Origin of the sequence: Enterobacter sp. 61D5 (assembly GCF_034107965.1) — a bacterium.
Taxonomy (GTDB): domain Bacteria; phylum Pseudomonadota; class Gammaproteobacteria; order Enterobacterales; family Enterobacteriaceae; genus Enterobacter; species Enterobacter cloacae_M.
This window is the reverse complement of the sequence record NZ_JAWNFK010000006.1, coordinates 398,160-455,830: the sequence shown is the minus strand read 5'-3', so window position 1 is coordinate 455,830 and position 57,671 is coordinate 398,160. Positions and strand designations below refer to the sequence as shown.

The following is a 57,671-nucleotide window of genomic DNA, read 5'->3' as shown; positions in this document are numbered from 1 at the left end:
GGGAGTAATGACGGTGAGCGGCCCCTGAAGAAAGGTGGCGACGGCCATCACCGTACTTCCGGCATCCAGAAACAGGGTGGAGCCCGGTGGAACCTGCTGTGCGACCTGTTTACCCAGTCGCTGTTTGGTCTCCGGCAGCAGCGTGTTGCGGCCCTGACGGTTCATGGCGGAGAGGTTGAGCGCGATGGCTCCGCCGTGGTTCTTCTGCGCAAGGCCCTGGTTTTCCAGATCGGTCAGATCCCGACGGATGGTATCCGCTGAAACCTGCAGCTTTTCGGCCAGTTCAGTGATGCTTGCCTGGCCTTGCTCGCTGAGGATATCCAGAACGTAGCGTTGACGAGCGGTTTTGTGCATGGGGGGGCATTCCTGCAAAATGTCGCAATAGTTTGCATAATACAGCATTTTGACGCAGAGAGAAGGGGAATGTCCTCAGGACGATGTGCAGCGCCGTGATGATTCAGATGGGTGATTATTAAAATTTTATTAAGCAGGTATAAGGAAGCCGTATTGAATGTTAATCACGATGTTATTGTTATGTTTTATTAAACGATTTGGGTTATGTAACCAGCGTTTAGGCATTGAGCGATGTTAAATGCTGTTTAATTAAAATTAATCAGGATTTTATTGCTTTAATTAGTTTTTTAAAAGCGTTTAATTTTAAATATATCCCATGGGCTACGTAAATTGACACTTCTTTGAAAATCTTTGTGTCTGACCCGCGCTGAAATTAACGCAAAAATGTGCATAGAACGAATTAAGAATTTTCCTTAAATAACAGTGGTTTTATATGTTTCATTTGAAACTCCATTTTCAGGGTTTTGTCCAGAAACCCCATGTTTTTTCTTATCTGTAACACCACGTTAACATTGTGGGTGTAGTGGGGTATACCGCATTTTGTTATGCTGCTAACCAGTTTAAGAAATAAGTAAATTCTTAATTGAAATAAAGCGCAGGCAGATCTCATCTCCAATGGAAATGGGTATGGGGATTATTACCTAAAATTCAGCACGGTAGCTAAATAAGATATTTGTCTAATTATCTGTACCTCTTTTTGGGTATTTGCTTGAGTATCACTCAGAGTCAGGGAGATAACATGACGATATTACGAAAGCCTATGTTACACAGATTTACAGCAGCACTGGCATTCATTTCATTAGCCATAAATACGGCTTTCGCCAATAGTAATCAGGTGGGTATTGCCCCGGTGGCAACCACAACCTTAAAAGAAAGTATTCTTTTTGCGATCGATCGCGATCCGTCAATTAGCCAGCAGGCCGCGCAATTAGGTATTGGCCAGGCACAAATAGATGAAGCGCGCAGCGGCTGGATGCCGCAAATATCGTTTAACGGGAGTACAGGGCACAGCCAGACCACCGATTCCAGCGGGTCGCTGAAGAATTCAGCCGCCTGGGGGCTGAGCCTGACGCAGTTGCTGTACGATTTTGGCAAGACCAATAACAGCATCAGCCAGTCCTCCGCCCAGCGCGATAGTTACCGCTATCAGCTGATGGGCACGCTTTCGGACGTGGCGGAAAAAACGGCGCTGAGCTATGTCGAGGTCAAACGCTATTCCGATCTGCTGCAGGCGGCAATAGATAACGTGCAGGCGCTCAAGAACGTCGAACAGCTGGCAAAGCTGCGCGCAGACGCGGGCGTGAGTTCCACCTCCGATGAGCTCCAGACCCGCACGCGTATTGCCGGCATGCAGGCGACGGTCGCGCAGTATCACGCCGCCTTAAACAGCGCGCGCGCCAGGCTTGCGGTATTAACCGGAATGCAGGCAGAGGCCTATTCGCCGGTGCCCGCGAATCTTGCCGTGGAGCCGGACTCGCTCAACCGCATCGATTATTCCCTGATACCGGCGGTGATGGCCGCGCAGAACATGGAACGCTCGGCTCAGTATGGCGTGGAAACGGCGAAGTCCCAGCACTGGCCTACGCTAAGCCTGAAGGGGGGGCGCACCCGTTATGAATCGGACAACCGTTCCTACTGGGACGACCAGATACAGCTCAATATCGACGCGCCGCTGTATCAGGGGGGCGCGGTTTCCGCTCGCGTTCGGCAGGCGGAAGGCGCACGGGCCATGGCCTCCTCTCAGGTCGATCAGGCGCGTTTCGATGTCCTGCAAAAAGCCTCCGTCGCGCAGGCTGACTGGACCGGCGCACGGGGACGAATGGAGGCGGGGAAGCAACAGCTGGAAAATGCTCTGCGGGCCCGCGATGTTTATAAAAATGAATACACCCTGAGCAAGCGGAGCATTAACGATCTGCTCAGCGTTGAGCAGGATGTCTGGCAGGCCACCTCAGCGAAAATAATCGCTGAGTATGACGGCTGGAGTTCGGCAATTAATTATGCTTCCGCGGTTGATAATTTAATGCCGCTTATTGGAATAGAGAAAAACGCTGCCGCAAAATTACCCGACTTGAGTTAATAAAAGACGCGCAGTGTTGCGCAAAGTAAGACTGAAAATAATGGGTGTTTTTTCCCAGGGATAGCTACATCCGTCTGGTGGACATATCCACAGGAATCCGTACACCTGCAAGGAGAAGAATATGAGTAACATGAAAGTTGTTGATGTCATCATTCGCAAAACGGCGGAGAAAACGAAATTAACCGGCGAAGGAAATCTGTCGGTCTCTATTTCATCCCCGAGCGTGATTGAAATCCAGGGCTCTGCTCAGGATGTGGCGCGTTATGTCCGCCAGGGGAAAGACCTCCTCATTTATATGAAAGATGGCAGCGTTATTCGCTGCAATAACTATTTTGTCGAAGATCCAGAGACGCATAATCAGTCAGAGCTGGTGTTCAACGATCGTCAGGAACTGACGCATATTTCTTTTGCCGATGCCGGGGAAGCGTCAGGCGCTGCGGTGACCGAGTTAACCGCGCAGGCCACACCGATTAGCAGCATTCAACCTTTCCTCGAGCAGGAAAGCGTTTTAAGCGACGCGCCGTGGGGCTGGATTGCGGGAGCGGCGTTAGGCGGCGGTGCCATCGGGGCACTGCTGGCAAACGGCGGTGACGGCGAAACTAAAACAAAAGTCATTGATAATACCAAAGAAGTTGAAAGCGCCACGCCGACCTTCTTGCTGTCGGATAAAGCGGGTGACAAGCAGGGCGTGCTGAGCGCAAACGAGATCACGGACGACAGCAACCCAACCTTTAGCGGTACCGGCCAGCCGGGCGCGACCATCCAGATCAAAGACAGCAGCGGCAGCACCATTGCCAGCACCATGGTCGGTACAGACGGCACGTGGACGGTAATATTACCGACCCAGACTGACGGGGAGCACACCTGGTCGGTCGTGCAGATCGACGGCAGTAAAACCACCTCTGCGGGCAGTATCACCGTGACGGTCTCTACCGCCGATGCCGCCATTACGCTGGCCACCACGGCGGGCGATAACGTGCTGAACGCCAGCGAGCAATCCGCAGGCTTTGCGCTTTCCGGTGCCAGCAAAAACCTGGCGCAGGGTACCGAACTCACCGTGACGCTGAACGGCAAAACCTACGCGGCTGAAGTCGGGGCAGACGGCGCGTGGAGTGTTAACGTGCCTGCGGCGGACGCGCAGGCGCTGGGCGACGGTACCTGGACGGTCAACGTTAGCGGTAAAGACGCGGCGGGTAACACCGTCAGCGGAAGCCAGACGATTGGGGTGGATACCACCGCGCCAACCCTCTCTGTCGATACCCTCGCGCAGGACAACATCATTAATGCGGCTGAGCACAATCAGCCGCTGACCCTGACCGGTAAAACGAATGCGGAAGCCGGTCAGATCGTCACGGTCACGCTGAACGGTAAAAACTATAACGCCACGGTGGGCAGCGACGGCACCTGGTCCGTCACGCTTGATGTGAACGACGTACAGGCGCTCAATGAGGGTAATCACACCCTGACGGTTAACGTGAGCGACAAAGCGGGCAACGGCTCGTCCGTGACGGCAGATTTCACGGTGGATACCGCCGCGCCGGTCGTTACCGTCCATACCGTGGCGGGCGACGATATCCTGAATATCAGCGAGCAGGGCCAGGCGCACATTATTTCCGGCCAGGCGAGCGGTGCCGCCGCGGGTGATGTGGTCACCGTGACCCTTGGCGGCCAGACCTTCACCGGCGTGGTGCTGGCGGACGGCAGCTGGAGCGTGGGCGTTCCGGCGTCCGTGCTGGGCGCGCTGGGTGAAGGCAACCACACGCTTTCGGTTTCCGTCACTGACGCGGCAGGCAACACCGGCAGCGCCACGCACGGCATTACGCTGAGTGGACATCCGCCGGAATTTACGATTGACGCCATCAGCCAGGATAACGTCCTGAATGCCCAGGAGGCGATGCAGCCCCTGAGCCTGACCGGCACCAGCAACCTGCCGGACGGCACCGCCGTCACCGTGACGCTCAACAACGTCAGCTATCAGGCCACCGTCGAAAACGGTATCTGGGCGGTCCAGGTGCCGGTTTCCGACGTTCTGAATCTGGCGAACACGCTTTATACCGTCAGCGTCAGCGGGACCGACAGCGTGGGGAACAGCGGTTCTGCCGAAGCGAATCTGCTGGTTGATACCGTTCTTCCGCAGGTCATTATCAATACGTTTGCGGGCGACAACCTGGTCAATAACGCCGAAGCGGGCGTCGATCAAACCCTCAGCGGTCGCGTTACCGGCGCGGCGGCGGGCGATACCGTCTCCATCACCGCAGGCGGCAAGAGCTACACCGCAACGGTTGGCAGCGATCTGACCTGGAGCGTGAAAATCCCGTCAGCGGATCTTCAGGCGTTCGGCGACGGGGATTTAACCTTCACCGCGTCCGTCACCAACGGGCACGGCAATACCGGCACCGGCGAGCGGGATATCAATATCAACGCGGAGCTGCCGGGCCTGCGCGTGAACACCATTTCCGGCGATGACGTGATCAACGCCATCGAACAGCAGCAGGATCTGAGCGTCACCGGCTCCAGCACCCATCTGGCCGCGGGCACGCAGATTATCGTCACTATCAACAGCGTGGAGTACGTCACCGCGGTTAACGCCAGCGGCAGCTGGCAGATCGGCGTTCCGGCGGCGGACCTGCAGGCCTGGACGGCAGGCGGCATGACGGTTAGCGTCAGCGCGGTAGATGCCTGGGGCAATCCCGTTGCGGCTGAACACCCGATTGAACTCGATCTGAACGCCGTGGCGGTCACCATTGATACCGTTTCCGGCGACGACCTGCTGAATGCGGCAGAAAAAGGCAGTGATTTAACCCTTTCCGGCCAGACGCAGGGCGTGGAGGCGGGGCAGACCGTGGTGGTAAAATTCGCCGACCAGACCTTCACCGCGCAGGTGCAGCAGGATGGCTCCTGGAGCCTGACCGTACCCGCCAGCGCCATGGAAACCCTGATCGACGGGCGCGCGCAGGTGAGCGTCAGCGTCACTAACGTCAGCGGCAACAGCGCGGACGCCGCGCGCGTGGTCACGGTGGATACGCAGCCTCCGGCGATTACGCTCGATAACCTGACCGCCGACAACATCATCAACGCGGCTGAAGCGCAGCAGGATTTAGCCTTAAGCGGTACCAGCACTGCGGAAGCGGGCCAGACGGTCACCGTGACGCTGAACGGCAAAACGTATCAGACCACGGTTCAGGCGGACGGTACGTGGCAGCTGAGCGTGCCTGCGGCTGACGTGGGTGCCCTGACGGACGGCATTGTGACCGTGACGGCCACCGTGAGCGACGTGGCGGGCAACGCCAGCAGCGCGGACCGCGTGGGTCTGGTGGACGCAACCGTACCGCAGGTGACCATTAACGACTTTGTCACCGACACCAACACCGTTAACCAGCTCGCCCATTCACAGGCGCAAATCCTGAGCGGCTCCGTCACCGGTGCGGCGGCGGGCGATCTGGTCACCATCACCATTAACAGCGTCGACTACACCACCGTGGTGGATGCGGCGGGGAACTGGAGCCTTGGCCTGCCGGCGTCCGTCGTGCAGGGGCTGACTGACGGCACCTGGACAATCGACGTCTCCGTGACCGACCGATCCGGTAATACCGGAAGCAGTTCGCTGGATGTGGTGGTGAATACCGTGACGCCTGTCATTGGTATCAACACGCTGGCGGCGGACGACGTGATCAACGCAACCGAGAAGGGCGAAGATCTGCTTCTCTCTGGCACCAGCAACCAGCCGGAAGGCACGACCATTACGGTGACCCTGAACGGCATTCACTACACCGCCACCGCTGACGCCAGCGGAAACTGGAGCGTGACCGTACCGGCCTCGGCCGTAAGTGCGCTTGGAGAAGCCCATTACACCGTGACGGCGAGCGTCACGGATAGCGTAGGCAACAGCGCCTCAACCTCGCACGATGTGCTGGTGGACAGCTCGCTGCCGGTGGTAACGATCGACACGCTGGCGGGCGACAATATCGTTAACGCAGCGGAAGTGGCGGCAGGGCAAATCCTGACCGGTAAGGTGATGAACGCGGCGGCAGGTGACGCTGTCACTATTATCCTTGGCGGCCAGACGTACACGGCTACCGTGCAGGACGATCTGACCTGGAGCCTGCCGTTAAGCGAGAGCCAGTTAACCGCGCTCGGCAACGGCGACCTCAGCGTATCCGCCAGCGTGACCAACGCGCACGGCAATACCGGATCTTCTTCTCACGACTTCACCATCGACGCCCAGCTCCCGGGACTGCGTATTGATACCGTGGCGGGTGACGACGTGATCAACATGATTGAACACGCTCAGAACCTGATTGTGTCCGGTACCAGCACCGATCTGGCGGCGGGTAGCACCGTGACCGTGACCATCAACGGCAAAACCTATTCGGCAACGGTACTGGCGGACGGCACCTGGCAGGCGGCGGTACCGGCGGCCGATGTGTCCCAGTGGACGGATGGTTCGCTGGATATCAAGGCAAGTGCGCAGGATGCTTCCGGTAACCCGGTGGCTATCGGCACCGTCGTGGATGTCGATCTCGCGCCTGTCGCCATCACCATCAGCAGCGTGACCGACGATAACGTTCTCAACGCGGCGGAAAAAGGCCAGGATCTTCTGCTTTCCGGCACCACCTCTAACGTGGAAGCGGGCCAGACCGTGACTATTACCTTTGCGGGTAAAACCTATACTACGACGGTGGATGCCAGCGGCGACTGGACCTGGACCGTACCTGCAGCCGATTTGAGCGGCCTGAAGGACGGCGACGCCAGCGTGCAGGTAACCGTCACCAACGTGAACGGCAACGCGGCGTCTTCGGCGCAGGAATTCAGCGTCGATACCACCGCGCCGACGGTGACCATCAACACCATCAGCCATGACAATATGCTGAACGCGGCAGAGGCGGCGCAGGATCTGACCCTGAGCGGCACCTCTACTGCCGAAGCGGGCCAGACGGTCACCGTGACCTTCAACGGCAATCAGTACACCGCGCAGGTGCAGGCGGACGGCAGCTGGACGCTCGACGTTCCGGCGGCGGATATGGCGGGCATCGCCGACGGCAGCGCGGCGGTCACGGCGACGGTGTCCGATAAGGCAGGCAACCCGGCCAGCGCGGGCTCCTCGGTGCTGGTCGACACCACCGTACCGCAGATTAGCTTCAACATCGTCGCGGGCGACGACGTCGTGAATATTGCCGAGCACGGCCAGGCGCTGATCGTCTCCGGCAAGGTCACGGGCGCGCAGGCGGGCGACGTGATTACCGTGACCCTGAACGGCAAAGACTACACCGCCATGCTGGACGCGTCCGGCAGCTGGAGCGTGGGCGTTCCGGCGGCGGACGTGGGCGCGCTGGTTAACGGCGAGCAGACGATCTCCGCGACCGTCACCGATAAAGCCGGTAACAGCACCACCGCGACGCACGAGTTTGACGTCTCCCTGACCGCGCCGGTGATTGCCATCAATACCCTGGCGATTGACGACGTGATCAACGCGACCGAGAAAGGCCAGGATCTGCTGGTGTCCGGCACCAGCAACCAGCCGGACGGAACCACCATTACGGTGACCCTGAACGGTATCAGCTATACGGCCACCACCGACGCCAGCGGCAGCTGGAGCATCACCGTTCCGGCGGCAAACGTTTCTGCGCTGGGCGAAGCGAGCTACGTCGTGACGGCGAGCGTAACCGACGCGGCGGGCAACAGCGCAAGCACCGGCCACAGCGTGCTGGTCGACAGCGCGCTGCCGCAGGTCACCATCAATCCTGTCGCCACGGACGATGTCATTAACGCAGCGGAAGTGGCTGCCGGGCAGACTCTGAGCGGGAAAGTGAGCGGCGCAGCGAGCGGTGACACTGTCACGATTTCAATCGGCGGCAATACATATACCGCGACGGTTCAGGACGATCTGAGCTGGTCGGTCAACGTGCCGTCCACGGTCTTAACCGCCATCGGGAACGGCGATCTGACCGTGTCAGCCAGCGTCACCAACGGCCACGGCAACACCGGAACCGGCGAGCGCGAAATCGTTATAGATGCCAACCTGCCGGGTCTGCGCGTCGATACCGTGGCGGGCGACGATGTAATCAACAGCATTGAGCACGCTCAGAACCTGATTATCACCGGCTCCAGCGAAGGCCTGGCAACGGGCGCGGCGTTAACGGTGACCGTCAACGGCAAAACCTACGCCGCAACCGTGCTGGCGGACGGCACCTGGACGGCGGCCATTCCGGCGGCGGACGTCAGCGCGCTGAATGCGGGCACGATTGCCGTGACCGTGGAAGGCCAGAGCGCGGCGGGTAATCCGGTTTCCATCAGCCACGACGTGAAGGTGGATCTGGCGGCAGTCGCCATCAGCATTAACCCGATTGCCTCGGACGACGTAATCAACGCGGCTGAGAAAGGCGCGGACCTGGTGCTGTCCGGCTCTACCTCCAACGTGGAAGAAAACCAGACCGTCACCATCACCTTCGGCGGCAAGTTGTACACCGCGACGGTCGATGCCAGCGGCAACTGGACGGCGACCGTACCGTCCGCCGATTTGGGCAGCCTGAAGGACGGCGATGCCAGCGTGCAGGTGAGCGTCACCAACGTGAACGGCAACAGCGCGTCCGCGGGCCGCGAGTACAGCGTGGACGCGACCGCGCCGACGGTGTCTATCGAGATCGTCAGCGACAACAACATCATCAATGCGGCCGAAGCGCAGCAGGATCTGGTTATTAACGGCGTGACCAACGCCGAAGCGGGCCAGACCGTCACCGTGACGCTGAACGGCGTGGACTACACCACCACCGTTCAGGCAAACGGCAGCTGGAGCGTGACCGTTCCGTCCGCGGATCTGAGCGGCATTACCGACGGCAACTACACCATCAGCGCCGCCGTGTCTGATAAGGCGGGCAACCCGGCCTCTGCGGATCGCGACGTGCTGGTCGATACCACCGTCCCGCAGCTGACCATCCACACCGTTTCCAACGACGACGTGATCAACAGCGCCGAGCATGCGCAGGCCCTGATTGTCACGGGTTCCGTGACCGGTGCGGCGGCGGGCGACGTGGTCACCGTCACCCTCAACGGCAAATCGTACACCGCCACCCTGGATGCCTCAGGCAACTGGAGCGTGGGCGTGCCTGCGGCGGACGTTACCGCGCTGGCCGCCGGAGATTACACCATTACAGCGGCGCTGACCGATAAAGCGGGCAACAGCAACAGCGCCACGCACGGCGTAGAGGTGAATCTGACCGCGCCGGTGCTGACCATTGACACCGTTTCCGGTGACGATGTGATCAACAACGCCGAGAAAACCCAGGATCTGACTATATCCGGTACGGCTTCCGGCCTGGCGGCAGGCGCGGTGGTGACCGTGATGCTGAACGGCAAAGCGTACAGCGCGCAGGTGGACAATAACGGAAAATGGACGACTACCGTTCCGGCGAACGAGGTCGGTCAGCTGGGCGAGGCGCTTTATACCGTCACCGCCTCAGCGACGGACAGCGTCGGCAACAATACCAGCACGTCGCACACCGTGAACGTGGAATCCGTTCTGCCGGGCGTGATCGTCAACACCATTGCGGGTGACGACGTCATTAACGCGGCGGAGCTGGCAGCCGGGCAGACCATCAGCGGTAAGGTGGTGAATGCCGAAGCGGGCAACACCGTGACCGTGACGATTGGCGGTAACAGCTACACCGCAACGGTGCAGAGCGATCTCACCTGGTCCGTGAACGTGCCGTCCGACGTGCTGACCGCGCTGGGCAACGGTGATTTGACCGTGTCAGCCAGCGTCACGAACGGGGTGGGCAATAGCGGAACGGGCGAGCGCGAAATCGTGATAGACGCTAACCTGCCGGGCCTGCGCGTGGATACCGTGGCGGGTGACGACGTGATCAACAGCATCGAACACGGGCAGAACCTGATTATCACCGGCACCAGCGACGGGCTGGCGGCGGGCGCGGCGCTGACCGTGACCGTCAACGGCAAAATCTATCCGGCGACCGTGCTGGCGGACGGCACCTGGAGCGCGGCCATCCCGGCGGCGGACGTCGGAGCCCTGGCAGCAGGCACGGCTACCGTGACCGTTGCGGGCCAGAGCAGCGCCGGTAACCCGGTTTCCATCAGTCACGATGTGACGGTGGATCTGGCGAGCGTTGCCATCAGCATTGACGTCATCGCCACCGATGACGTGATTAACGCGGCCGAGAAGGGCGCAGATCTGGTGCTCTCGGGGGCAACCTCGAACGTTGAGGAAAACCAGACCGTCACCATCACCTTCGGCGGCAAGAGCTACACCGCGACGGTAGACGCCGACGGCAAATGGACCGCCACGGTGCCTGCGGCCGAACTGGCGGGCCTGAAAGACGGCGACGCCAGCGTGCAGGTGAGCGTCACCAACGTTAACGGCAACAGCGCCTCGGCGGGCCGCGAGTACAGCGTGGATGCAACCGCGCCGTCCGTGACCATCAATACCCTGGCGACCGACGATATTCTGAACGCCGCAGAAGCGAAGAGCGATCTGACCGTATCCGGCACCACCACCGCCGAAGCGGGCCAGACGGTCACCGTATCGCTGAACGGCAAAGACTACACCACAACCGTCAGCGCAGACGGCAGCTGGACGCTGAACGTCCCGGCGGCCGATCTGGCTGGGTTAACCGACGGCAGCGTGACCGTCACCGCATCGGTCAGCGATAAAGCGGGCAATCCGGCGTCCGTGGACCACAACCTGGCGGTAGATATCACCGCGCCTGCGGTGACTATCAACACCGTGGCGGGCGACGATGTCATTAACATCGCAGAACACGGCCAGGCGCAAATCATCAGCGGCACCGCCACCGGCGCGGGAGCGGGCGATAAGGTGACCGTCACCATCGGCGGCCAGACCTACACCACCGTGCTGGACGCGGCGGGGAACTGGAGCGTGGGCGTACCGGCCAGCGTGATTTCCGGCCTCAGCGACGGCACCGTGACTGTGACTGCATCAGTCACCGACGCGGCGGGCAACACCGGTACCGGCAGCCATAACGTGACCGTTGATACCGGCCTGCCATCGGTGGCCTTCAACGCCATCAGCGATGACAACGTCCTGAACGCGGTAGAAAAAGGTCAGGATCTGAGCGTCAGCGGCACCAGCGCCAACCTGGCGGAAGGCACCGTGGTGACCGTGACCCTGAACGGCAAAAACTACGCGGCCACGACGGCGGCAGACGGCACCTGGAGCCTGACGGTTCCGGCAGCGGATCTGGCCGGTCTCGGCCAGGCCAACTATACCCTGAACGCGACCGCCACCAACGGCGTGGGCAACAGCGTCAGCAATACGGCGAACCTGCTGGTGGACACCGCGCTGCCGACCGTCACCATCAATACCGTGGCGGGCGATAACGTCATCAACGCGGCGGAAGTGGCGGCAGGCCAGACCCTGAGCGGCACCGTGGCGAACGCCGAAGCGGGCAATACCGTCACCGTCACCCTTGGCGGCAACAGCTACACCGCAACGGTGCAGAACGATCTCACCTGGTCCGTGAACGTGCCGTCCGACGTGCTGACCGCGCTGGGCAACGGCAGCCTGAGCGTAACGGCGACCGTCACCAACGGCCACGGCAACACCGGCACCGGCGAGCGCGAGATCGCTATCGACGCTAACCTGCCGGGCCTGCGCGTCGACACCGTCGCGGGTGATGACGTGATCAACACCATCGAGCACGCGCAGAACCTGATCGTCACCGGCTCCAGCGACGGGCTGGCGGCAGGCACGGCGCTGACCGTCACCGTCAACGGTAAAGACTATGCGGCCACGGTGCTGGCGGACGGCACCTGGAGCGCGGCGATCCCGTCCACCGACGTGAGCGCGTGGCCGGAAGGTACCGTCAAAATCAGCGTTACCGGCGACAGCTCTGCGGGCAATCCGATCACCATCAGCCACGACGTGACGGTGGATCTGGCGACCGTTGCCATCAGCATCAACGCCATCGCCACCGACGACGTGGTTAACGCGGCTGAGAAGGGCGCGGATCTGGTGCTGTCCGGTGCGACCACCAACGTGGAAGCCGGGCAGACCGTGACCATCAGCCTGAACGGCAAAATCTATAGCGCGACAGTAGACGACAGCGGTAGCTGGACTTACACCATACCGTCAGCGGATCTGGTCCACCTCAAGGACGGTGACGCCAGCGTGCAGGTGAGCGTCACCAACGTGAACGGCAACAGCGCCTCGGCGGGCCGCGAGTACAGCGTGGATGCGACCGCGCCGTCCGTGACCATCAACACCCTTGCGGCTGACGATATTCTGAACGCCGCAGAAGCGCAGTCCGATCTGACCGTATCCGGCACCACCACCGCCGAAGCGGGCCAGACAGTGACCGTGACGCTGAACGGCAAAGACTACACCACAACCGCAGGCGCGGACGGCAGCTGGACGCTGAGCGTTCCGGCGGCGGATCTGGCATCACTCGGCGACGGCAGCGTGACCGTGACGGCGAGCGTCAGCGACAAGGCGGGCAACCCGGCGTCGGTCGATCATACTCTGACGGTAGACGTGACCGTGCCTGCGGTGACCATCAACACCGTGGCGGGCGACGACGTCATTAACCTCGCAGAACACGGCCAGGCGCATATCGTCAGCGGCACCGCCACCGGAGCGGCAGCGGGCGATAAGGTCACCGTCACGATTGGCGGGCAGACTTACGCCACCGTGCTGGACGCGGCGGGGAACTGGAGCGTGGGCGTACCGGCCAGCGTGATTTCCGGCCTCAGCGACGGCACCGTAACCGTCACTGCGTCAGTCACCGACGCGGCGGGCAACACCGGTACCGGCACGCATAACGTGACCGTTGATACCGGCCTGCCGTCCGTGGCGTTCAATGCCATCAGCGGCGATAACGTGCTGAACGCGGTGGAAAAAGGTCAGGATCTGAGCGTCAGCGGCACCAGCGCCAACCTCGCGGAAGGCACCGTGGTGACCGTGATCCTGAACGGCAAAAACTACGCGGCCACTACGGCGGCAGACGGCACCTGGAGCCTGACCGTTCCGGCTGCGGATCTGGCGGGTCTGGGCGAAGCCAACTACACACTGAGTGCGACTGCGACCAACGGCGTGGGCAACAGCGTCAGCAATACGGCTAACCTGCTGGTCGACACCGCGCTGCCGACCGTCACCATCAACACCGTGGCAGGCGATAACGTCATCAACGCGGCGGAAGTGGCCGCAGGCCAGACCATCAGCGGTAAGGTAGCGAACGCGGAAGCGGGCAACACGGTAACCGTGACTATCGGCGGCAACAGCTACACCGCAACGGTTCAGAGCGATCTCACCTGGTCCGTGAACGTGCCGGAGTCCGTCCTGACGGCGCTGGGCAACGGCGATTTGACCGTGTCGGCGACCGTGACCAACGGCCACGGCAACACCGGAGCGGGCGAGCGCGATATCGCTATCGACGCCAGCCTGCCTGGTCTGCGCATTGATACCGTGGCGGGCGACGATGTGATCAACAGCATCGAGCACGGGCAGAACCTGATCGTTACCGGCTCCAGCGACGGGCTGGCGGCAGGCACCACGCTCACCGTGACCGTTAACGGCAAAACCTATGCGGCCTCCGTGCTGGCAGACGGCACCTGGAGCGCGGCGATCCCGGCGGCAGACGTCGGGGCCCTGGCTGCGGGCACGGTTACCGTGACCGCTGCAGGCCAGAGCGCGGCGGGCAATCCGGTGACCATCAGCCATGACGTGACCGTCGATCTGTCAGCAGTGGCTATCAGCATCGATGCGATTGCCACCGACGACGTGATTAACGCGGCGGAGAAGGGCGCGGATCTGGTGCTCTCCGGCAGCACCTCGAACGTGGAGGAAAACCAGACCGTTACCATCACCTTCGGCGGCAAGACGTACACCGCGAAGGTGGATGCCGACGGTAACTGGACGGCCACCGTGCCGTCTGCGGATCTCGCGGGTCTTAAAGACGGCGACGCCAGCGTGCAGGTGAGCGTCACCAACGCGCACGGCAACAGCGCCTCGGCGGGCCGCGAGTACAGCGTGGACGCCACCGCGCCAACCGTGAGCATCGATACGGTCGCTGGCGATAACGTGATTAACGCCAGCGAAGCGGCTGCGGGCGTGGCCATTTCCGGCACCACTACGGCGGAAGTCGGTCAGACGGTCACCGTGACGCTGGGCGGTAAGAGCTATACCGCGCAGGTGCAGCAGGGCGGTATCTGGAGCGTGAACGTGCCTGGCTCCGACCTGTCCGCACTGGCGGATAACGGCTACACCGTGCAGGTCAGCGTGAGCGACGCCGCGGGTAACCCGGGCAGCGCGGGCAAAGCGATTACGCTTGATACCACGCCGCCGACCGTCAGCTTTAACGCTGTCGCGGGCGATAACGTCATCAACAGCGTTGAGCACGGGCAGGCGCAGATCGTCAGCGGCACGGCAACCGGCGCGAGCGTCGGCGATAAGCTGGTCATCACCATCGGTTCGAACCAGTACACCACCGCCGTTGACGCCAGCGGTAACTGGAGCGTGGGCGTGCCGGCCAGCGTGATTTCCGCGCTGAACGACGGCACCGTGACCCTCAGCGCGACGATTACCGACAGCGCGGGCAACAGCAGCACCCAGACCCACGATATGGTGGTGAACACCGCCTCCGTGGCGCTGACCATCAACACCGTTAGCGGCGATGACGTCATCAACGCGGCTGAAGCCGGTTCGTCCCTGGTGATTAACGGCTCCAGCGCCCAGTTCGCCAGCGGGACTCAGGTCACCGTGACGCTGAACGGCAAGAGCTATACGGCCACCATCCAGAGCGACGGCAGCTGGACGACCACCGTACCGGCCGCCGACGTGGGCGCCCTGGCCGATGGCGCGAGCTATCATGTGTCCGTGTCGGCGCAGGACAGCGCGGGCAACAGCGCGTCGGCGACGCACGGCATCAGCGTGGATACCACCGCGCCGGTCGTGAGCATTGCGACGCTGTCGGGTGACGACATGCTGAACGCGCTTGAAGCGCAGCAGCCGCTGACCGTGCACGGCTCTTCCAGCGCGGAAGCGGGTCAGACCGTCACCGTGACGCTGGGCGGTAAAACCTACACTGCAACCGTGGCAAACGACGGCACATGGACGCTCGACGTGCCGGCGGCAGACCTGGCCGCCCTGAGCCAGGGCGCGCTGACGGTGACCGCCTCGGTCAACGACAAAGCCGGTAACAGCGGCCAGACCACGCACACCTTAACGGTAGATACCGTCGCGCCAACCGTGACCATCAGCACCGTGGCCGATGACGATATCGTCAACAACGCGGAGCAGCTGGCGGGTCAGACCATCAGCGGCACCACCACGGCGGAACAGGGCCAGACGGTGACCGTCTCCTTCAACGGGCACAGCTATCAGGCGACCGTCGGGGCGGACGGATCCTGGTCGGTCTTCGTGCCGGGCCGTGATTTCCTCGGCCTGAGCGACGGAGATTACACCATCACCGCTTCGGTAAGCGACAGGGCGGGCAACCCGGGCAGCGCAACGCACGACGTGACGCTGAACGGCGATGTCCCAACCATCACCATCAACACCTTTGCGCAGGACGATATCGTCAACGCCGCCGAGCACGGCACGCCGCTGGTCATCAGCGGTACCACCGACGCGCCGGCAGGCCAGACGGTGACCATTACGCTGAACGGTAAAACCTATGCGGCTACCGTCCAGAATGACGGCACCTGGAGCTATACGGTCGGCAGCGCAGACGTGACCGCGCTGGCAGACGGCGGTTCGTACGTGATTAACGCGCAGGTAAGCAACACCATCGGCAACAGCGCCAGCGATAACCACACCGTCACCGTGGATCTCACCGCGCCGTCGATGGGGATCGGTATTGATTCACTGCAAAACGATACCGGCCTGAGCGCGAGTGATTTCATCACCAACGACGCTAAGGTCGTGGTCAACGGCTCCCTGACCGCGCAGCTCGGCAATAACGAGAAGGCGCAGATCAGCCTGGATGGCGGCGTCACCTGGATTGACCTGACCGTGACCGGCACCACCTGGCGCTACACCGATGGCCGCACCCTGACGGACGGCACGTATCAGTACCAGGTGCGCGTGATTGATAACGCGGGCAACGTGGGGGCGACGTACAGCCAGGACGTGGTGATTGACCTGACGAAGCCTGCGGCAACCACCATTACCGTGGATTCCATTACGCAGGATACCGGTCTGTCCGGCAGCGACTTTATCACCAGCGACAACCAGATCAGCCTGAAGGGGACGCTCGGCGCGGCGCTGGGCAGCGGCGACCACGCGCAGATCAGCCTCGACGGTGGCGTCACCTGGACCGACGTCAGCGTCAGCGGCCTGAGCTGGACGTATGTTGATGGCCGCACGCTGGCCGACGGCGATTACAACTACCAGCTGCGCGTGATCGACGACGCGGGCAACATCAGCGCCACCGCCTCTCAGGTGGTGACCATTGATACCGTTGCCCCGGACGCCAGCAAAACCATCGCCATCGACAGCATCAGCGACGATACCGGCCTGAGCAGCAGCGACTTTATCACTCGCGATACGTCCCTGACGCTGCACGGCTCGCTCGGCGCGACGCTGGCCGACGGCGAGTATGCCCAGATCAGCATTGACGGCGGCGTCACCTGGCAGAACGTGATCGTCACCGGCAACAGCTGGTACTACGTGGACGGCCGCACGCTGGGTAACCAGACCTATGACTACTACGTCCGCGTGGTGGATGCGGCCGGTAACGTGGGGGCCAGCGCCCATCAGCAGGTGACCGTCGATACGGTCGCCCCGGATGCGGCGATTACGGTGACCGTGGATAACATCACCGTGGATACCGGCTTCGACAATAACGACTTCCTGACCAGTTCGACCTCGTACACGCTGCACGGAACGCTCGGCGCTGAACTTGGCGCGGGTGAATTCGTGCAGGTGAGCATGGACGGCGGCAGCACCTGGGTATACGCCACCGTAAGCGGTACGCAGTGGAGCTATAGCGATACGCGTACCCTGACCGACGGCAGCCATAATTACCAGGTGCGGGTCGTCGACCAGGCGGGGAACGTTGGGGCAACCACCTCGCAGGCGGTGACGGTGGATACCCAGGCGCCGCAGTACGGCATCACCATCGACAGCATCAGCGACGATACCGGCCAGTCCGGCAGTGATTTCATCACCATGGACACCACGCTGACCATCAACGGTTCGCTGGGCAGCGCGCTGGCAAACGACGAGCGCGTACAGATCAGCCTGGACGGCGGGAATACCTGGTCAGACGCCACGGTCACCAACCAGCGCTGGAGCTACACCGATACCCGCGATCTGCCTGACGGGGACTACACCTACCAGGTGCGGATTATCGACCAGGCGGGCAACGTTGGCTCCACCGCCTCTCAGTTGGTGACGGTGGACACCACGCCGCCGACCACGGTAGGCACGGTAGTGAGCTATACCGACGGAGAAGGCGAACGTCAGGGCACCTTTGGCAGCTCGGTGGCAACAGACGATAACTCGCCGCTGATCAACGGGACGCTTAACCGCGCCCCGGACGACGGTGAAATTGTGCAGCTCTATCGTGACGGCGTCCTGCTCGGCCAGGTGACCATGAACGGCAGCGCAAGCTGGTCCTTCCAGGACAACGGCCTGAGCGACGGTAACCACACCTACATTGTGCGCGTCACCGACAGGGCCGGTAACTACACGGAATCCGACGGCTTTGTGCTGAACGTTGATACCAGCATCCCGACCACCACGGCGGCGATTACCGCACAGACCACGTCGGACACCACGCCGATTGTCAGCGGTACCGTCTCCGCTGACCTGGTGAACGGTGAATACCTGGTGGTGACGGTGAACGGAAAAACCTACACCTCGCAGACCGGCGGCGCGGTGGTGGTCGACCCGGATCACAACACCTGGTATCTGCAGATCCCGGACAGCGATGCGCTGAGCGTGTCGAGCTACAGCGTGACGGCGCAGGTGAAGAGCAGCGCGGGTAACGGCAATACCACGGGCACGGCGACAGGCAGCCTGGTGATCGATACGACCTCGGTGAATACCGACTGGGCGACCACGGCGGGGAACAGCAACAACTCCACCATGACCCTCGGCATTAACAGCAGCGGTCTGTGGAATATCATTGCTAACGGCCAGTCGTACTCCAGCAGCGATAGTTCGACCTATGCCGGAAATACGCTGACCAATACCCGTAACTACTACGTGGTGAGCCAGACCGCCGCCGACTTTGACCGTAACGGCACGCAGGATATCTTCGCGACGGAAAATACCTACGCGGGGTCAACGCAGGTGATGTGGACCTACGATGGCAGCACCTATAACGCCAGCCAGCTGGCGATGGGCACCACCATCTGGTACGGCGGCGTGATTGCTTACGACAAAACCGGTGATGGTTATCTGGATCTGGCGTACGGTGACTCCGGCGCGGACTCCATAACCTATCTTATCAACAAAAACGGGGTACTCTCGCCTGACGGCACCAACGGCGGCGCGGGTTTCTGGGGACAGTTCACTACCATGCGTGAAATCTCCGGCGTCGATATTAACAATGACGGCACCGTGGATGTGGTTCAGCACACCAACCGCAGCAGCGCGTACTCGTTAACCGTGATCAACAACAACGGTAACGGCACGCTCTCTATCGGCCAGAACCTGACCAACGTGTTTGTGGTAAACGCCTCGAATACCACCACGGCGGCGTCCATGACGTGGGCGGACTTCAACGGCGATGGCTATATGGATCTGTACCTGGGCAGCAGCTACAACAACAACGGCGGGGTGATTTACTACAACGACGGGACCGGGAAGCTCTCTGCCACCAAGAGCGCGGTGGAAGCCTCTAACGCCACGGCCGGCTATCTGTCAGTGGCGGTGGACTGGAACGGTGACGGGCAGATGGACATCATCAAGCTCAGCACCTACGGCGGGGCGCAAACGGCGACGCTGTTCACCAACAACGGCTACGGTTCCACCTGGAACTCCAGCCAGCTGGCATCCGGCATTGCCTACGCCACCGGCGTGGCGGCTGTGGACTACAACTGGGACGGCGCTCAGGATCTGCTGGTGTCTCAGCAGAACGGCAAGGTGGTGCTGGTGCAAAACAGCAAAACCATTGCTGACGGCACCGCGATGCATCTGCACATTGTCGACAGCGAGGGCATCAACGCCTACTACGGCAACACGGTCAAGCTGTACAACTCTGCGGGCGTGCTGGTGGCCTCGCAGATCATCAACGCCCAGTCCGGTATCGGGTCGAACGATACCTCTGCGCTGGTGAGCTTCTACGGTCTGGATCCGAATGAGACCTACTCGGCGGAGATCCTGAAGATCACCAACGGCGTGTCGGACAATGTGACCTGGAGCGGCCTGGAGGCAGGCAATGGCAAAGAGGGCTATGTCCTGACGGCCGAAGCCGCCACCGGCGGTCACAGCGGGACCATCACCGGGACCGGGTATAACGACACCTTTATTGCAGAGGATGGCACCTATACCTACAACGGCTCCGGCGGCTGGAATACCCATTCCGACTACGATACCTGGAGCAACACCGGCGGGATGGACGTGGTGGATTACCGCAACGCGACCTCCGGCGTGACCGTTGACCTGCGCCTTTCAACCGCGCAGGACACCGGCTTCGGTACCACGCGGCTGTTGAACATTGAAGGCATTAACGGCTCGGACTTCGACGACGTCATTACCGGCAACAGCGGTGATAACCAGTTCGAAGGGCGCGGCGGGAACGACACCTTCAACATCGGCAGCGGCGGTCACGATACGTTGCTCTACAAGCTGATCAATGCCTCAGACGCAACGGGCGGTAACGGTCACGACGTGGTGAACGGCTTTACCGTCGGCACCTGGGAAGGGACGGCGGACACGGATCGTATTGACCTGCGCGATCTGCTCTCCGGCAGCGGCTACACCGGCACGGGCTCGGCGAGCTACGTGAACGGCGTGGCCACGCTGGACAGCAGCGCGGGCAATATCAGCGATTACATCCGCGTGGTGCAGAACGGCAGTAATACCGAGATCCAGGTTGACCTGGACGGTACCGGCGGTCAGTTCTCGCCAACCACCCTGGTGACGCTGAACGGCGTGCAGACGGATCTGGCGACGCTGCTGGCAAACCATCAGCTGTTAATTGCGTAAACCAACGCCGCGGGGAGCGATCCCCGCGGCCTTTTGCGTTTCTTTACATGAATAGTGATAACCCTATATTTCACATGATTATTTTGCGGGCTCGTTTAGAAAGTGTTCGATTTTTAATCATTCCGTAAAGGTATCATTTCAGTGCGAAATTACCGCTCTGGACAGGACGTAGCATTATGAAGACACATCCACAGTACGAACCCTGGCTGCAGGGCATGCTCATCATCGCGAAGCACTACCGGCTGGATTTCTCAGCGGAGCATGTTCGGGTCACGATTAACCATGAAAGCCAGTCTCCACGCCAGCTGGTGCTGGAGGAGATGGCGCGTCAGCTTGGGCTGGGGATGCGTGTGGTGGCAGCTGAATCGGTATCCCTCGATCCCTGGCGCCTGCCGCTGCTGGCGGAATTTACCGGCGGACAAATCGCGGTCATTAACCGCATGGACAAAGAAGGCAACGTCAGCCTGCAGTTTAGCGGCGACGCGGGGCTGGAGACGACGCTGACGCGTGAGGAGCTGGGTTCACGGTTAACAGGCCTGATGGTGCTGCGCCCACTCGAGTCCACGCCGGATGCCCGCGTGGACGACTACATCAAACCGTATGAGAAAAACTGGTTCTGGCAGCTGGCGCTGAAGGACTGGCGACGCTACAGCGACATCATGCTGGTGGCGCTGGTCGCCAACGTGCTGGCGCTTTCCGGGATGGTCTTTTCCATGCAGGTCTATGACAGGGTGGTACCGTCGCAGTCGGAAGCCACGCTGTGGGTCCTGTTTGGCGGCGTAATGATCGCCATCGTGTTCGAATTCATCATGCGCATGCTGCGCGTGCATATTTCTGACGTGGTGGGGAAACGCGCCGACCTGCGTATCTCTGAACGCGTTTTTGCCCACGCGCTGCGGATTAAAAACGGCGCGCGCTCGAAATCAACCGGATCGTTTATTGCCCAGATCCGCGAGCTGGAGTCGGTGCGCGAGCTGATCACCTCCACAACCATTGCGGCGATTTCCGATCTGCCGTTCTTCCTGCTGTTCGTCTTTATTCTGTGGATGATTGGCGGCCCGCTGGTGCTGGTGGTCCTGCTCGCCGTGCCGCTGCTGCTCATCCCCGGCCTGCTGGTGCAGCGCCCGCTGGGGAAACTCTCCAGCGAAGGGATGCGTGAATCTGCCATCCGCAACGCCACGCTTGTGGAAGCGGTGCAGGGCATTGAAGACATCAAGCTCATGCGCGCCGAGCAGCGTTTCCAGAACCAGTGGAATAATACCAACGACGTCGCCGCCAGCGTCGGCATGAAGCAGCGCTGGCTGACGGGCCTGCTGCTCACCTGGACTCAGGAGGTGCAGTCTATCGTCTACGCGGTGGTGCTGCTGGTGGGCTGTTACCTGGTCATCAGCGGCGACATGACTACCGGTGCGCTGGTGGGAACCTCGATTCTGGCGTCGCGCACCATCGCGCCGCTGTCGCAGATCTCAGGCGTGCTTTCGCGCTGGCAGTCGGCAAAGGTGGCCCGCAAGGGGCTGGACGACCTGATGCAGCGCCCGATTGACGATCCGCAGCACGGCAAGAAGGTGCATAAAGCCCACCTGCGCGGCGACTATGCGCTTGAGGACGTCGGGTTTTATTACGACGAGGAAGAGAAACTCACCGTGCTCAACATCAGCAAGCTGCAGATCCGCGCCGGAGAGCGCGTGGCGGTGCTCGGGCGCAACGGCTCCGGGAAAAGCACGCTGCTGCAGCTTCTGGCGGGCATGCAGGAGCCGCAGCAGGGCAGCATCCTGCTCGACGATATTGCCCTCAATCATCTGGACCCGGCAGACGTGCGTCGCGACATGCAGCTGCTCAGCCAGCAGGCCCGGCTGTTCTTTGGCTCCGTGCGGGATAACATCCTGATGGGGAATCCGTTAGCCACCGACGATGAGATTCATCAGGCGCTGGTGAACAGCGGCGCGCTGGAGTTTGTGCGCAAACAGAAAATGGGGCTGAACTACATTATCAACGAGGGCGGAGCAGGGCTGTCCGGCGGCCAGCGTCAGGCGCTGCTGCTGGCGCGCGCGCTGATTACCTCCCCGAATATCCTGCTGCTGGACGAGCCTACCGCCTGGCTGGACGAAATGAGCGAGAAGCAGTTTATTCAGCATCTTCACAAATGGCTGGGTAAACGCCGGACGCTGGTCGTGGCGACGCATCGCCTGCCGATTCTGGACCTGGTCGACCGCATCATCGTGCTGGAAAACGGCAAGGTGGTGATGGACGGCCCGCGCGACGCCATCCTGCACCAGCACGGTATGGCGCCGCAGAAAACGGCTCAGCGCACCGTGACCATGAAGCCGGCGACGGTTGCACAGGAGGGCGCGGCATGAATGATTTATCTCGTTTCAATAGTCGACTGAAGGAGCCACGCCTGCCGCGCTCGTCACTAGTGGCATGGTCGCTGTTCGCCCTGCTGGTGGCGTTTATCACCTGGGCAAGCCTGTTCCATCTTGATGAAGTGACGACCGGCAGCGGTAAGGTCATACCGTCTTCTCATGAGCAGGTCATCCAGTCTCTTGAAGGCGGCATTATCCACAGCCTGATGGTGCGCGAAGGTGACATCGTGGAACGCGGGCAGCAGCTCGCGCAGCTTGACCGGACAAAAACCGAGTCGAGCGTGCTGGAGAGCGAGTCTCGCCTGAATGCGGCGCTGGCAACCGCTGCGCGTCTGAAGGCTGAGGTGAACGACACGGCGCTCGCGTTTCCGGAGGAGCTGGATGACGACGTTGAGCTGGTCAAACAGGAAACGGCGCTCTATCAGTCCCGTCGTGAAAGTCTCGAAAAAGGGCTGGCCGGGTTGCGTCAGGGCGCCGAGCTGGTGCAGCGCGAGCTGTCGTTAACTCGTCCACTGGTGACCCAGGGGGCAGCCAGCAAGGTTGAGGTATTACGTCTTGAGCGTCAAAAAAATGAGCTTGAGAATAAAATCACCGAGATGAAAAACCAGTATTACGTTCGCGCCCGCGAGGAGCTGGCAAAAGCCAATGCGGAGATTGAGGCCCAGCGTTCGGTGATGAAAGGGCGTGAGGACTCCCTGACCCGGCTGACCTTTAATGCCCCGGTTCGCGGGATCGTGAAGGATATTGACGTCACGACCGTGGGAGGCGTTATCCCGCCGAACGGCAAGCTGATGAGCCTTGTCCCGCTTGACGATCAGATGGTAGTCGAAGCGAAAATCTCGCCGCGCGATGTGGCGTTTATTCATCCTGGCCAGAAAGCGCTGGTGAAAATTACGGCCTATGACTACTCCATTTACGGCGGGCTGGAAGGGGAAGTGACCATGATTTCGCCGGACACCCTGCAGGATGAGGTGAAAAGGGATGTCTATTACTATCGCGTCTATATTCGTACCGACAGTAACCATCTGACCAATAAGCAGGGTCAGGAATTTCCGGTCTTTCCGGGCATGATTGCCACCGTTGATATTAAAACCGGCAGCAAAACCATTCTGGATTATACGGTTGACGTCACGCTTTGAGCGTGGCGTCGCTCTTTAGGCACAACGTTGATGTAATGCGTAACATACGCAAAATATAATCCGGCATAATTTTCGACGAGTTCGATAAACGCCGGATATACCGACAACCGACCATCACCCCGATCTTTCAGATAGCCCGCCTCTTGAGCCGATTTGATAATCCGGTTGACGTGGATGCGCGAAACGAAAAATTCTTTTGCCAGCGTGCTTGCTGAATAGTTAATGATGGCACCGTGGGCGGATTTATTTTTCATAGCCTGCAGGTAAATATAAAGCATAATCATGCGCCCTCCATCTTTGTCGATAAATAGCCCCACCTCAGGCAATACCTTTCTGAACGTTAATCCCCGGAAAAGATATTCTGCCGCGCGGCGGAAAAAGTTGTTTCTCAAAATGTCATTATCCAGTAGGTTAACATTAATATTGAATGCTGGATAAAGAATGCTGACGGGCAGAAAAGCGCCGGTCATATATCGCTTAAGTTCATTAAGACCTTTTTCAGTCGGTACGATTCGCGTTTTACGTCTGTCTTCCGTGCAGCGCCAGGTCCTGATGCGTCCGGTGGTTCTCAGTATTGTAATGATCGCAATAACGCTGTTGGGGCTGGCTATCTTATAGCGAGAACATAAGTCTTTAATTTCTGAGACGGACTCGGCCTGATTTCCAAAAATAAAACAACACATGGCGAGGATAATGTTAAATCGTGATTCCTGCAGCATTGTCTTGTAGAAAAGAGGTTGTTTTTTGTAGATGGTGTCATTAATTGTGTAGTGCTCTAATATTGCCTCACTAAACCGCGGGTTGTTCTTTATAACATCCCTTCGATGTAGCAAGGCCCTGGATGAGATATGATTATCCATAGCATTTTTTCTCGTATTTGAATGAGCCGATAGATGAAGTATCCAGTCTTCTTTTTCGGAATTTTCATTATACCTGAGAATAAAACATTTGCCGTGGTTATTTGAAAATAAAAGTATATTTAAACGACGGTGATTAACGCAAAGATGTTCCTGCGAGTTCAGCGGATAACTGTTTCTTACCCTGAGGCGGTACTGTAAAATTAATGTTTATAACAGGTGCGTTAAATTATACGTATTTACAAATGGAAATGGCGCTTTCGTGCCCAGGAGCAGTTTATGACCCACAAAATTTCTCTCAGAAATGGGGCGTGCGATGAACAAAAATTTGTCATCTCAGCCTGCGGTTTTACGTTCCAGGGATATCGTCTGATCCTTGAGCAGTACGGAATACAGGCTTCGCATATTCACTTTGAGGGGGATGAGATATCCCAACAGGATGTAGAAAATATCCTTATAAATCAAAATGCTCATATTGTGGTGTTTCTCGGGAAAGGTATCGTCAATCTCCTGGAAAGCCTGAAGCGGCTGGCATCCTTGCTCAATACACTACACGTAATTCGACGCGTCACTCTGTATGGCGACATACCGGATGGCTGGCTTTATCGAACCCTGGGCAGTCTTTTAAATAACAGTTATCAATTATCATTGATTCGTATAGCTCGCGTTTCAGATATCGTAATCTGTACTCATACGCACCATCAAGGTTTTAAGGAGCGCTCGTACTTATTACGCGATCGCTGCAGGGATAATTCTTCGCAAGAAAACGTAAAGTGGCTAACAAAAAGAGAGATTGACGTTTTATTAAATTTCTACCGTGGTATGTCCGTAAAAGAAATGTGCGACGAAATGGGGCTTTCTAATAAAACGGTTTATACCCACCGTAAGGAAGGCGTGCTGAAATTACGCTTAATTAAACGATGGTTACACGATTCGCACAATTTCAATGCGAGAAGAAATATCAAGCAGCGTAGCCAAAATACGGATTTTACGGATAAGGAATCAGAGATTTTTAATGCATTATATAAAAAAGAGATCTTCCCTGCCTATCAGATCATTACCGATCGTGACAAAAAGGGCGTAGGCTTTGAGATACTGATTCGCTGGAATAAAAACGGTAAAATTGTCAAGCCAGCCAGTTTTCTCACGGATATCTCAAACCATGAGATATGGTTGAAAATAACGGCGTTAGTCATCCATGCCGCCGTGTCGGGTATTAATAAGTATAACGGTAAATACTATTTTTCTGTGAATATTCCGCCTCGCCTGGCTTCCGGGAATGCATTGCCTGATATGGCAAAGAAAGCTATCGACATGCTGCTCAAACCGCAGTGGGCCGAGAAGCTGGTCTTTGAATTTGCGGAAGATATTGACGTCACGAAGGACAAAAGGATCCCTGAAACCATGCGGCATTTGCGTGACACGGGGTGCCGACTGTTTCTGGATGACTGCTTCTCTAATCATCAAACCATGTTCCCGGTTCGGCAGGTGCATTTTGATGGACTCAAGCTGGATCGGGACATCGTTGAGCATTTTGTGGCAAACGACAACGACTATAACCTGATTAAAGCGATACAGCTTTACAGCGACATGACCGGAACGGACTGTATTGCCGAGGGGGTTGATAGTGAAGAAAAGTTTGAAAAATTAGTCGCGCTGGGCGTCAAAAACTTTCAGGGTTATTATTTATCGCGGGCCGTGAAAGAGGATGAGTTAGATCGCATGGTCAGGATTTTTAGCTAAGAAAAAATAAAGCCCCGAAGGGCCTTTTATTATTTACGACCCAGCAGCAGGCCGAGAACAATACCGACCGCCCCCGCTGCGACGAGGCCGGTGAGGGGATTATTTCTGACAGCTTCAGTGACGTCGGAAACGGCATCGCTGGCCTGCGCGGCATATTTTCTGGCCGCACCTTTTACCTGATGCTTTGGTGAATCAACGAATTCACCAAACTGCTGCTGCGCTGAACCTGCAAGCTCATCAAATTTATTTTTTGCTTTATCTTCAGCGAGCTGTGTGTTTTTATCAGTACCGAAATCAGACATTTTTGCCTCCTTTTGATGATTATTAAAGGATAGCCGCTCTTTGCGGATACGGGAGACGAAAGTCTAAATTTGGCACCTGAAAAGGCGGTTTTCGGATATATCTCTATACCGGGAACCCGTTATTTCTCATTGTCATCCTGACCGTAATACAGTTTCCCGATGCGGATCAGCGGGCGGCCCTGTGACTTACGGTGCAGGTTACTGTCCCTGAGCGAATAAACGCAGCCGCAGTATTCCTGCTGGTAAAACTGTTCCCGCTTGCTGATCTCAATCATGCGTGAGGATCCGCCCTGCTTGCGCCAGTTATAGTCCCAGTAGACCATACCCGGATAGCGCGCGGCCGCACGCTGGCCGCAGTCATTTATCTGCTGCATGTTCTTCCAGCGGGAAATCCCCAGCGAGCTGCTGATGACGCTGAATCCATTTTCTGCCGCATAAAGCGCCGTACGCTCGAAACGCATATCGAAGCACATGGTGCAGCGGACGCCGCGCTCGGGTTCCCATTCCATGCCTTTCGCGCGCTCAAACCAGTTATCGGTGTCGTAATCGGCATCAACAAACGGCACGCCGTGTTTTTCCGCAAACCGAATATTCTCCTCCTTACGAATGAGGTATTCCTTGTGCGGATGGATATTGGGGTTATAGAAGAAAATCGTGTAGTCAATGCCCGACGCCTGAATAGCCTCCATCACTTCGCCCGAGCAGGGGGCGCAGCAGGAGTGCAGCAGCAGTTTGTCGGCACCGTCTGGCAGGGAAAGTTGTGGGCGGATAAAAGGGGCTGTCGTCATGGCGTTCTGCACTATGTTTATGAAATTTATGGAAGGGTAGCATAAATTCAGAATCTGTTGAGACGGGATCAAGGCAGGACAGAGCGAACCCATTCGGACTGCGGCAGCGCGCCTATGCTCAGGTAAAAATCAATGGCGGGCTGGTTCCAGTCCAGCACGCTCCATTCAAGGCGGCCGCACTTTAGTTTTACCGCCAGCTCATAGATCATGGCGTAAATTGCCTCCGCATCTTCGGGACGGGCCTGACGAATGGTGATGCTCATTGTTTTTCCTGTGTTTTAGCCTGTGTTCAATTGATGGCGTTGAGCATCACCCTTAATGACCCGCTATTTTTTAATGACCCGCTATTTTTTCGGGAGGGGCATCGCATGTCCCCAGCGTGTATGCCACTCAGCTTGCGCCTTCCATTGCTTCCGCATTGTCGTTCCTGAATCATGAGCTGACCCCGCAGCCGGAGTTTGACCCGGCCAGCACTACCGAGAGCATACAAATTGGGATTACGGACTTTACCGCGCGGTGCATTTTCCCGGCTCTGATGCACAAAAGAAGCTGGCTGCGGCAGCGGACCTGAGGATTTTTCCTTTACCGTTTTCGATACGCACGTTTGAAGTGAAAATTTACTCACATAAACGCAGCGGCCAGCGGGGCGCGACCCGCTGGCTTAAGGAGGCGCTGCAAACGCTGGCGCAGGCGCGTCATTCCGGGCTGTCCGGCTCCCAGGCGAGGATATCGCCGGGTTGACACTGCAGCGCCTCGCAAAATGAGTAGGGCGCTAAAGTCCACACAGTAAAAAGAGATGCGACCGGGAAGGAAAGTACGATATCGTAACTCTATGATTAAAAGCATAGTTCGCAGGAACGCCGTCGCGACAGGACGATAAATGATTGATGACATTCGTTATCTGATAGTGTTTGCAAAGATTGCTGAGGCAGGATCCATTTCAGGTGGAGCAGAAGCGTTAGGGCTTACAACTGCAACGGCAAGCGCCCATTTATCAAAGCTGGAAAAAAATCTTGGCTGCGCGTTGCTGTACAGAAACACCCGCAAACTCTCTCTGACTCACGATGGCGCAAATTTGCTGGAAACGGCCAAATCGATGCTGGCGCTTTATGAGCAGGGGGTCATTGAATTTAAGCAGCGTTCGATCTCTACGGCGAATAAGCTGACTATTTCTCTTCCTGCCGTTTTTCTGAAGAGTGAGTTTACCCGCCATCTGGCCGATTTTATAAAACGTCATCCGGGCCTTTTACTGAATATCTCTTACAGCGATACGCGCAAAGATATTATTGCCGACGGTATTGATGTGGCATTTCGAATCGGCGAGCTTCCGGACAGCTCTCTTAAAGCGCGCCATCTTTTTGTGCTGCCGCGCCAGGTAGTTGCGTCCCGGGAATTGCTCAGCCATTACCCGACGATTACGCATCCTGATAACCTGGCGAAACTGCCATGGATTGGACTCAATATGAGGCAGAATAACCGGGAATTTCGGCATAAAAATGGGGAAGTGGCTGTCGTGACGTATACGCCCACGGTGTATGTAGATAATGTCGAAGCCGCTTATGCCCTTGCCAGACAACAAATTGGTCTCGCCGCACCTCCCCGCTATTTAAGCGAAGAGGACGTTAAGCGTGGAGAAATGCAGGAAATACTTCCTGACTGGTCATTAGAACCGCTGAAAGTCTATGCCGTATGGCCTTCTAATATGTCGACCAGCAGTATTGCCTACAAATTGATTAATGATATTTATAACGCGATTGAATTTCACGCGTTATAACGGGTTTAAAATGTTAAAAAGAGCATGTAACACGCCGTAATAAGCAACAGCCCGCCCATCAACACGTTAAACGTACGGAGCTGCCGTGTGCTCCTGAGCAGCGTCGACACCTTTTCTCCCATTAATGCCCATGCAGAAAGCGACAGGTAACAGACTAAAAAATAGACCGTGATAAAGACGAGTGCTGTCACAGGGGTAGAGGGTTCGGAAAACATCGCTGCCCCAGAGGCGCACGCGGTCCATGCTTTGGGGTTGATCCACTGCATGACAAAACCCTGAACAAAACCGGGTGAATCCGTTTTTGTTAATGACATATCGGACCGGGACGACGCTATCTTATAGCCCAGATACATGATAAATAAAGAACCGGCAATATTAAGATACCGGAAAAACCCAGGATATTTTTCGATTGCAGCGTAAAAACCGAAGCATATAAAGATAAGTAATAACGTAAACCCTATCGTTGCACCGGATACAAATGAGAAGGTCTTTCTAAAACCGTGAACGGCACCAGACGATATAATCACCATATTAACGGGGCCAGGAGAAAATGAAAGCGTCAGTGAAAATATAAACATTGTAAAAAGTAACAGCATTTTATCTCCGTGGGTTGGTTTATCTACAGAACAATCATGGTGATGTTTAATTCACCACTCTGTTTTCGTGTTTCAGAAGGCTACCCGGGAACGCTTGTCAGAGTAAGTGGCTTTTATCTAAAGGTGTATTTGATGTTTTGCAATCAACGAGAGATATGTGCAGGGGCGTGCAGAAAACCGCAGCGCCGGACATATGCTGATGAGGAGGGAAGGGACTGACTACCCGGCGCGAACGTTAGCGTGAAGTTTGGTCAGACAGGAATTGATGAAAAGCACTCAATCAGCGCTGTCGTTATCTGTTTTTTCCTGGGAATGCAGTGACGTACCTGATAGTGAAGTCAGGAAACGCATCGACAAACTGAATTTTATAGTCGGGCAAGGCATTGACCATTTTCCATTTTCCAGGTGCATTCGGGAAGGCATTCACAACCTGAACATCCAAATCTGCAAACGCGCTGACCACCTTAACTTTATAATCCGGAAAGGCATCAACGACCTGGATGTTTCCATAAACTTTGGATACATCAACCGACCGTGCGGATGCTGAAAATAGAATTGCTGCTGCAGCGATATAACCAATTTTTATATTCATAACATTTCCTTTTATGACAATCATACCGCTAATTTGCGCTTAGAACCTGAGGTAAACGGAAAAATTCAAATTCATCAAGAATCACCGGAGAGGATGGACTGATGAGGGCCAGATGAGATTTTAGCCGATACAGCGTTGTGGGCAGCTGCAAAAAAAGGGTATACACAGCGGTAACAAAATAGGTACCATACCCCCCTATAGTATCAGGAGGGCGTATGCCGCATTCACCCGAAGATAAAAAACGTATTCTTACTCGCGTCCGTCGCATTCGGGGCCAGGTTGATGCCCTTGAACGCGCGCTGGAGTCGGGCGACCCCTGTCTGGCCATCCTGCAGCAAATCGCCGCCGTGCGCGGGGCTGCCAATGGTCTGATGGGCGAGATGGTTGAAATTCACCTCAAAGATGAGCTGGTGACGGGGGAAACCACGCCGGATCAGCGAGCCGTACGCATGGCGGAAGTCGGCCATTTGCTGCGCTCTTATCTAAAATAAACCCACACACCTGACAAAAAGGGAAGACATGATGAAATCTCGCGCTGCAGTTGCATTTGGTCCCGGCCAGCCGCTCAAAATTGTTGAAATCGACGTGGCACCGCCGAAGAAAGGCGAAGTGCTGATCAAAATCACCCATACCGGCGTGTGCCATACCGATGCGTTTACGCTCTCCGGTGACGATCCGGAAGGCGTCTTCCCGGCGGTACTCGGCCATGAAGGCGGCGGGATTGTGGTGGAAGTGGGCGAGGGCGTGACCAGCCTGAAGCCTGGCGATCACGTTATCCCTCTGTACACCGCGGAGTGCGGCGAGTGTAAGTTCTGTAAATCCGGTAAAACCAACCTCTGCCAGGCGGTTCGCGCCACTCAGGGGAAAGGGCTGATGCCGGACGGCACCACCCGTTTCTCCTATAACGGCGAGCCTGTTTATCACTACATGGGCACCAGCACCTTCAGCGAATACACCGTTTGTGCGGAGATCTCGCTGGCGAAGGTAAACCCGCAGGCGCCGCTGGATAAAGTCTGCCTGCTGGGCTGCGGCGTAACCACCGGTATTGGCGCGGTGCATAACACCGCAAAAGTCAAAGAGGGCGACACCGTTGCGGTGTTCGGTCTCGGCGGCATTGGCCTGGCGGTGATTCAGGGCGCGGTGCAGGCGAAGGCCGGTCGTATCATCGCGGTCGACACCAACCCGGAGAAATTCAGGCTGGCGGGTGAAATGGGCGCGACCGATTTCGTTAACCCGAAGGATCACGAAAAACCGATTCAGGATGTCATTGTTGAGATGACCGACGGCGGCGTTGACTTCAGCTTCGAATGTATCGGCAACGTGAACGTGATGCGTTCCGCGCTCGAATGCTGCCACAAAGGCTGGGGCGAGAGCATCATCATTGGCGTGGCCGGCGCGGGCCAGGAGATTAAAACCCGTCCATTCCAGCTGGTCACCGGGCGCGTGTGGCGCGGTTCCGCGTTTGGCGGCGTGAAGGGCCGTACCCAGCTTCCGGGTATGGTTGAAGATGCTATGGTCGGCAAGATTCAGCTTGACCCGTTCATTACCCACCGTTTGCCGCTGGAGCAGATCAACGACGCGTTCGAGCTGATGCACGAAGGAAAATCCATCCGTACCGTCATTCATTTCGGCGACAAGTAACTCTTCTGCCAGCGGTTTTTCACCGCTGGCGTTTCTTTAATAATCTTCTCTAAAGTGTGACCAGTACTGCGTTTTTAGCCGTAATCTAAATCCCCACCGTGCCGATGACTATTTAACACGCATGTTTTTACGCATCTTACCTACAAGAGAGTCGACGGTCATGGACAACACTACTTCGATGCAGGCGCAGCGCAAGCTGAGCTTCTTGCATCACATCAGGCTGGTTCCGCTGTTTTCCTCCATTCTCGGTGGCATTATTCTTCTGTTCGCCTTGAGCTCGGGTCTGGCGGGGTATTTCCTGCTGCAGGCCGATAACGATCAGCAGGATGTCACATCCGAAATTCAGGTGCGTATGGGGCTGTCGAACAGCTCAAACCATCTGCGAACCGCGCGTATCAATCTGATCCACGCCGGCGCGGCAAGCCGCATCGCGGAGATGGATGCGATGAAGCAGAACATCAGCGAGGCGGAAACGCGCATTAAGCAGTCCCAGGAGAGCTTTACCGCCTATATGAATCGTGCCGTGCGTACCGCTGAGGGTGCAGCGCTGGATGAGGATCTCAAGGCGCGGTACGACGCCTATATCGCGGGCATGCAGCCGATGGTGAAATTTGCCAAAAACGGCATGTTCGAAGCGATTATCAACCACGAAAACGAAACGGCGCGTCCGCTGGATGACGCTTACAACGCCGTGCTGCTGAAGGCGATCAAGATCCGTACCGAGCGTGCCAATGCGCTGACGGCGCAGGCGCACAGCCGCACGCAGCTGGGCCTGATGTTTATGGTGGGCGCATTTGCGCTTGCGCTGGTGCTGACGGCGATGACTTTTGTCGTGCTGCGCCGTACGGTAATCAATCCTTTGCAGCGTGCAGCGAAACGTATCGAGAATATCGCCAAAGGCGACCTGACGATGCCGGACGACGTGGCCGGGCGCAGCGAAATTGGCCGCCTGACGCGCGATCTGCAAACCATGCAGCACTCGCTGGAAAACACGGTGGGCACCGTACGTCAGGGGGCGGAAGAGATCTACCGCGGCACCAGCGAGATTTCTGCCGGTAACACCGATCTCTCTTCGCGCACCGAGCAGCAGGCCGCCGCCATTGAGCAAACCGCCGCAAGCATGGAACAGCTTACCGCGACGGTGAAACAGAACGCCGATAACGCCCATCATGCCAGCAAGCTTGCGGAAGATGCCTCCGGGAAAGCCAGCCGCGGCGGCCAGATGGTCTCCGGCGTGGTCAAAACCATGGGCAATATCTCCAGCAGCTCGAAGAAGATCTCGGAGATCACCGCCGTGATTAACAGCATTGCCTTCCAGACCAATATCCTGGCGCTTAACGCGGCGGTAGAGGCGGCGCGTGCGGGCGAGCAGGGGCGCGGGTTTGCCGTGGTGGCAAGTGAAGTCCGAACCCTTGCAAGCCGCAGCGCGAATGCCGCAAAAGAGATCGAAAGCCTGATCAATGAATCGGTCTCTCTGATTGACCAGGGCTCCGGTGAAGTTGTCGCCGCCGGTAACACCATGAATGAAATCGTCGAAGCGGTTAAACGCGTGACCGACATCATGCTGGAGATTGCCGCCGCGTCCGACGAGCAGAGCCGCGGTATTGTCCAGGTGAGCCAGGCGATTTCTGAGATGGATAAAGTGACCCAGCAGAACGCCTCGCTGGTGGAAGAAGCTTCCGCGGCGGCGGCGTCACTTGAAGAACAGGGTGCGCGTCTGACCGAGGCGGTTGGGGCATTTCGTCTGAGCGGTGCAAAGTCGGGCCGCGCGGTGGTGTCTGCGCCAGTGGCGAAGAACGCACCGTTGCGCCCGGCGGCGACGGTTTCCGGGGATAACTGGGAGACGTTCTGAGTTTCGGCAGTGTCGGGTGGCGCTTCGCTTACCCGACCTACAAAATCTGACCTACAAAAAAGGGACCGAAAGGTCCCTTTTTCACATCTTATTGCTTATCGGGTAACGCGTACGCGATAACGTAATCCCCGCGATCCGGAGACTGGCGGGCACCCCCGGCGTTAATGATGATGTACTGCTTACCGGTTTTCGGCGACACGTAGGTCATCGGGCCGGACTGGCTGCCGACCGGCAGGCGGTCTTTCCAGATCTCCTTCCCGGTGGCGGTATCAAACGCGCGCAGGTAGAAATCCTGCGTGCCGGCGAAGAACAGCAGGCCGGACTGGGTAGAGAGTGATGCGCCCAGCGTCGGCATACCGATTGGGATTGGCATGTGCATGCGAATGCCCAGCGGCCCGGTATCTTCCACCGTGCCGACAGGCACCTGCCACACCAGCTTGCCGGTTTTCAGGTCAACGGCCGACATGGTGCCAAACGGCGGCTTCTGGCACGGAATGCCCAGCGGTGACAGGAAGCGTTCGCGCATCGCGCCGAACGGGGTGCCGTCCATTGGTACGATGCCCATCTCGATACCGCTGGCATTTTTCGCCACGTTAGCGCGCGGCACCATGTAGTTTGCCAGGCCCAGGCGCATATCGTTGACGAACATCAGGCTGTTGTTCGGGTCAACGGAGACGCTGCCCCAGTTCATCCCGCCGAGTGAGCCAGGGAACTGCAGGGAACGGTCGAGACCCGGCGGGGTGAAGACGCCCTGATGACGCATCTCTTTAAACTGAATGCGGCACAGCAGAAGGTCGACAGGCGTCGCGCCCCACATGTCGGATTCGGTCAGCGTCTGGTTGCCAATCATCGGCATGCCAACGGAATACGGCTGGGTCGGCGAGTAGCGTTCACCCTCAACGTTACCTGCCGGGACAGGACGTTCTTCTACCTTCGCCACCGGCTTGCCGGTTTCGCGGTTAAGCATGAAGATCATACCCTGCTTGCTGGTCTGCACCAGCACAGGCGTGGTGCCGCCCTTACCGTCGGGCAGGTCGTACAGCAGCGGCTGGGAAGGCAGGTCAAAGTCCCACAGGTCGTGGTGGGTTGTCTGGAAATGCCAGCGCACCTGACCGGTGGTCGCGTCGACGGCGACGATGGAGGAACTGTACTTATCGTCCAGCGCGGTACGTTCGCCCGCCCAGAAGTCCGGGGTGGCGTTGCCGGTTGGCAGGTAGATCAGGTTCAGCTTAGCGTCGTAGGACATCGCTGACCAGACGTTCGGCGTGCCACGGGTGTAGGTCTGGCCTTCCGGCGGCAGGCCGGTCAGGTTCGGATTACCCGGATCCCACGCCCACGCCAGCTTACCTGTGTGCACGTCGTAGGCGCGCACCACGCCCGGCGGTTCGCCGGTTGAGTAGTTATCCGCGACGCGACCGCCGACGACGACGACATTGCCGGCGACCAGCGGCGTGGAGGTCTGCTGATAATATCCAGGCTTGATCTCGCCCATGCCGACGCTCAGATCCACGGTGCCATGGTCGCCGAAGTCTTCGCAGACCTTGCCGTCATCCGCGTTGATGGCAATCAGGCGGGCATCGGTGGTCGGCAGGAACAGGCGGCGTGGGCATGCCGCAGGCGGTGTTTCTGCCTGTGACGTTGTCACGCTGGAATGGTCTTCAAAATAGCCCAAACCACGGCAGCGCTGCCAGTTAGGCGCCGTGGCTTTGGAATCGTAGCGCCATTTTTCTTTGCCGGAATCCACGTCCAGCGCCAGCACTTTACTGTACGGGGTACAGACGTACAGCGTGTCGCCAATCTGCAATGGCGTGTTCTGATCTTCCGCGCCGGAGCCGTTGCTCTGCGGAATATCGCCGGTGTGCGCAACCCAGGCGACTTTCAAATCGCGGACGTTTTGCTTGTTAATCTGGTCCAGCGCGGCGAAACGGTCGCCGTGGGTGGTATTGCCCCAGTGCTCCCAGTTCTTTTGCTGCTCGCCGGGGGCGACGGGTTTCACCGGAACGGGCTCGTTCGCTGCCACGAGGGTCTGCGGCTTAAACATCCAGCCCAGGCTGACCAGCATCGCCACCGCGAGCACGGCCGCGACGCCAAAAGCGGGAGCTTTGTTCGCAACGCTGTGGTTTGCCGCGCGCAGGAAAGGCCAGACGATGGCGCAGAGGAAGGCCAGTACGGCAAAGGTAAACAGGCGAGAGAAGAGCGGCCAGAAATCCCAGCCCGCATCGCTTACCGCCCAGAACAGCGAGGCAATAAAGGCGATGCCGTAAAGCACGATCCCGCTGCTGCGATTGAGGAAAATCAGGAGCGCGGCAATCACCATTACCACGCCCATGATCAGGAAGTAACTACTTCCGCCCACGGTGGCGAGCTTAAAGCCCAACCCGCCGACGGCCAGACCGATGAGCATCATCAGTCCGGCAAGAAGCCACTGCAGAATACGAGGTATCCCACGCGGCGCGCTGCCAAATGCCATTTCTCTCTCCTTTGCTCCCCCCGCCGTGTCGGGTGTGTACCAGTTGGGTAATAAATGCGGTGGGAATGATGATTGATACAGGTGAATTCGTTTATATCAAATAATTTGCGAACCATTTGGTGAATTCACCGCTATGATAAAACTGTTAAATTGTTTTACGCAATTGTTAATGATTTATTCCGCATTATTTGATTAACGCACAGGACAGACCCCTCGCCCCTGAGGGGAGAGGGTTAGGGGAGGGGCGAAAAGGTTTTAAACCGGCATCGATTTGCGGATGGCGCTCAGAAGCGTCTGCGCGCCCGTAGAAAGCGGGGTGTCTACGCGGGTCAAAATGCCGATAGGTTCACCGGGGCCAGGGGAGGTAATCGGCAGGGCGATCAGCGTTCCCTGACGTAAATCATCTTTCACCGCGCCGGAGGGGACGAACCAGACGTAGTCATAATCCAGCGTAAGCTGGCGCGAAAGCGAGGCCGACAGCGTTTCGATACATCCTGAGGGCAGCGTACACCCCTGCATTTGCAGCAAGGTTTCGGCGGTCTGGCGGGGAACGGTCCCTTTTGGGCAGACCACTACCGGCCACTCCATAACGCGGCTTAACGTGACCGTGTCCTGCAGCAGGGGGTGATCGGGACGAACCACCAGCTTCAGGGACTCCAGGAACAGCAGTTCATAGTTGAGGCCGCCCATCAGCTCAGGGTCGGACATGCGACCGATTCCGAGATCCAGTTCGCCCGATTTCAGCCCCGCGAGCAGCATGGTGTTATTCATAGTGGCGACCTGAATCGTGGTATGCCGCTGCTGCTTGTGGAACTGGCCGATAACGGGCGGAAGGATGCCCAGCGCCGCGGTAGGCAAAGCACCCACGCGCACCACCTCACTGGATTGCTCTTCTTTTCGGTGCAGGGACTGGCCTGCGGTATTGAGCGCATCCAGCACTTTCACGGCGTGCGTGAGGAACTGTTCGCCCACTATGGTAAGCTGCGCCCCCAGCCGGCCGCGGTCAAAAAGGCGGGCACCGGTCAGCTGTTCCAGCTCGTTGAGGGTTTTTGAGAGCGCAGGCTGGCTCAGGTTGAGAGTTTCAGCCGCACGCCCCAGCGTTCCCTGTTGAGCGACGGCCACAAATGTATGCAAATGGCGCAAGCGTATGCGCTGACTGAACAGACCATTTTTTTCCATAGGCGATGTTAAAAACAGAGCGATGCGGGTGACAAGTTAAGTTGTTTAATTTTGATAACCTGATAGCAAAATATTTTTAACATTTGATCTGTTTGAGTTACAACATGTTTTTTGGCGGGGGAATAAAAGCGAACATCCTTGTTCATTTATTGCTCATTGCGGAGGGGGATCGTTTACCGGTTTAGATCACGCCGTCACCGCCATCGGAACACCACACCTGGCCGGACGTGAATGAACATTCATCCGAGGCTAGCGTGACGTACAGCGGGGCAATCTCAACGGGCTGGCCCGGACGTCCCAGCGGGGTGTCGCCACCGAACTCCTTCACTTTTTCCATCGGCTGCCCGCCGCTGGATTGCAGTACCGTCCAGTAAGGGCCAGGGGCAACCGCATTGACGCGAATGCCTTTCGGTCCCAGCTGTTTGGCTAAGGATTTGGTAAACACCGCCAGACAGGCTTTCGTCTGGGCGTAGTCCAGCAGCACGGGGCTAGGCTTCACCGCCTGAACGGACGAGGTATTAATGATAACGGACGACGCTTTCAGGTGGCGCAGCGCCGCCTTGGTGATCCAGAAAGGGGCGTAAACGTTGGTTTTAAACGTTGCGTCAAAATCTTCCGTGGTCAGTTCCTCAAGCGATTCACGGAACTGCTGACGGCCGGCATTGTTGACCAGAATGTCCAGCCCGCCCAGCTTCGACACGGCTTCTTCGACCAGATTCTGACAGAAGGTTTCGTCCCGGACGTCTCCCGGCAGCGCGATAGCCTTGCGGCCTTCGGCTTCGATCAGGTCGATGACCTCAGCGGCGTCTTTTTCCTCTTCAGGCAGGTAGTTAATGGCAACGTCAGCGCCTTCACGCACATAGGCGATAGCGACCGCGCGACCAATCCCGGAGTCTCCGCCGGTAATCAGCGCTTTTTTGCCGGCCAGGCGGCCATGTCCTTTGTAGCTTGTTTCCCCGTGGTCGGGTACAGGCTGCATTTCGGATGCCAGTCCCGGCGGCGTTTGCGGCTGTTCCGGGAACGGGGGCTGCGGGTAAGCGTTCGTACGTTGTTTAGTATCACTCATAGCTGACTCCTTAAGCCAAGGGGTGAGATTTGATGGATAACTGCAGCGTTAACGCTTCGCTGAATTATTTCTGCAAACGATCGACACGGACGACGGCAGGAGATAATTTTTTATCAAGCGAACCGTTGATACCGATCATCTGGTCGGGTTTTACCGTTCTGCCGTCGAAGACTGCCTGGGGAATAATAACGTCGATTTTTCCAGTTTTATCCTGAAATACAAACTTATCGCCGCTACCGTCAATAAGGTTACCGCGTAATGAAATTGTCGCGCCATCGTGCAATTCTTTTGCCTGTTTGATGGTCATAATACGCGCGTCGTCGGTTCCGCGATATCCGCTATCAATCGCGTGGGGAGGCGGTGGGGCTTCGCCTTTTTGTAAACCCCTGTTATTATCTGCCCATGCGGCCGGAACCAGAAATAACAATAAAGCGGAAATAAGTGATAATTTCATCCGATATCCTTCATTTTGCGTGTCTTGACTTATTAAGTATTGTTGCTATTCCTTTATGTGGCAAATGTGATAAGTCCTAAAAACATTCGCGTTAGAAATCAAAATTATCGGATAATAAGCGAAACGGTGACGATGGCCATGAAGCGTGAAAATGAAAAGTTACCTGGGATAGATGAGAGTTACCGTTTGCTGACGTTTGAATACGCGTTTCGTCAGGTGGGTTTTATTGTTCTGCTGGGTATTATCGTCGCAGCGATTGCCGGTCTGTTTTCCAGCGGATTGGTCAGTGATACGGTCAAAACGAATTCCGCTAAATCATTGACCATAAACTATGAACGCTTTGGACGACGGGAGACAGAGACCCGGATGGAGCTCGCGTTTCCGGTGCAAACGGAGGGGAAGTATGTCCTCAGCATGGCCAGCGAGAGCAGCGATGTGTATGAGCCCGGCAGCGTCTGGCCGCAGCCGGACGCTATGTTCAGCCGCGGAAAGACCCTCTTTTTTGTCTATAACAACCTGAAAAAAACCGACCGCTTCTCAGTGTTACTCTTCACGACACCTTCCAGAGCCGGTAAATGGAACACCGTCATCCGCGTCAACAGCGAGCCGGAAATTAACATCTGGCAATTTATTTACCCGTAGGAGGCTGATATGGATATGGTCTTTCGCGCGCTGGCTATTTATCTGTTTCTGGTGGTGGTATTTAAAGTGGCCGGGCGTCGCGCGCTGCTGCAGATGACTAGCTTCGATCTCATTCTGCTCTTGATAATTAGTGAAGCCACACAGCAGGCGCTTCTCGGACAAGATTTTTCCGTCACCGGCGCGATGATCACCATTACCACGCTGGTGGTAGTAGATATTATTTTCGGGCGGATGAAGAAGTATTTCTCGCCGGTGGAGAATATTCTGGATGGTACTCCTGTTATTCTGGTTGAGAACGGCGTGCCGTTAGCCGATAAACTGAAGAAAATCGACGTGTCCTGTGATGATATTCTGGTGTCAGCGCGTCAAAATAATGGCGTTACGGAAATGAGCGACATTAAATATGCCATACTTGAGCGCAATGGGCATATTTCAATCATTCCTTTCGAGAAATAAGAGGCGGCAAGATGAGCAATCTTTTTCACGACAGCAATAATACCGTGGGTGAACTGACGAAAAAGCTGGCGAGCAAATTAACCGATCTCGGGCTTCGCTTAACCACCGCGGAATCCTGCACGGGCGGAAAGCTCTCGGTGGCGCTTTGCGCAGAGGAAAACACCGCCGAATTTTATGATGTTGGGCTGGTCGTGTTCAGCGATGAAGCCAAAGCGCGGATCCTCGGCGTGCGTCCTGAGACGCTTGAGCGGTTTACGGCCGTGAGCGAACAGACGGTAACCGAGATGGCCGCCAGTATCCGCGACATCGCCCAGGCGGATATCAGCATCGCCATCAGCGGCTACGCGGGCCCGGAAGGGGGCGACGACGGCACGGCGGCGGGGACGGTCTGCTTTGCGTGGAACATACGCGGCGAGACGAAGATCCGCACCGTGCTTTTCTCCGGTGACTGTCAGGACGTGGTCGAAAAAGCGGTGCATTACTCGCTGGCTGAACTGGTGACAACATTGTCGGAAGGGAATAACGGATAAACTCACGTGGAGGTTCTATGGCTGTCATAGTGATTACCGGCGGGACGGCGGGCGTGGGAAAAGCCACGGCGCTGCACTTTGCAAAGGCGGGTTATGACGTGGGGCTCATTGCCCGCGATGAAGCCAGCCTGCACTCTACCCAGGAGGAGCTACGGCGCTTTGGCGTTAATGTCCACGCCGTGCAGGCGGACGTCGCCGACAGCCAGGCGGTGGTGGATGCCGCTAACGAAATTGAGTATCGCCTCGGCGCGATTGATGTCTGGGTGAACAACGCGATGGGGGCCGTCCTGGCACCGTTTCGCACCCTTACGCCGGACGAATTTCGGCGCGTGACTGAGGTGACGTACCTCGGCTACGTGAACGGCACTCGCGCCGCACTCGAACTTATGGTTCCGCGTGACAGGGGCATAATAATCCAGGTGGGCTCCGCGCTGGCCTACCGTTCCATTCCGCTGCAGTCAGCCTATTGCGGGGCCAAAGCGGCGATCCGCGGGTTCACCGATGCGGTGCGTACCGAGCTAATGCATGAGAACAGCCGGGTCCAGCTTTCGATGGTGCAGATGCCCGGGCTCAATACCCCGCAGTTTGAATGGGCGAGGAACAAGTTTGCCTGGGCGATGCGCCCGGTGCCGCCTGTCTTTGAGCCTGAGGTGGCCGCCAGCGCCATCTTCAGGGTGGCGCAAAAACCGGTTCGCGAGCTGTGGGTCGGCAGCAGCACCATCCAGTCAATTGTCGGGCAATTTTTCTTCCCCGGTTTTCTCGACCGGCTGATGGTGAAAAAGGCGTGGGAAGGCCAGATGACCGACGATCTGAACGCGCCGGATCGCCGGGACTACCTCGACCAGCCGGTTAACGATCTGCATAAAATCCATGGCCGCTTTACTGACGAGGCGAAAACCCGCGCGCCGTCCGTCACCTCCGGCATGCCGGGTAAGGTGGCGCTGGGCGCCCTCGCGGTGGCGGGAATAGTGCTGACGCGCCTGATAACCCGCCGGAAACCGTAGTTAGCGCAGCGCGCTACGGTGCGTCCAGAACCAGCGATAGCCGTAGCCGCCAAGGCTGAGCTGAACGGTTTTGCCGCAAATCAGCGCGTCATCATAGCGCTTGTCCTCGAGACAGGCGGTCCAGGTGGCGTTGCGGATCCCTTTGGCGGTGAACTGCACCGGCTGGTCGCTGAAGTTAACGAAGGTCAGGATGCTGCGCTCGTCGGTCTCGTAATAGAGTCCCAGCACCGCGTCATCATCGATTGTGATAAGGCGAAAGGGCGCAACGGCAATTTCGGGGAACTCCGAGCGGGTAGTGGCAATATCGATGATCCGGTGCAGAAGCGAGTTGTGGTGAAGCAGCGAATCGGCGACGTTGACTTTCTGATAGCGGTAAGGGCCATGGTCGATAATCGGCGCGATAAATTTTTCAGGGTCGGCTGCAGAGAAACCGCCTCCCTGTGACCCCGCCCATTGCATCGGGGTGCGAACGGCGTAGCGCTCCTCCAGATCCAGGTCGTCACCCATGCCGATCTCGTCGCCGTAGCGCATTACCGGGACACCCGGCAGGGAAAACAGCACCGCGTGGCAGAACGCCAGCCGCTTCCGATCGCCGTTGAGCATCGGTGCCAGGCGGCGGCGGATCCCGCGCTGATAGACGTTCATCTCCTCATCAGGGGCGAAGGTATCGAGGACAAACTGCTTGTCTTTCCGACTGATGCCTTCCAGATCCAGCTCGTCGTGGTTGCGCAGCCAGTTGGCAAAACAGCAGGAGTCAGGCGGGACGATCATCTTCTTCACCGCATTGCGCAGCGGGCGGGCGCTTTTGCGGGCCAGGCTGACGTAGAAATACTTGTTGAGCCAGAAATTGAGCACCAGATTCAGGCGGTCGTTATTGCCGAAGTAGTCTTTATAGGCCTCTACGTCTACGTCAACTTCGCCAAGCAGGATCGCGTCCGTATTGCGCTGTTCGATAAGACGCCGCATATGCTCGAGGATCCACAGACCCTTTTTTTCATCACCGTTTCCTGCCTGGGTGGTGAGGTGGGATGCGGCATCGAGGCGAAATCCCGACACGCCAAGCTTGAGCCAGAAGAGGATGATGTTTTCAATCTCTTTAAGCACCGCGGGCGAGGTGAGGTTCAGATCCGGCTCGTGGCGATAAAACATGTGCCGGTAGTATTGTCCCGCCTCGTCGTCCCAGGTCCAGATGCTCTTCTCCACGCCGGGAAACATGGGGGGCGTATCGTCCTCGTCGTTATCCGACCAGAGGTAGTAATCACGATAGGGTGACGCCGGGCTGCGGCGGGCCTGCTGGAACCAGGGATGCGCGTCCGACGTGTGCTGGATCAGCAGCTCGATAATGACCTGCATGCCCAGCTCGCGGGCCTGTTCGATAAAGGCGATGATATCGGCCAGTTTCCCGAAGCGGGGATCTACCTGGAGGTGGTCGCTGACGTCGTAGCCTTCATCGAGAAAGGGCGTGAGGTAAAACGGGGTGATCCAAATGACCGTCGCCCCCATGCGGCGAATATAGCGCAGCTTGGCCGCGATCCCGGCGATGTCCCCGCAGCCATCGCCGTTCAAATCATAAAATAGCGCGGTATCAATCTGATAAATAATGGCTCGTGTATGCCAGTCAGTCATAGCGTTCCTCAGTGATAGCCTTCAGTATCCGACACTTTGCCCCGGAAGACGTAGTAGCTCCAGGCGGTGTACACCAGGATCACCGGAATAATCAGCAACGTGCCTACCAGCATAAACAGCTGGCTGGCAGGCGGGGCTGCGGCTTCCCACAGGGTGATGCGCGGCGGAATAATGTTCGGCCAGAGGCTGATGCCGAGCCCGCTAAACCCGAGGAAAATAAGCCCCAGCGTCAGCAGGAAGGGGCGAGAGTGGCTGGCCGGGTTGCGGGTCAGGCGCCAGATCAGCACGCTGAAAAGCCCGACCAGCAGAGGAACCGGCAGGAACCAGAAGAAGTTGGGCAGGGTAAACCAGCGGTCGGCCACGTACTGCCAGCCGAGCGGCGTCCAGATGCTCACTACCGCAATCACCACGACCAGCGCCAGCAGCACGTGGCGGGTCAGCTCGCGCATGCGGGCCTGCAGCGCGCCTTCACTTTTCATAATGAGCCAGGTGGTGCCCAGCAGCGTGTAGGCGACGACCAGACCGATACCGCAGAAGAGATTGAAGGGGGTGAGCCAGTCAAGCGCGGAGCCGACGAAACGCCGCCCCTCAACGTCGAAGCCGTTAATCACGGCACCCACCACCACGCCCTGGCTGAAGGTGGCGAGCAGAGAGCCGCCGGCAAAGGAGTAATCCCAGAATTTGCGGTGCGACGGCGTGGCTTTGAAGCGGAACTCAAAGGCGACGCCGCGAAAGATGAGGCCGATCAGCATCGCGGTGAGGGGAATGGTGAGCGCATCAATAATGACCGCATAGGCCAGCGGAAAAGCGCCGAATAATCCTGCGCCGCCGAGTACCAGCCAGGTCTCGTTGCCGTCCCAGACCGGCGCCACGCTGTTGACCATCACATCACGCTCCTTCGCATCGCCCACGAAGTTAAAGAGCAGGCCGATGCCCAAATCAAAGCCATCCATGATGATGTACATCAGCGTGGCAAAGACGATGATGGCAAACCAGATAACTGAGATATCGACGCCCATCAGTTTCTCTCCTGTTCAGGAACAGACTCAGCGGCAGACAGCGGACGGGCGGGTGTGCCCGAGGTGTTTGACGTCAGCGTATCGACAGGCTGCGGTCCTTTTTTAATCAGCCGGATGAGATAAACATAGCCCACCCCAAACACCGACGAGTAAACGACGAAGAACGCCAGCAGGCTGATGCTCATCTGCAGGGTGCTGTGCAGCGATACCGCGTCGATGGTGCGCAGATAGCCATAGACCACCCACGGCTGGCGGCCCACTTCGGTGGTCACCCAGCCGGCGAGTAGCGCCAGCAGCCCGGCAGGCCCCATGCAGAGGGCAAACCAGTGGAACGGGCGAGAGTGGTATAGCCGATGACGATAGCGCAGCCAGACGCTGATAAGCCCGAGGGTAATCATCAGCAGCCCCATCCCGACCATGACGCGGAACGACCAGAAAACGATGGTCGAGTTTGGCCGATCTTCTTTCGGAAAATCCTTCAGCGCCGGGACCTGCTTATCCAGGCTGTGCGTCAGGATAAGGCTGCCAAGCGCGGGGATCTCCAGACCGTACTTGGTGCGCTCCTCGTCCATATCCGGCAGGCCAAACAGCAGCAGCGGGGTGGCCTCGCCGGGCGGGTTTTCCCAGTGTCCCTCAATGGCGGCAATTTTAGCCGGCTGATGCTTAAGCGTGTTCAGGCCGTGCATATCGCCCACGACCGCCTGGATAGGGGCGACCAGCAGCGCCATCCACATCGCCATGGAAAACATGGTGCGGACGGCGGGGGTATCGTTACCGCGCAGCAGATGCCATGCGCCCGACGCGCCGACAAACAGCGCGCTGCTCAGAAACGCGGCGATAGCCATATGAATAAGGCGGTAAGGGAAGGAGGGATTAAAAACGATCGCCAGCCAGTCCTGCGGAATAACCTGTCCGTTTTCAATAGTGAAGCCCTGCGGCGTATGCATCCAGCTGTTGGAGGCGAGGATCCAGAAGGTCGACATCAGCGTGCCGAGCGCCACCATGCAGGTTGAAAAGAAGTGCAGGCCCGGGCCGACCTTGTTCCACCCGAACATCATGACGCCAAGGAAACCGGCCTCGAGGAAGAAGGCGGTTAACACCTCATAGGTCAGAAGGGGGCCAGTGATACTGCCCGCGAACTGTGAGAACCCGCTCCAGTTGGTGCCAAACTGGTACGCCATGACCAGACCGGAAACGACACCCATCCCGAAGTTAACGGCAAATATCTTGAGCCAGAAATGGTACAACGATCGCCAGACGTCGTTTTTGGTGCGCAGCCACATGCCCTCCAGCACCACCAGATAGCTGGCGAGGCCGATGGTGATAGCAGGAAAAAGGATATGAAACGAGACGGTAAAAGCGAACTGAATTCTGGCCAGATGGAACGCGTCGAGTTCGAACATGGTCCGTACCTCTGAAACGATGGGGCACGAGAATTGCCGGGCAGTTTATGGCTGCCCGGCAAAACCGATTACGGTTTAGTCTTACCGGCACCCAGCTCGGCACCGGTCAGCGGGTCAGAATGTGGATCGGACTTCGTGCGGGCAGACATCGCCTTGACCAGGGTTGCCTGTTCGGTCGTGAGCGTGACGCTTGCGCTGCCATCGCCGCCGTCAACCGCAGGCTGGGGGGACTCAACGTAATCGAAATGTTTATCGCTGTTCCAGCTTCCGCGAACCTCTCCACCTTCAGACATATTGTAGTACTTGTTGGTGAATTCCTCGATTGGCGGCAATTTTCCCGGTGGGAAATTATTACGGATGGACTGCAGCGCCTTCTCAAAGGAGAGCTGATGCGCCGCCTCGCGCGTCATCAGGAAAGCCAGCGCATCCTTTACGCCGGGATCGTCGGTCACGTTGATCAGCCGTTCATAGATGATTTTCGCTCTGGCCTCTGCTGCCACGTTTGAGCGCAGGTCAGCCGTTGGCTCCCCGATGGTGTCGACGTAGGCCGCCGTCCAGGGCACGCCCGCCGAGTTAGTGAGCGGGGTGCCGCCACCGTACAGCAGGGAGGTGATGTGGCTGTCATTGCCGTTTTCGGTCATGGAGCGATACAGCTCGGCCTCGTTTTCCACCCCTTCCGCCAGCGCGCCTTTGGCACCTTTATTCAGCATGCCGACCAGAGTACCGATGATTTCGAGGTGGCTTAGCTCCTCGGTTGCGATATCCATCAGCATATCTTTACGGCCCGGATCGTCATCGCTCAATCCTTGCGTAAAGTACCGGCAGGCGGCAGCCAGTTCGCCCTGTGGCCCACCGAACTGTTCCAGTAAAAGGTTGGCGAGGCCAGGGTTCGGTTCGGCAACGCGAACCGTGTATTGCAGCTGTTTGACGTGTCGGAACATGTTTGTTCTCCCTGATTATTTTTTTGCTTCGACGCCCGATGCGTCTGAACGCAGCAGGAACTGTTCCGTGGTCTGCGGAATATGGCGAATCAGCCAGTCGGCCATTTCGCGTTCTTCCGCCAGAATCGTCTCGATGGCCGGCACCGAGGCGACGTCGCCTGCTTTCTTAGCCGCCGCGAGCAGGGAGGTATAACAGGCTATTTCAAACTGTTCGAAAACATAGCCGCTGATCGAGCCCTTCACGATCTCATCCGACGGGAACATGCCGCCGATGGACTGGCCCAGTGCCGCCATTTTGCTCATCGAATCTTTTAAAACCGAACGAGAAATATCATTACGGTCGAGGATTTCTTCCAGCAATGTAATTTGCCGTTTTGTCTCATTAATATGCTGCTCAATTCTGGCGCGAACATCAGGATAATTATCGATACGGCTGGCCATGGATTCCAGCATAGATTCGGCTTGCTTTTCCATCGCATGGGCATCGCGTAGCCAGTCATGGTAGTGTTCTACGTGATTCATCATTGTATCCTCATTATGGGTTCGCTTATTTGTTCTCACTTTCAGCAGCCTGATCGGCACGCGCGGCACTGTAGCCAGAAAAATGGCCGACAATATTGGCGTAAATACTGATGATAATGACCCATAGCACGCTATTCTTCCACCATATTACAGAGGGGGTAGCGAGAATGAACCATATTATGGCTGCCGCTAAATGGCACCATTTAATTGTCCTGGGACTGGTGCTCATTTTATTTAACCTGTATTATTGCGTCATTTCTGCGCTTTTTGGTTAATATTTCCTACGGCCAGGTCGGTGAGTTTAAGGTCGGTCTCTTTTTCTTCTTCCAGCGTTTCGGCAAGAAGCTTAACGGCTTTTTTATAGCCCAGTTGTTCTGCTAATGTGGCAAGGGTACCGTAGCTGGCAATTTCGTAATGCTCGACTTTTTGCGCGGCGGCAATAAGTGCGGCATCACGTACTTCATTTTTTTCCGTACTTTCGATGACTTCGTTGGCTTCTTCAATTAAGCCTTCCATCGCCACGCACTTCATGCGTTTGATCTTAATACCGTCTTCCTGCTCGACGATCTGGTCAATACGTTCAATCTGACCCTGCGTCTCTTCCAGGTGTGCGGTAAAAGCTGCGCTCAGCTTCTCGCTGGAGGCGGCGCGGGCAAGCTTGCTTAACGCTCGGGTAAGCTGCTTTTCTGCGCTGTAGGTATCCGACAGAAGATGAATAAAGACATCCTCGACGCTTTTCATATTCATAATAATTACGCTCCGGTAAAATAAAGAAAGGGTACTGCGAGCTTTTCAGCCCGCAGCATGCTCTATGGTTTTATTAAAAGCGTATTAAATAAGATCAGGAGTTATCAGATTTACGGCCTCCGCCGTGACTGTTCTGTCCCCCTTTCTTACCCGCTTCAGAAGCGCGTTGCGGATCGTTTTTAAAGTTCCCACCGCTATGCTGGCCACCTTTACGTCCAGCTTCTGATGCTTTTTCACGGTCTTCAGAGAAATTACCGGAACCACCACGATGCTCTGCCATATTAAACCTCATAGTCATATATCGGTTATGTCAGTACAATACGAAAATATTCCGTATCACTCGTCGTTCGAGTAATAACTCTAGTCGCTGTGCGGCATCCGTCAAATGCGTTTTTGCTATTTGCGGTTGCGTTATTTTTAAATATTTGTAAATTTACGCTTCGCTTAAAAGGGAAATATGGAGAGGCAGGAAGGACTTGTAAACAATCATTCAGATTAATCCTAACTTCGAGCTAAAAATTTGAAAGGTGAGGATAAAAATAACGGCGTACTCGAATTGGTTAATTTGCATTCGTGAGATAGCCAAAAATACTCCTTTATAGCTAGAAAGCGGAACCCTAAATAATTATAAGGAAAATCCTGGATAAAAGCGTTGAGGTTTAAAGGGTGGTTCCGTTCGGCGCTGTTCAGGGACCAGTAGCACACGGTTTGACCACTGTCGTCTTAAGATCACAATTCAGAAATTCTTCCCCCCGGAAGGAACGGGTTTCTCTACACTCCAGGTAATATTCACTGGAGGCATGACATCATGGCGAACACCATCACGGCTGATGACATTCGGGAACACTTTTCGCAGGCTATGTCGGCGATGTACCAGCAGGAAGTTCCGCAGTACGGCACCTTGCTTGAACTGGTTGCGGACGTAAACCTGGCGGTTCTGGAAAATAATCCACTTTTACATGAACAACTGGCTAACGCCGATGAGCTTGCGCGCCTGAACGTGGAGCGTCACGGGGCGATCCGCGTCGGCACGGCACAGGAACTTTCAACCCTGCGCCGTATGTTTGCCATTATGGGCATGTACCCGGTCAGCTATTACGATCTCTCTCAGGCGGGGGTGCCCGTCCACTCAACGGCGTTTCGTCCGATAGAGGATGCGGCGCTGTGCCGGAATCCGTTTCGTATCTTTACCTCGCTGCTGCGTCTTGAGCTGATTGAAAACGTCGCGCTGCGCGAGCGTGCCGCGGAGATCCTGTCTCACCGCAACATCTTCACCCCGCGCTGCCTGGAACTGATCGACCTGCACGAGTCGGAAGGGGAGTTTACTGACGCACAGGCCCATGAGTTTGTGCACGAAGCGTTAGAAACCTTCCGCTGGCACCGCCATGCGACGGTCGATCGGGAAACCTATCTGGCGCTGCACAACGAGCACCGTCTGATTGCCGACGTGGTCTGCTTCCCGGGCTGCCACATTAACCATCTCACGCCTCGCACTCTGGACATTGATCGGGTGCAGGAGCTGATGCCGAAGTACGGTATCGAACCAAAAATTCTGATCGAAGGGCCGCCGCGTCGCGAGGTGCCCGTTTTATTGCGTCAAACCAGCTTCAAGGCGCTGGAAGAGCCGGTGCTGTTTGACGGTGAACATAAAGGCACCCACACCGCGCGCTTCGGTGAGATTGAACAGCGCGGCGTGGCGCTGACCCCGAAAGGCCGTGAACTGTACGATAGCCTCCTCGCCCAGGCCGGTACCGGTAAAGATAACCTGACCCATCAGCTGCATCTGCGGGAGATTTTTAACGCCTTCCCGGATAGCGAAATGCTCATGCGCCGTCAGGAGCTGGCTTATTTCCGCTACCGCCTGACGCCAGCCGGGGAAGCGCATCGGCATGCGTTTCGTCCCGGAGACGATCCGCAGCCGCTGATCGAGCGCGGATGGGTGGTTGCCCAGCCCATCACCTACGAAGATTTCCTCCCGGTCAGCGCCGCGGGGATTTTCCAGTCCAACCTCGGGAACGAAACCCAGGCCCGCAGCCACGGTAACGCCAGCCGCGATGCATTTGAAGACGCGCTGGGATGCCCGGTGTATGACGAGTTTACGCTCTACCAGGAGGCTGAAACGCGCAGCAAACAGCGTTGCGGTTTGCTCTGAAATCGTTACTCTGCTGGGGTGTGATGGAAAAATTAAGGTCGTTATGCAAAATCCTTCCGCCCCTGTGGTTGAAACGCGCCAGGGCGCAATGTCTGGTTTAACCGATGAGAACGTCCACGTCTGGTGTGGTATTCCCTACGCCGCGCCGCCCGTGGGGGAGTGGCGCTGGCGCTCGCCCCGGCCGCCTGAACGCTGGGATGGCCTGCGTGAAGCCACGGCATTCTCGCCCTCAAGCTGGCAAAGCAGCGAGTATTGTCAGGAGCTAGGCGGCGGCGATCCGGGCCAATTTTCCGAAGATTGTCTCTACCTTAACGTCTGGTCCCCAACAGAGCGCGCCGAGCCGCTGCCGGTTATGGTCTGGCTGCACGGGGGCGGGTTTACGATTGGTGCCGGAGGCCTGCCGCCGTATAACGGCAAAGCGCTGGCCTCGCGCGGCGTGGTTGTGGTCACGATTAACTACCGTCTCGGCCATCTTGGCTTTTTCGCCCATCCCGCGCTGGAAGGCGAGGAAGGGCGCGTGGTGCATAATTTTGCCCTGCTGGATCAGATCGCCGCGCTCGAATGGGTGCGGGATAACATCGCCGGGTTTGGCGGCGATCCCGCCAATGTGACCCTGTTTGGCGAATCCGCTGGCGCGCGCAGCGTGCTCTCGCTGCTGGCCTCTCCGCTGGCAGCAGGATTGTTCCATAAGGCGATTGTGCAAAGCGGATACACCTTGCCTGACACGCCGCGCGAGCAGGCGCTGCAAAAAGGGGAAGCGCTGGCCGCCCATTTTGGCCTGGAAAATGCGACCGCCGAACAGCTGCGCGCGATCCCACCCGAGGCCTTTTGGCCGCTCAACGCGCCGCTGAACGTCGCCCCGGCGCCTATTGCCGGAGACTGTGTTCTGCCGGAAGCCATGCTGGACGTCTTTTTCGCCGCCCGTCAGCATCCGGTGCCGGTAATGATTGGCTCCAACAGCGATGAGGCCAGCGTGATGGCGGTGTTTGGCATCGATCTCGCCGGACAAATCCAGAAGCTCCGCCGGGAGCGGCGCTTCGGGCTGGGGCTGATTAAGCTGCTCTACCCGGGCGTGAAAGGCGATGAAGAGCTGGGCAGGCAGGTGTGCCGCGACATGGCGTTTACCACCATGGGCTACGTGGTGATGCAGGCCCAGCAGCGCGTGGGTGGGTTGTGCTGGCGTTACTGGTTTGACTATGTCGCCGAAGCGGAACATGCCACGTATATTAACGGCGCCTGGCACGGCAACGAGGTTCCCTACGTCTTCGATACGCTCGGTCAGGTGGAGCCTTCACGTCAGTACGTCAATGAGCGAGATCTGCAGTTTGCTGCCCAGGTGGCGGATTACTGGGTGAGCTTTGCACGTGACGCGGGTCGTCGCGACAGCCTGCCCGGGCCGACGCACTGGCCCGCATGCCGCAAAGGTCGGGACGTTCTGTTACGCATGGGCGTGAATAAACATGCAGGTTTCAGGCTTGAAAACCGCTTTATGCGCGCCCGCATGAGCCTCTTCAGGCGGGTAATGAAGCACCACGTCAGCCTCGATTAAGCAAACAGGCGCGAAACGCCGCGAGACCATTTTCTTCGCCTGGCGTTTCGCGCAGCACCAGCCGGTAGCTTGCGCCAGTTTTTATGCTTGTCTCATAGGGCCGTACCAGCCTTCCCGCGTGAATATCTTCTGCCACCAGCGTTTCGTCGGCGATGGCGACGCCCAGCCCCTGTATGGCGGCCGTAATGGCGAGATCCATCGTGTCGAAGTGTTGATTTTTGTGCATGGCAAAGCCCGGACCTTCCTGTTTCGTCAGCCACAGCGACCAGTCCGTCTTATCCCTTGTGGGGTGAAGGAACGTTAACGAGCCCAGCGCTGCCCCCGCCCGCACCGGGCTTATCACCGGGGTGAGTGCCTCTTCGAACAGCAGATCGCCTGCGCTCATGTGCGTGCCGAACACAATGGCCGCGTCGTAAGATTCGGTTTTGAAATTGACGTTGTGATCGGTGGTGGTGGTCAGCGCGATCTGCAGATCCGGATGCTCGCGCTCCACCTCCAGCAGACGCGGCACCAGCCAGCGCATGGCGCAGGTGGGGGCCTTCAGCCGGATCACCGTGTGCTGGCTGCGGGCCCGATCGGCCACGGACAGCAGTTGCCCGAAAGCGGACTGCATCTCCGGAAGCAGGGCGCTGCCCTGCGGTGAGAGGCGCAGCCCGCGCGCGTGGCGCTCAAAAAGCGGAAAGCCAAACCACGCCTCAAGGGAGGCAATCTTACGGCTCACGGCCCCCTGCGTCAGACACAGTTCGGCGGCGGCATGGGTAAGATTGAGGTGACGCGCGGTGACTAAAAATGCGTCGATGGCATTAAGGGGGAGCGAACGGCGCGACATAAAAACACCTCAGCTATGCATTTTTCTCATGGCTATTATGACAACAAATCGATTGTCCCGACAGCACAGATGTTGTTTGAATAGTTATGCAATGTCCATGAGAAGGGAAAGAGGATGACTTTACGAACGCCTGTGCAAACGCGCTCCAAACTGCCGGATGTGGGAACCACCATTTTTACCGTTATCGGCCAGCTCTCGGCGCAGCATAACGCGATTAACCTTTCTCAGGGCGCACCGAATTTCTCCTGCGACCCGAAGCTGATTGCGGGCGTCACCCGCGCAATGGAGGCGGGGCATAACCAGTACGCGTCGATGACCGGCCTGCAGCCGCTCAAGGAACGTATTGCCGATAAAATTGCCACGCTCTACGGCACGCAGTATGACCCTGCCAGCGAGGTGCTGGTGACCGCCAGCGCCAGCGAAGGGCTCTATTCGGCGATTAGCGGGCTGGTGCACCCGGGCGATGAGGTGATCTACTTTGAGCCGTCCTTTGACAGCTACGCGCCGATTGTCCGTCTGCAGGGGGCAACCCCGATTGCTATCAAGCTCACCGTGCCGGATTTTGCCGTCAACTGGGATGAGGTTCGCGCCGCGATCACGCCGCGCACGCGCATGATCATCATCAATACGCCGCACAACCCGAGCGGCCAGGTCTTCTCCGCCAGTGACCTGCAGCAGCTGGCGGCGCTGACGCGCAATACCGACATCATTATTTTGTCTGACGAAGTGTACGAACACGTCGTTTTTGACGATGAGCCGCACCACGGGATGGCCACGCACCCGCAGTTGGCGGAGCGCAGCGTGATTATTTCCTCTTTCGGAAAAACCTATCACGTCACCGGGTGGCGCGTGGGTTACTGTGTTGCACCGGCGGTACTGATGGACGAGATTTGTAAAGTGCATCAATTTTTAATGTTTTCTGCCGATACGCCAATGCAGCACGCGTTTGCTGAGCATATGGTCGACCCGCAAACCTGGCTGTCGCTGTCGGCGTTTTACCAGCGCAAGCGCGATCTGCTGCACAGCCTGCTGGCCGATTCACCGTTTACGCTGCTGCCGAGCGCTGGATCGTTCTTCATGCTGGCGGACTACAGCCAGTTCAGCGACGAGCGCGACAGCGAGCTGGTGAAGAGCCTGATCGTTGAGTACGGCGTTGCGACCATTCCACTGTCGGCGTTTTATGCGGACGGTACGGATAATAAATTGATTCGTCTCTCTTTTGCGAAAGATGAGGCGACATTACGGGCAGGTGCCCAGGCCCTGTGTCGGGTTAAACCACGCTGAGATAGGCTCTGAGGAGTTGTAGATGAAATTACGCGCGTTAGTTGTCGGCATGGGATTGCTGTGTACTTTTTCTTCCTTCGCGGCTACCGAGCTGCGTTACGGGCTGGAAGCGGAATATCCGCCGTTTGAGAGCCGCAATGCGGCGGGCGAACTGGAAGGGTTTGACGTTGAACTGGGGAATGCCATCTGCAAAGCGGCAGCGCTGAAGTGCAGCTGGGTTGAAACCTCCTTTGATGCGCTGATCCCGGGCCTGGTGGCGAAGAAATTTGACGCCATCAATTCGGCGATGAACATCACCGAGCAGCGCCGCAAGAGCATTGATTTTACCCAGCCGATCTACCGTATTCCGTCGCAGCTGGTCGGCAAGGCCGGTACGGCGGTTGAGGCAACGCCAGAAGGGCTGAAGGGCAAAACCATCGGCGTGCTGCAGGGATCCATCCAGGAAACCTATGCCAAAGAGCACTGGGAAAAACAGGGTGTCACCGTGGTGTCTTATAAAGATCAGAATATGGCCTGGGGCGATCTGCTGAATGGCCGTATCGACGCCTCGCTGGTCATGTCCGCGGCCGGGCAGGCAGGTTTCCTCAGCAAGCCGCAGGGGAAAGGGTTTGGCTTCATCGGCAAACCGGTGTCTGACGACACTATCCTCGGCAGCGGGATCGGTTTTGGGTTGCGTAAGGGTGACGAGGCCACCAAAAAGCAGCTTGATGCCGCGATCGATAAAGTACGTGCCGACGGTACGATCGCTAAACTCGCTGATAAGTACTTCCCGGGTATCGATGTCAGCGTAAAATAACCACCTCATTAGCCCCGTCAACTGATGTCCTGACGGGGCATTTTTAATACACTTCATCCTTCAAGCTGCCTCTGCGTTGGCTACGTCTGTTCACCCCAGTCACTTACTTAAGTAAGCTCCTGGGGATTCTCAGACTTGCCGCCTTGATCCAGCATGAATGATTTTGTGTATTTACTGTTTTTTACACCACTTTCGGGCCGTTCTGGTCGACAGAAAATATTTCTCACTTTGTTCATATAATAACCGGCCAACAATTGGATTCTTAACCATTTTTGTTTAGGCTGTGCGTTCTTTCTTGCCGTCATTTCGCCGAGCGCGAAACACATTCACACGACCATAAGGACGTTTTTCCAGGCATGAATCGCAGACGTTTTCTAAAAGGCTCGCTGGCAGTGGCAGCCCTGAGCGGCACATCTGGCCTTGCTTCCCTGTTTTCCAAAGCGGCATACGCTGCCGACTCTGATATTGCTGACGGCCAGAGCCGTCGCTTCGACTTCTCCGTACTGCAATCCATGGCGCATGACCTGGCGAAAACCCCGTGGGGTGGCGCGCCGCGTCCGCTGCCGGACACGCTGGCAACCATGACGCCGCAGGCGTACAACGCCATCCGCTACGATGAAAAACAGTCACTGTGGAACAACATTGAAGGGCGTCAGCTGGACGTGCAGTTCTTCCATATGGGGATGGGGTTCCGCCGCCGCGTGCGGATGTTCTCGCTGGACCAGTCGACCTCTATGGCGCGCGAGATCCACTTCCGTCCGGAGCTGTTCAGCTACGGCGAAACGGGTGTGGATACCAAACAACTGGAAGGGCAAAGCGATCTTGGCTTTGCGGGCTTCCGCGCCTTTAAGGCGCCTGAGCTGGCGCGTCGCGATATTGTCTCTTTCCTGGGCGCGAGCTATTTCCGCGCGGTGGATGACACATACCAGTACGGCCTTTCCGCGCGCGGTCTGGCGTTAGACACCTTTACCGACACGCCGGAAGAGTTCCCGGACTTTACCGCCTTCTGGTTTGAAACCGTCAAGCCCGGCGACACGACTTTTACCGTCTACACGCTGCTGGACAGCCCGAGCATCACCGGCGCCTATAAATTCGTGATCCACTGCGAGAAGAGCCAGGTGATTATGGAGGTGGAAAACCATCTCTATGCGCGTAAGGACATCAAGCAGCTCGGCATCGCGCCGATGACCAGCATGTTCAGCTGCGGCAATAACGAACGCCGCATGTGTGACACTATTCACCCGCAAATTCATGACTCCGACCGCCTGGCAATGTGGCGCGGCAACGGGGAGTGGATCTGTCGTCCACTGAACAACCCGCAGAAGCTGCAGTTTAATGCCTATATGGACAAAAACCCAAAAGGGTTCGGTCTGCTGCAGCTCGATCGCGATTTCTCGCACTATCAGGACGTGATGGGCTGGTATAACAAACGCCCGAGCCTGTGGGTTGAACCGCGTAATGACTGGGGTAAAGGCGCGGTTGGCCTGATGGAGATCCCGACCACCGGCGAAACGCTGGATAACGTGGTCTGCTTCTGGCAGCCGGAAAAAGCGGTGAAGGGGGGCGACGAGCTGGACTTTAAATATCGTCTGTACTGGAGCGCCAAGCCGCCGGTACGCTCTCCGCTGGCTAATGTCTTCGCCACCCGTACCGGCATGGGCGGCTTCCCGGAAGGCTGGGCACCGGGCGAAAATTACCCGAAAGTGTGGGCCCGTCGCTTTGCTATCGACTTCGTCGGTGGCGACCTCAAGGCCGCTGCGCCAAAAGGCATCGAACCGGTGATTACGCTCTCCAGCGGTGAAGCGAAGCAGGTTGAGATCCTCTACGTTGAGCCGTTTGACGGCTATCGCATCCTGTTTGACTGGTACCCAACCTCGGATTCGACGGAGCCGGTGGATATGCGCCTGTTCCTGCGCTGCCAGGGCGATGCCATCAGTGAAACCTGGCTGTACCAGTATTTCCCGCCAGCGCCGGATAAACGTAACTACGTTGACGACCGGATAATGCGTTAACGATCGATTCCCTCTCCCTTCGGGAGAGGGTTAGGGTGAGGGGCAATGACCGCAGCAAAATCCGAAATTATCCCGGTATCTGACGCTCTCGAGCTTCGCGCCGTCGAAGAGCGCTACGCCGCCGATCTGCATAATCTCGTCGTCAAAAACAAAACCTTTCTGCAAACCGCCTTTGACTGGGCGCAGCACGTGGGCAGCGAGGACGATACCCGCCGCAACGTGCAAAGTAACCAGATGCTGCACCAGCGCGGCTACGCCAAAATGTTTTTGATATTTAAGAGTGATGAACTGGTCGGCGTGCTGTCTTTCAATACGATTGAGCCTGCTAACAAAGCCGGGTACATCGGCTACTGGCTGGATGAAGGCCATCAGGGGCAGGGCATTCTTTCCCGGTCACTGCAGGCGTTTATGCGCTATTACGTCGAACGCGGGGAAATCCGCCGTTTTGTGATCAAGTGTCGGGTGGCGAATCAGCACAGCAACAGCGTTGCCGTGCGTAACGGTTTTACTCTGGAAGGCTGCCTGCGGGAAGCGGAATACCTGAATGGCCGCTTTGACGATGTGAACATCTACGGGAAGATCTGCGCCCTATAACGCCCCCAGCAGCGGGGTGCGGGTGATGCGCTGGTCGCCGTTAATCACCTTTTCGCCGCGCAGGTGAATGCTCTCCCCGGCAAACGCTTCAATGACCGCATCATCGGTGATTTCAACCCGGTGCTCAATGAGCACATCTCCGCTGATCCGCGCGCGTCCCTGGATCACCACCTTATCGTCCAGCATGATCG

Annotated in this window: 40 protein-coding genes and 2 pseudogenes (2 of these 42 cut by a window edge); 20 read left to right on the top strand and 22 right to left on the bottom strand. The window is 57.4% G+C overall.

The features are described 5' to 3' along the window. On the bottom strand, positions 1 to 354 hold the 5' portion of the coding sequence (locus UTM25_RS07270) for a DeoR/GlpR family DNA-binding transcription regulator (protein ID WP_023311644.1). The gene continues 390 nt to the left of window position 1, outside the view; only the first 354 of its 744 coding nucleotides appear in the window; it begins with the start codon at positions 352 to 354; the stop codon falls past the left edge of the window. 739 nt (positions 355 to 1,093) lie between these two features. Here UTM25_RS07270 and UTM25_RS07265 point away from each other — a divergent pair. The 4 genes from UTM25_RS07265 (at position 1,094) to UTM25_RS07250 (ending at position 24,060) form a co-directional block, all read left to right on the top strand. Beyond that, positions 1,094 to 2,431, top strand: a complete 1,338-nt coding sequence (locus tag UTM25_RS07265) for a TolC family outer membrane protein (RefSeq protein ID WP_194399177.1) — start codon at positions 1,094 to 1,096, stop codon at positions 2,429 to 2,431. A 121-nt stretch (positions 2,432 to 2,552) separates the two neighbouring features. Continuing rightward, positions 2,553 to 20,558, top strand: a complete 18,006-nt coding sequence (locus tag UTM25_RS07260) for an Ig-like domain-containing protein (protein WP_320714543.1) — start codon at positions 2,553 to 2,555, stop codon at positions 20,556 to 20,558. Between the two features lie 176 nt (positions 20,559 to 20,734). After that, positions 20,735 to 22,915: a type I secretion system permease/ATPase gene (locus UTM25_RS07255; protein WP_194399179.1), complete on the top strand. Its 2,181-nt coding sequence runs from the start codon at positions 20,735 to 20,737 to the stop codon at positions 22,913 to 22,915. Further along, positions 22,912 to 24,060 carry an HlyD family efflux transporter periplasmic adaptor subunit gene (locus UTM25_RS07250; RefSeq protein ID WP_320714541.1) on the top strand — a complete coding sequence of 383 codons (1,149 nt, stop codon included), beginning with the start codon at positions 22,912 to 22,914 and terminating at the stop codon, positions 24,058 to 24,060. Before UTM25_RS07255 ends, UTM25_RS07250 begins: the two co-directional genes overlap by 4 nt. Here UTM25_RS07250 and UTM25_RS07245 read toward each other — a convergent pair. Beyond that, on the bottom strand, positions 24,036 to 24,920 hold the full coding sequence (locus UTM25_RS07245) for a MarR family transcriptional regulator (RefSeq protein WP_194399181.1): 885 nt from the start codon (positions 24,918 to 24,920) through the stop codon (positions 24,036 to 24,038). The genes UTM25_RS07250 and UTM25_RS07245 overlap by 25 nt on opposite strands. A 276-nt stretch (positions 24,921 to 25,196) precedes the next feature. On the opposite strand from UTM25_RS07245, the gene UTM25_RS07240 reads away from it, so the two are divergent. Further along, a complete protein-coding gene (locus UTM25_RS07240) occupies positions 25,197 to 26,660 on the top strand; it encodes an EAL domain-containing protein (protein WP_194399182.1) in 1,464 nt (487 codons plus the stop codon). A 29-nt stretch (positions 26,661 to 26,689) separates the two neighbouring features. Here UTM25_RS07240 and UTM25_RS07235 read toward each other — a convergent pair whose 3' ends face one another. The 3 genes and pseudogenes from UTM25_RS07235 to UTM25_RS07225 form a co-directional block, all read right to left on the bottom strand. Continuing rightward, complete coding sequence (locus tag UTM25_RS07235) at positions 26,690 to 26,962, bottom strand: DUF883 family protein (RefSeq protein WP_194399183.1); 273 nt, start codon at positions 26,960 to 26,962, stop codon at positions 26,690 to 26,692. Between the two features lie 119 nt (positions 26,963 to 27,081). Then, positions 27,082 to 27,750, bottom strand: a complete 669-nt coding sequence (locus tag UTM25_RS07230) for an epoxyqueuosine reductase QueH (RefSeq protein WP_194399184.1) — start codon at positions 27,748 to 27,750, stop codon at positions 27,082 to 27,084. 68 nt (positions 27,751 to 27,818) lie between these two features. Then, positions 27,819 to 27,956, bottom strand: a pseudogene (locus tag UTM25_RS07225) (GNAT family N-acetyltransferase); the annotation flags it as partial. Positions 27,957 to 28,085: 129 nt separating this feature from the next. Between UTM25_RS07225 and UTM25_RS07220 the strand changes: the two are divergent. Beyond that, positions 28,086 to 28,446, top strand: a pseudogene (locus UTM25_RS07220) (hypothetical protein); the annotation flags it as partial. Here UTM25_RS07220 and UTM25_RS22615 read toward each other — a convergent pair. Beyond that, complete coding sequence (locus UTM25_RS22615) at positions 28,446 to 28,535, bottom strand: helix-turn-helix domain-containing protein (protein ID WP_414146746.1); 90 nt, start codon at positions 28,533 to 28,535, stop codon at positions 28,446 to 28,448. The pseudogene UTM25_RS07220 and the gene UTM25_RS22615 overlap by 1 nt on opposite strands. A 95-nt stretch (positions 28,536 to 28,630) precedes the next feature. On the opposite strand from UTM25_RS22615, the gene UTM25_RS07215 reads away from it, so the two are divergent. Continuing rightward, on the top strand, positions 28,631 to 29,524 hold the full coding sequence (locus UTM25_RS07215) for a LysR family transcriptional regulator (RefSeq protein ID WP_194399186.1): 894 nt from the start codon (positions 28,631 to 28,633) through the stop codon (positions 29,522 to 29,524). 5 nt (positions 29,525 to 29,529) lie between these two features. Here the strand turns inward: UTM25_RS07215 and UTM25_RS07210 are convergent, their stop codons facing one another. Further along, positions 29,530 to 30,120: a LysE family translocator gene (locus UTM25_RS07210; RefSeq protein ID WP_194399187.1), complete on the bottom strand. Its 591-nt coding sequence runs from the start codon at positions 30,118 to 30,120 to the stop codon at positions 29,530 to 29,532. Positions 30,121 to 30,412: 292 nt separating this feature from the next. Further along, positions 30,413 to 30,712 (bottom strand): hypothetical protein, encoded by a 300-nt coding sequence (locus tag UTM25_RS07205; RefSeq protein ID WP_194399188.1) that lies wholly within the window; start codon positions 30,710 to 30,712, stop codon positions 30,413 to 30,415. Positions 30,713 to 30,927: 215 nt separating this feature from the next. Between UTM25_RS07205 and UTM25_RS07200 the strand changes: the two genes are divergently transcribed. From UTM25_RS07200 to UTM25_RS07190, 3 genes are all read left to right on the top strand, one after another. Beyond that, entirely contained in the window at positions 30,928 to 31,203 is a 276-nt protein-coding gene (locus UTM25_RS07200; protein WP_003857256.1) for a metal/formaldehyde-sensitive transcriptional repressor, read from the top strand. A 31-nt stretch (positions 31,204 to 31,234) separates the two neighbouring features. After that, positions 31,235 to 32,353, top strand: coding sequence for an S-(hydroxymethyl)glutathione dehydrogenase/class III alcohol dehydrogenase (locus tag UTM25_RS07195; RefSeq protein ID WP_194399613.1), 1,119 nt, complete (start codon positions 31,235 to 31,237; stop codon positions 32,351 to 32,353). A 160-nt stretch (positions 32,354 to 32,513) separates the two neighbouring features. Continuing rightward, positions 32,514 to 34,205 (top strand): methyl-accepting chemotaxis protein, encoded by a 1,692-nt coding sequence (locus UTM25_RS07190; protein WP_194399189.1) that lies wholly within the window; start codon positions 32,514 to 32,516, stop codon positions 34,203 to 34,205. Between the two features lie 88 nt (positions 34,206 to 34,293). Here the strand turns inward: UTM25_RS07190 and UTM25_RS07185 are convergent, their stop codons facing one another. The 4 genes from UTM25_RS07185 to UTM25_RS07170 all read right to left on the bottom strand — a co-directional run bounded on the left by UTM25_RS07185 (position 34,294) and on the right by UTM25_RS07170 (position 39,374). After that, positions 34,294 to 36,675 (bottom strand): glucose/quinate/shikimate family membrane-bound PQQ-dependent dehydrogenase, encoded by a 2,382-nt coding sequence (locus tag UTM25_RS07185; RefSeq protein WP_194399190.1) that lies wholly within the window; start codon positions 36,673 to 36,675, stop codon positions 34,294 to 34,296. A 255-nt stretch (positions 36,676 to 36,930) separates the two neighbouring features. Next, positions 36,931 to 37,854, bottom strand: a complete 924-nt coding sequence (locus UTM25_RS07180; RefSeq protein WP_033145495.1) for a LysR substrate-binding domain-containing protein — start codon at positions 37,852 to 37,854, stop codon at positions 36,931 to 36,933. A 181-nt stretch (positions 37,855 to 38,035) separates the two neighbouring features. Further along, positions 38,036 to 38,920, bottom strand: a complete 885-nt coding sequence (locus UTM25_RS07175; protein WP_194399191.1) for an SDR family oxidoreductase — start codon at positions 38,918 to 38,920, stop codon at positions 38,036 to 38,038. 64 nt (positions 38,921 to 38,984) lie between these two features. Continuing rightward, positions 38,985 to 39,374, bottom strand: coding sequence for a YdeI family stress tolerance OB fold protein (locus UTM25_RS07170; RefSeq protein WP_194399192.1), 390 nt, complete (start codon positions 39,372 to 39,374; stop codon positions 38,985 to 38,987). A gap of 138 nt (positions 39,375 to 39,512) precedes the next feature. Between UTM25_RS07170 and UTM25_RS07165 the strand changes: the two genes are divergently transcribed. From UTM25_RS07165 to UTM25_RS07150, 4 genes are read left to right on the top strand one after another with little or no spacing between them, the layout of a single operon-like run. Beyond that, on the top strand, positions 39,513 to 40,016 hold the full coding sequence (locus UTM25_RS07165) for a hypothetical protein (protein WP_194399193.1): 504 nt from the start codon (positions 39,513 to 39,515) through the stop codon (positions 40,014 to 40,016). Between the two features lie 9 nt (positions 40,017 to 40,025). After that, positions 40,026 to 40,472: a DUF421 domain-containing protein gene (locus UTM25_RS07160; RefSeq protein ID WP_194399194.1), complete on the top strand. Its 447-nt coding sequence runs from the start codon at positions 40,026 to 40,028 to the stop codon at positions 40,470 to 40,472. An 11-nt stretch (positions 40,473 to 40,483) separates the two neighbouring features. Continuing rightward, positions 40,484 to 41,002, top strand: coding sequence for a 2-oxo-tetronate isomerase (locus tag UTM25_RS07155; RefSeq protein ID WP_194399195.1), 519 nt, complete (start codon positions 40,484 to 40,486; stop codon positions 41,000 to 41,002). Between the two features lie 17 nt (positions 41,003 to 41,019). Then, positions 41,020 to 42,006 carry an SDR family oxidoreductase gene (locus UTM25_RS07150; RefSeq protein WP_194399196.1) on the top strand — a complete coding sequence of 329 codons (987 nt, stop codon included), beginning with the start codon at positions 41,020 to 41,022 and terminating at the stop codon, positions 42,004 to 42,006. On the opposite strand, the gene UTM25_RS07145 is transcribed toward UTM25_RS07150, so the two are convergent. The 8 genes from UTM25_RS07145 to UTM25_RS07110 all read right to left on the bottom strand — a co-directional run bounded on the left by UTM25_RS07145 (position 42,007) and on the right by UTM25_RS07110 (position 48,544). Beyond that, positions 42,007 to 43,632: an alpha-amylase family protein gene (locus tag UTM25_RS07145; RefSeq protein WP_194399197.1), complete on the bottom strand. Its 1,626-nt coding sequence runs from the start codon at positions 43,630 to 43,632 to the stop codon at positions 42,007 to 42,009. It abuts the gene before it with no gap. Between the two features lie 8 nt (positions 43,633 to 43,640). After that, positions 43,641 to 44,651 carry a cytochrome d ubiquinol oxidase subunit II gene (gene cydB / locus UTM25_RS07140; RefSeq protein WP_182072363.1) on the bottom strand — a complete coding sequence of 337 codons (1,011 nt, stop codon included), beginning with the start codon at positions 44,649 to 44,651 and terminating at the stop codon, positions 43,641 to 43,643. Continuing rightward, positions 44,651 to 46,054, bottom strand: coding sequence for a cytochrome ubiquinol oxidase subunit I (locus UTM25_RS07135; protein ID WP_194399198.1), 1,404 nt, complete (start codon positions 46,052 to 46,054; stop codon positions 44,651 to 44,653). The genes cydB and UTM25_RS07135 overlap by 1 nt, the downstream gene beginning before the upstream one ends. A 68-nt stretch (positions 46,055 to 46,122) precedes the next feature. Next, positions 46,123 to 46,995 carry a manganese catalase family protein gene (locus tag UTM25_RS07130; RefSeq protein ID WP_008502274.1) on the bottom strand — a complete coding sequence of 291 codons (873 nt, stop codon included), beginning with the start codon at positions 46,993 to 46,995 and terminating at the stop codon, positions 46,123 to 46,125. A 15-nt stretch (positions 46,996 to 47,010) separates the two neighbouring features. Continuing rightward, positions 47,011 to 47,517, bottom strand: coding sequence for a ferritin-like domain-containing protein (locus UTM25_RS07125; protein ID WP_024908416.1), 507 nt, complete (start codon positions 47,515 to 47,517; stop codon positions 47,011 to 47,013). A gap of 25 nt (positions 47,518 to 47,542) precedes the next feature. Continuing rightward, a complete protein-coding gene (locus UTM25_RS07120; protein ID WP_194399199.1) occupies positions 47,543 to 47,746 on the bottom strand; it encodes a hypothetical protein in 204 nt (67 codons plus the stop codon). Between the two features lie 23 nt (positions 47,747 to 47,769). Further along, positions 47,770 to 48,264 (bottom strand): ferritin-like domain-containing protein, encoded by a 495-nt coding sequence (locus tag UTM25_RS07115; RefSeq protein WP_023311678.1) that lies wholly within the window; start codon positions 48,262 to 48,264, stop codon positions 47,770 to 47,772. 94 nt (positions 48,265 to 48,358) lie between these two features. Beyond that, positions 48,359 to 48,544 carry a general stress protein gene (locus tag UTM25_RS07110; RefSeq protein ID WP_194399200.1) on the bottom strand — a complete coding sequence of 62 codons (186 nt, stop codon included), beginning with the start codon at positions 48,542 to 48,544 and terminating at the stop codon, positions 48,359 to 48,361. A gap of 528 nt (positions 48,545 to 49,072) precedes the next feature. Here UTM25_RS07110 and UTM25_RS07105 point away from each other — a divergent pair. Together UTM25_RS07105 and UTM25_RS07100 are read left to right on the top strand one after the other, a co-directional pair. Then, positions 49,073 to 50,416, top strand: coding sequence for a VOC family protein (locus UTM25_RS07105; RefSeq protein WP_194399201.1), 1,344 nt, complete (start codon positions 49,073 to 49,075; stop codon positions 50,414 to 50,416). Positions 50,417 to 50,459: 43 nt separating this feature from the next. After that, positions 50,460 to 51,965, top strand: a complete 1,506-nt coding sequence (locus UTM25_RS07100; protein WP_320714531.1) for a carboxylesterase/lipase family protein — start codon at positions 50,460 to 50,462, stop codon at positions 51,963 to 51,965. Here the strand turns inward: UTM25_RS07100 and UTM25_RS07095 are convergent. Next, positions 51,952 to 52,794, bottom strand: a complete 843-nt coding sequence (locus tag UTM25_RS07095) for a LysR family transcriptional regulator (protein WP_194399202.1) — start codon at positions 52,792 to 52,794, stop codon at positions 51,952 to 51,954. The genes UTM25_RS07100 and UTM25_RS07095 overlap by 14 nt on opposite strands. A gap of 114 nt (positions 52,795 to 52,908) precedes the next feature. On the opposite strand from UTM25_RS07095, the gene UTM25_RS07090 reads away from it, so the two are divergent. The 4 genes from UTM25_RS07090 (at position 52,909) to rimL (ending at position 57,480) form a co-directional block, all read left to right on the top strand. Then, complete coding sequence (locus tag UTM25_RS07090; RefSeq protein ID WP_194399203.1) at positions 52,909 to 54,078, top strand: pyridoxal phosphate-dependent aminotransferase; 1,170 nt, start codon at positions 52,909 to 52,911, stop codon at positions 54,076 to 54,078. Between the two features lie 22 nt (positions 54,079 to 54,100). Next, complete coding sequence (locus UTM25_RS07085) at positions 54,101 to 54,874, top strand: transporter substrate-binding domain-containing protein (RefSeq protein ID WP_025756391.1); 774 nt, start codon at positions 54,101 to 54,103, stop codon at positions 54,872 to 54,874. 356 nt (positions 54,875 to 55,230) lie between these two features. Beyond that, positions 55,231 to 56,886 (top strand): glucan biosynthesis protein, encoded by a 1,656-nt coding sequence (locus tag UTM25_RS07080; RefSeq protein ID WP_320714529.1) that lies wholly within the window; start codon positions 55,231 to 55,233, stop codon positions 56,884 to 56,886. A 45-nt stretch (positions 56,887 to 56,931) separates the two neighbouring features. Then, positions 56,932 to 57,480, top strand: coding sequence for a 50S ribosomal protein L7/L12-serine acetyltransferase (gene rimL / locus UTM25_RS07075; RefSeq protein WP_194399205.1), 549 nt, complete (start codon positions 56,932 to 56,934; stop codon positions 57,478 to 57,480). Here the strand turns inward: rimL and ydcK are convergent. Beyond that, positions 57,475 to 57,671: the end of a YdcK family protein gene (gene ydcK / locus UTM25_RS07070; RefSeq protein ID WP_194399206.1), read on the bottom strand. 784 nt of this gene lie beyond the right edge of the window; 197 of the gene's 981 nt are visible here — the last part of the coding sequence; the start codon falls outside the window, past its right edge; its stop codon occupies positions 57,475 to 57,477. The two genes, rimL and ydcK, sit on opposite strands and share 6 nt — an antisense overlap.

Bases quoted from the DNA above. Each gene is read 5' to 3' on its own strand.
- UTM25_RS07245 (WP_194399181.1), bottom strand. From the start codon at position 24,920: ATGGATAATCATATCTCATCCAGGGCCTTGCTACATCGAAGGGATGTT.
- UTM25_RS07240 (WP_194399182.1), top strand. From the start codon at position 25,197: ATGACCCACAAAATTTCTCTCAGAAATGGGGCGTGCGATGAACAAAAA.
- UTM25_RS07195 (WP_194399613.1), top strand. From the start codon at position 31,235: ATGAAATCTCGCGCTGCAGTTGCATTTGGTCCCGGCCAGCCGCTCAAA.
- UTM25_RS07205 (WP_194399188.1), bottom strand. From the start codon at position 30,712: ATGAATATAAAAATTGGTTATATCGCTGCAGCAGCAATTCTATTTTCA.
- UTM25_RS07200 (WP_003857256.1), top strand. From the start codon at position 30,928: ATGCCGCATTCACCCGAAGATAAAAAACGTATTCTTACTCGCGTCCGT.
- UTM25_RS07165 (WP_194399193.1), top strand. From the start codon at position 39,513: ATGAAGCGTGAAAATGAAAAGTTACCTGGGATAGATGAGAGTTACCGT.
- UTM25_RS07100 (WP_320714531.1), top strand. From the start codon at position 50,460: ATGCAAAATCCTTCCGCCCCTGTGGTTGAAACGCGCCAGGGCGCAATG.
- UTM25_RS07115 (WP_023311678.1), bottom strand. From the start codon at position 48,264: ATGAATATGAAAAGCGTCGAGGATGTCTTTATTCATCTTCTGTCGGAT.
- UTM25_RS07210 (WP_194399187.1), bottom strand. From the start codon at position 30,120: ATGCTGTTACTTTTTACAATGTTTATATTTTCACTGACGCTTTCATTT.
- UTM25_RS07145 (WP_194399197.1), bottom strand. From the start codon at position 43,632: ATGACTGACTGGCATACACGAGCCATTATTTATCAGATTGATACCGCG.
- UTM25_RS07085 (WP_025756391.1), top strand. From the start codon at position 54,101: ATGAAATTACGCGCGTTAGTTGTCGGCATGGGATTGCTGTGTACTTTT.
- UTM25_RS07170 (WP_194399192.1), bottom strand. From the start codon at position 39,374: ATGAAATTATCACTTATTTCCGCTTTATTGTTATTTCTGGTTCCGGCC.
- UTM25_RS07155 (WP_194399195.1), top strand. From the start codon at position 40,484: ATGAGCAATCTTTTTCACGACAGCAATAATACCGTGGGTGAACTGACG.
- UTM25_RS07260 (WP_320714543.1), top strand. From the start codon at position 2,553: ATGAGTAACATGAAAGTTGTTGATGTCATCATTCGCAAAACGGCGGAG.
- UTM25_RS07090 (WP_194399203.1), top strand. From the start codon at position 52,909: ATGACTTTACGAACGCCTGTGCAAACGCGCTCCAAACTGCCGGATGTG.
- UTM25_RS07235 (WP_194399183.1), bottom strand. From the start codon at position 26,962: ATGTCTGATTTCGGTACTGATAAAAACACACAGCTCGCTGAAGATAAA.
- UTM25_RS07150 (WP_194399196.1), top strand. From the start codon at position 41,020: ATGGCTGTCATAGTGATTACCGGCGGGACGGCGGGCGTGGGAAAAGCC.
- UTM25_RS07265 (WP_194399177.1), top strand. From the start codon at position 1,094: ATGACGATATTACGAAAGCCTATGTTACACAGATTTACAGCAGCACTG.
- UTM25_RS07135 (WP_194399198.1), bottom strand. From the start codon at position 46,054: ATGTTCGAACTCGACGCGTTCCATCTGGCCAGAATTCAGTTCGCTTTT.
- UTM25_RS07125 (WP_024908416.1), bottom strand. From the start codon at position 47,517: ATGAATCACGTAGAACACTACCATGACTGGCTACGCGATGCCCATGCG.
- UTM25_RS07250 (WP_320714541.1), top strand. From the start codon at position 22,912: ATGAATGATTTATCTCGTTTCAATAGTCGACTGAAGGAGCCACGCCTG.
- UTM25_RS07255 (WP_194399179.1), top strand. From the start codon at position 20,735: ATGAAGACACATCCACAGTACGAACCCTGGCTGCAGGGCATGCTCATC.
- UTM25_RS07105 (WP_194399201.1), top strand. From the start codon at position 49,073: ATGGCGAACACCATCACGGCTGATGACATTCGGGAACACTTTTCGCAG.
- UTM25_RS07190 (WP_194399189.1), top strand. From the start codon at position 32,514: ATGGACAACACTACTTCGATGCAGGCGCAGCGCAAGCTGAGCTTCTTG.
- UTM25_RS07180 (WP_033145495.1), bottom strand. From the start codon at position 37,854: ATGGAAAAAAATGGTCTGTTCAGTCAGCGCATACGCTTGCGCCATTTG.
- UTM25_RS07120 (WP_194399199.1), bottom strand. From the start codon at position 47,746: ATGAGCACCAGTCCCAGGACAATTAAATGGTGCCATTTAGCGGCAGCC.
- UTM25_RS07230 (WP_194399184.1), bottom strand. From the start codon at position 27,750: ATGACGACAGCCCCTTTTATCCGCCCACAACTTTCCCTGCCAGACGGT.
- UTM25_RS07095 (WP_194399202.1), bottom strand. From the start codon at position 52,794: ATGTCGCGCCGTTCGCTCCCCCTTAATGCCATCGACGCATTTTTAGTC.
- UTM25_RS07175 (WP_194399191.1), bottom strand. From the start codon at position 38,920: ATGAGTGATACTAAACAACGTACGAACGCTTACCCGCAGCCCCCGTTC.
- UTM25_RS07160 (WP_194399194.1), top strand. From the start codon at position 40,026: ATGGATATGGTCTTTCGCGCGCTGGCTATTTATCTGTTTCTGGTGGTG.
- cydB (WP_182072363.1), bottom strand. From the start codon at position 44,651: ATGGGCGTCGATATCTCAGTTATCTGGTTTGCCATCATCGTCTTTGCC.
- UTM25_RS07215 (WP_194399186.1), top strand. From the start codon at position 28,631: ATGATTGATGACATTCGTTATCTGATAGTGTTTGCAAAGATTGCTGAG.
- UTM25_RS07110 (WP_194399200.1), bottom strand. From the start codon at position 48,544: ATGGCAGAGCATCGTGGTGGTTCCGGTAATTTCTCTGAAGACCGTGAA.
- UTM25_RS07080 (WP_320714529.1), top strand. From the start codon at position 55,231: ATGAATCGCAGACGTTTTCTAAAAGGCTCGCTGGCAGTGGCAGCCCTG.
- UTM25_RS07130 (WP_008502274.1), bottom strand. From the start codon at position 46,995: ATGTTCCGACACGTCAAACAGCTGCAATACACGGTTCGCGTTGCCGAA.
- rimL (WP_194399205.1), top strand. From the start codon at position 56,932: ATGACCGCAGCAAAATCCGAAATTATCCCGGTATCTGACGCTCTCGAG.
- UTM25_RS07185 (WP_194399190.1), bottom strand. From the start codon at position 36,675: ATGGCATTTGGCAGCGCGCCGCGTGGGATACCTCGTATTCTGCAGTGG.